We start from the raw sequence: 57671 nt of genomic DNA on the forward strand, positions 1-57671 counted from the left end.
GCTCGGCCGCGAGATGTACCGCAAGCTCAAGGTGTACGGCGGCGCCGAACATCCGCATACCGCTCAGCAGCCGCAGGCGCTGGAAATCTAAGGACTCATCATGGCGATCCAGCAGAATTACGGCACCGGCCGCCGCAAGACCTCCGCCGCCCGCGTGTTCCTGCGCAAGGGCACCGGCGCGATTACCGTCAACGGCAAGACCCTCGACCAGTTCTTCGGTCGCGAGACCTCGCGCATGATCGTGCGCCAGCCGCTCGAGTTGATCGAGGCGACCGACAAGTTCGACGTGAACGTCACCGTCTCCGGCGGCGGCATCACCGGCCAGGCTGGCGCGATCCGCCTGGGCATTGCCCGCGCCCTGATCGAGTATGATGAAAACCTGAAGTCGTCGCTCCGCAAGGCCGGCTTCGTGACCCGTGACGCCCGCGAGGTCGAGCGCAAGAAGGTCGGTCTGCACAAGGCCCGCCGCGCTACCCAGTTCTCGAAGCGCTAATCCTCCTCGGAGAGTTGCTTCGACGGTTCGGTGCATCAAGTCAGAGCGCACCGCTCCGCAGGGTTTTGGGAGATCGTCTAACGGTAGGACAACGGACTCTGACTCCGTTTATCTAGGTTCGAATCCTAGTCTCCCAGCCAAATCAACGTTTCACGACATTTCGAAACGTTTCAGCAGAAAGAAAAACCCGCCCAAGTGGCGGGTTTTTTTATGGTTTTTGGATTTCAGGGCGTTTCAGGAGATCGCTTAAGATCACGCGGATCTTGCGGGGTAGGGTTTGGGGTAAAGCCCGCGTCCATAGTAAATTACCCCGCAATTGGCGACTTCGAAGTGGTGCGCCAGCATGTAAGTAATGGAATGCGCGGAACTTTTAATAGCGGAATACCCCATGGCAGGCAGCCTAACCAACGAGCGCATCAAAGACGCGTTGCCACGTGAAAGGAAGTACTGGCTGGCCGACGAGTTGAACAACTTGTACGTGTTGGTCATGCCCAATGGCGCCAAGTACTGGAAATTTCGTTACCGTTATGACGGTAGGAGTGATGAGGTCACGGTAGGAAAACCGTACCCTCGGATGTTGTTGCCTGCTGCTCGTGCAGAGGCTCGCAGGCTGCAGGTTCTTTTGGATGGCGGCGTAGATCCTCAAGAAAAGAAGCGGCAGGAAAAACGTGCAGCGAAGCAAATTCGCGCCAACACGTTCGAGGCGGCTGCCAATGACTGGTACGAGTTCAGAACGAAGGCATGGAAGCCAAGGACTGCACAGCAGGTAAGAGCTTATCTAGACCTCGATCTTTTGCCTGCGCTTGGGCGGCATCCGCTCGACGCGATAACAACCAGCATGCTGGCTGACCTCGTTCATAAGATCGACGATCGGGGAGCTCCCGACGTTGCCAAAAAAGCTAGGCAATGGCTCAAGGCGATCTTTCAGTACGCTCGAGCAAAGGAATGGACAACGGCTGACCCTGTCCGTGACTTGCATGCGATTACCATAATCAATGCAGAGTCCGAGCCTCATGCTCACATCCCGTACGAAGAATTACCCGCGTTTCTCGCTGCCATGAAGGAAGTAAGTGCATCTCCCCTTGTGAAGGGAGCAGCTTACCTTGCACTGTGGACGGCGAGCCGCCCCGGCGTCACACGTACATTGCGGTGGTCGGAAGTGGACCTAGATGAGGGTCTATGGAACATCAAAAAGGGACGAGACGAAATGAAGCGCGGCTATCGTCACGTCACACCGCTTTCAAGGCAGGCGGTGGCAGCACTGAAGGATCTGCATCGGATTAGTGGAACTTTCGAGCATGTCTTCGTCGGCAGGAACGATCCGAGCAAGCCCCTCAGTGACGGGGCGGTTAAAGCCATGTTTGAGCGAATGGGCTACGCCGGCCGGCAGACAATGCATGGCTTGCGACATGTGGTGAGCTCAGCCTTGAATCGGAAGGGCTATGTATCCGATCACATCGAGCGGCAGCTAGCCCATAAGGATCCGGACAAAATACGGGGCGTCTACAACACGGAGCCCTACCTTGAAGATCGCCGGACTATGCTGCAGGACTGGGCCGATATTTTGGACTCGCTGGCAGGGGAGCCAGTAGCGATATTGAGCTAATATCACTGCGAAGAGCGAGGACCGCTCCTGCTCATGGCTTGGGGAAGTCATGGTTCATTTTGACCGCTGGATAACGGTACAAGCCAAGGGACGCGCCCTGCTGCAGTGGGGCGATGATATATTTCCCACGGAACGTGGCTGACGATGGCGACCATGGACGCACTGCGTATATCGCCAAACGTACTCTCTTGGGCCGCGGCCAAAGCCGGGGAATCGGTAGAGTCGCTGGCCCAGCTATTGGTAAAGCGACAGAAGGATCGTGAGCGCATTGTTTCCGGCGAGCTCACCTTCCCCCAGCTACAACGGTTGGCCCAGCACATAAGGGTCCCGGTGGGCTTCCTGTTCTTGGATCAGCCCCCTGCGATCGCCAATCCACCAATACCCGACCTGCGTCAGACCGTGCACGCAGATCCATTGAGTGCCGATTTCTTCGAATTATTACGTGATGTCGAAGGAAAGCAGGATTGGTTCAAGGATTACCTGTTTGACCAAGGAGCTGACGCGCGGGCCTTCGTGGGCAGTTTTTGGCTGGGGGGCCGCCCAAACCTGCAGCTCATTGCCGAAGATATCCGCACCCATCTTCGACTGACTGATATCGATCGGGCGAAGAGCCGCACGCCGGGCGCGTACTTCTCGCTGCTCGCTGGAAGGGCGGAGGATATCGGCATTCTAGTAATGAAGAGTGGGATTGTTAGGTCTAATACGAAGAAGCCCTTGTCCGTCGCTGAGTTCCGTGGGTTCGCATTGGCTGATCGCCATGCCCCAGTTGTTTTTGTAAATGGGCGTGATGCCGAGACGGCTTGGTGCTTCACTCTCGCTCATGAGCTCGCGCACATCTGGCTTGGCGTCAGCGGTGTGTCGGACGCCACCCACAATCCAGAAGGTGTCGAGGCTGCGTGCAATAAGATCGCGGGTGAGCTGCTGGCAAGGACGGATGATGTCGTTCGCATGTGGGATGAAACCCATAGCATTGATGCAATGGCGCGGTATTTCCGAATCAGTAGAGTGGCGACCGCGAGACGGCTATTCGATCTCAATAAGATAAATCGCGATCAGTACCTTGAGGTCGCGCGACTGGCTGTTGATGTCAGGAAGGATGAGGGCGGCGGTGGCGACCCGTGGGCAACGATCCCTGCTCGGAACAGTCGCCGTTTCACGAAGGTGATCGTTGGCGAAGCGATGAACGGCAATACGATGCTTCGTGATGCTGCCCGTCTTCTCAACATTAAGCCCGACACGGTAGTTGCGCTGAGCAGGGAGCTCTAATGGAAGCGTACTTGCTTGACGCCAACGTGCTAATTCAGGCCAAGAATTTCCATTACAGGTTCGAATTCTGCGCAGGGTTCTGGACGTGGCTGGAGGACTGCCATGGCAATGGCTTGGTCTTCAGCGTAAACAAGGTGAAGTCGGAGATCTGCGCTGGTAAGCCAGATGATGCGGCGCGGGTGTGGTGCCAATCCTTGCCCAGTACCTTCTTCATTCCTGACGATGCTGATGCGGCGGTGATGGCTAACTACGCCAAACTTATGAATTGGGCGGCTTCCACGCCTCAATATACAGATAAGGCGCGGGCAGAATTTGCTGATGGTAAGAATGCGGACCCGTTCTTAGTGGCTACTGCAATGACGCATGGTCATATCGTGGTATCCCATGAGTCCGTGTCGCCGGCAGCCCAAAAGCGCATTCCGTTACCCAATGCTGCTAGCGCCCATGGTGTGAAGACGATCTCGGTCTTTGATCTTCTAAGCAAGCACGCCCATCCGACGTTCTTGCTTCAAGGGGCCTGATTGAAGGCAAGTGTTGGGCGAAAGGCGATTGCATCGCCGCCCTAATTTGTTGCTTCCAATAAAATAATAGCCACGGGCGGCGAGCACCCGTGGCCTTCATGAGAGCGTGGTAAGGCTCTTACTTTCGAAGACTAGCGGCGCAGCGTTGGTCAAACGCCTTGCCAGCGACGCTCCGTCGAGGGTCGCCAAAAACAAGCTGCATCTTCTGTGCGCTGTAAGCCCCAGTTTTCTTATATGAATCGCGGAGCTCACGTGCCGCCTCGGAGACGGTTTCCCGGTGCTCGCCTTTTCGTTCCGGTTGAGTGTGTGTCTTCATGCTAGCCCCCATCTTCGATGGCAGTATCCCAAGTTTTATGGCGAACCCACCGAAATTGTCTGTCTGTTGTGATCAGTGCAATCTCTGGGGCACCACCACACACTTGCGGAAAGTTTGAAAACTTCATCGCCTTACCGGTGCTGCGGATGCAGGAATGAATGAAGTCCACCACTTCTCTTATGGGTAACACCGGGTGCTCCAGTGCCTGTTGCGCGGCTACGGAATCAAAGTCGGCATCGGTCCCGTTCCAGAATCCACTAGACAAGATTGCTTGCCGAAAATTCCAGTCATACCCATAAATTAAGCGGTTGATTATATTAGGAACGCCCCACCAGCGGTGGGTATTCTTGGCGATCTCACTTGGTACCGGCCGAGCGCCAAGGGGATCGAACACAATCTCATATGCCTTGGGACAGTGATCCGGCAAGCAATAACCGCCGATACAGAAGCCCACGACCAATCCGTGGCTGAGCATTCCCCACTCTTCGTCTTGGTCAGGTGTACGGTTCGCATTTCCGTTCAGTTGTTGCAGACGGGCAAATGCCTGCATCCCGGTAAAGACCGGCCAAGCCTCATTGATCCACTCGTCGGCAGCCGCCTGCACGCTGGCAGGAGGGTTTTGGACGAGTTTGTCGGCTAACTGTGCGATCACGGTACGGAAACTCGTGTCATCAAAGCTGGCCATGCCCCAAGTCACCATTCCCAAGGTGCTTTTGGTCCCAACTTCGAACAGCTTCTGGGCGTGATTAAAGAAGTGATGGCCTGAAGTGGCCGACCAAGTGGTTGTGCTATCGGCACCAAAAACCACGCCTTCAGGCGAAACGTAGCAAGCTGCAATTGTCACCCAGTTCCCCCTGAGTCCCCGTAACACCTTGTATACCTAAAGATCGGCCGCGCCAACTCTGACTGGAGGCCTATCATTTTGTATACGTTGCGATAGCATTTGGAACATCTATCAAAACTCCTATCAGAATGATATTATCAAATCATCTAGGAGATTTGATAATGAGCGAAATCGTAGGTTACGCCCGCGTCAGCAGCGTCGGCCAATCTCTGGATGTTCAGTTGGACAAGCTGAACGGAGTCGGCTGCACCCGTATCTATTCTGAAAAGCGATCCGGTAAGCAAGCCGACAACCGCCCTGAGCTTCAGGCATGCCTCCAGTTCCTTCGGGATGGCGATACGTTGGTCATATCCCGGCTGGACCGTATGGCCCGCTCTGTACTGGACTTGGCCAAAATTGCTGAATTGCTAAGGAGAAAGGGGGTCGTCTTGCGGGTGCTTGATCAGTCGATCGACACCAGCACTCCTGAGGGGAAACTCATGTTTTCTCTGCTAGCCAGTTTTGCTGAATTCGAGAACGACATTCGAGCCGAGAGGCAGGCGGATGGAATTGCCAAAGCCAAGCAAAAAGGCGTGGCCTTTGGGCGGAAACGTGCGCTTACCAAAGATCAGTGCCTGCGCATCCGTACCCTGCGACTGGAGGAAAAGTTCTCAGTAGCGCAGTTGGCCGAACGCTTCAATGTTGGCGTTGCCACGGTCTACCGTGTTCTGCAAGAACCAGCCTGAACCATATGATTGAATAATCGAGGAGGCGGACATCGTCCGGGCACGACATTACTGTTTGCAGGCAGGGGGCACTGATGGGTATTTCTCCGTGGCGAAAGCGCTTGGGCGATCTATTTCAACTGATTGGTCAAGCTGATCAAACGTACTTCGAGCCTGAATTGTTTCGTCTCAACATCAACAATGCCATTACGACGGCACGCACCGTTACGTTCCTCATACAGAAGAACAAGGCCAAGATTCCCGGCTATCACGATCTGTATAAGACGTTTGTTCTAGATGTCTGTGGAAGCAGTCCCCTAATGAAATGGCTGGTTGACGCACGCAACACAATTGAAAAGGAGGGTGATCTCGCGATCCACAGTCAACTGCGCGCCAGTATCATGTTTTCGTATCTCGAGAATGGGCCGAGCATCGAGCCCCCATGTGAGGGCCTCCTTTTCGCTAGCCAGAACAAGTTGTGGCGGGCGTGGCTTCGAATGGCGCCAGAGTCGATCGTGGATGAGTCTGCGATTGTCATCGATAGAAAGTGGGTCGCAAATACGCTTCCGGACTACGAGTTGACCGATGCGCTGTTGCATGGATTTTCCGTCTTAAGATCGGCGGTGGACGCATTCGATAGCGCCTGTGGGCAGGATGTATCCGCCTTCGCTTACGATTCTTTGCCCAACCTGTCATCTGCTTCTCGGCGGGAGTACATCAAGCTTAGTACTGGCAAGGTTTGTAGCTTTCGACGGGGGCGCGTGTCCCGAACTCCTGAGCAACTAGCGCAACTGAAGAAAGAAGTCGAAGCTCTGTTTGTTGATAGGTCAGCGGCGGCATACGCAGATGCTAGCTTGCCGTTGCGGACGAGGCTCCAATCGTTCGCCCTAATGGCGAGCAAAGTGTTTAATCGAGACGGTCACCACGAGACGATGTACTTTCAAACCGATGGCAACGGCCAAATCACTGCCGCAACCGGCGTGTACTTTGCCGACCGCATCGAGAAGTACATTTTTTGGCACGCTATGGCTGACCTTGCACGGATAGATCCCGACTTCCAAGGAATTTTCTTCATCGGCGAGATGTGGTATCGATCGGCGCCAATCGGTGGGGGCCTGACAGCAATCTCCGATATGCCTATCACGGGCGAAGCAATAGCACTAACCGGGGCAACGGCGAAGGGCGAGTACGAGGAGATCCACGTTCCGATAAAGCGGAGTGGGGACGTCGCAACTGCGGACTTTGATGGAGCCGTTGAACGTGCCGAGGTCATTCCCAACTTCCTCTACCCTCTGCGGGAAGCATGGGGACTGAAAGAATCCGGGAAATTAAGGGAAGACGGCTAGCACCGCGCCATCCGCTGGGCCGTCAGCAACAGAATAATAATGGCCGGTCCGCCTCCGATCTCAGGCGGACCTTACAATGATGTGCGCCCGGCAAAATGGGCTAGGTATCTTTCGCCAAAACGGTACCGAAAAGCCAACCCCGCCAAACACCAAACTTGTGGCGGGCGCGGGCTCTTTGCAATTCGATTTTCTCCCGCCGGTAAGTTCGACGTGACAGCCTAGTTTAGGCCTGCTGTGCCTTTGTCAGGGCGCAGTTTGGCTCGAAACTGCCCGCGCACAGGACTGACAACGGCTGCCCCACACACCAGACTATTGTCGGTATTGTTCCGTACGAGAGGGGTGCTTCAGCCCTTATCTCTGAGATATGTGCAGGTCACCTTTCCAGTTGGAGACAGGGTGACACCCATCATATGGCCATTGAAGGTCTTATACCCAGCGAAGCCCTGACCCGATGCCTCCGCGGAATGCCCATCATCTATAGCTGCGTTGACGATCGCGTGCGCCTCATCATGGTCCGCTCCGTACGCCGCCATGTATGCGATGACGCAGACACTCCCCACGGCCTGATGATGATCAGTCTCTAGGGTAATCATGCCGTTACTCATGTACGTCACGACACCGTCGGAGAACGAGGCCTTCTGCCCGGCAAAGTTGGATAGTGCATACACCGGCTTCGTCAATTGATTCCAGCGCTGTCGAAATTGATCCGCGGACAATGCCCAGCCGCTGGATTCCGCCATGGATGCTTGTTGAGCCCCATTAGCGGAAGACTCGGCGTTGCCACATGCACTTAGTGCGGATAACGCAATCACCCACATTGCGGTCACCGCTGCAAGTCGTTCTCGACGAAACATTTGTCCCCCTGACATGTCGCTCAACCCCTGTGCGTGCCCATTTCTCTGATTTAGAGGAGTCGGTGCATTGCCCCTCCATTCAAGGCTACCCGTGTCGGCCTCTAATATCAAAACATTTGATATCAAGAGTCGGCATATCAAAGGCTTAGCTTTAGGTTGCTCTCACAGTTGTGAGGCAACCCGATGCCACAGGCCAAGAAGATTCGCCCCAAATCTCCCGCCGCGCCCAAGAGTCTGCATCGGCCAGAATATTCGGCGGTCTTGCGAGCGTTGATCGAAATGCGTGAGGGGGCTGATCTTCTTCAAGCGGAGCTCGGGAAGCGGCTTGGGCGTTCTCAGTCGTATGTTTCGATGGCTGAGCGCGGCAACATCAGACTGGACGCGCTTCAATTACATGATTGGTGTACTGCCTGCGGCTCAAGTCTGGTCGCCTTCGCGAAGAAGCTGGAGCGCCAATGGGCGGCCGACATGGCACAACCATAAGGTGCAGTGCTCGCTGGCCGAGAGCGCCGCAGGGTAAGCCGGCCAACTAATGCATGGGCCGACTCCGCGATTATCGATCCTGATAGCGTCGTGGTAACGCGCAGGCTCTGACCCGTTCTATCGTGCCAACGCACATCGCGAAGGCATTGGTAAATATGGAGCTTGCAGAGGATGGCCATCAGGGCGGGCGTGGGCTTTGGGCAATATATATACCAACGTATCCGTATTGCGGCGACGCACGTTGATACCTGTATCCCTCAGTTCCACGGCCGGCGATCCGATCATATGCGGGCCTGCAGCGGGATCTGGCGAGCTCCCGCTACCTCACTTGAACAGCTAGATGGCGCCATCCTGACATAGGAATCTAACGCGGTCGTGCCATTTCCAGTTCCGTGATGCTGCTTCTTTCGCCACGTAGCCGCATATACCGGCCTGATCCCACACAGGATCAACCACTGCACCGTGCTTGCTAACAAGCTGCCAGCGACGGTTCCTATGGGTGAGTGTTCGTGCGGCGGCAACGAACGCCGTTTCCAGTTGAGCCGCTGCTCGATTGTTGTCTCGATCCAGTGCTGGGTGATCATGGATGAGGTAGTGGAAGTGGCAGCTTCCAAACTCTCGGGTCGTTCGCGCAAAGATCATGGCCTTCTCCATGATCACGAGTCCCGTCAACGGCTGGATACCTTTACTGATCCAGTTGCGTCCAAGTAGTTCGCGCTGGGTCTTCCGCCAGTGATCTGACGCGAACTGCTTCGCGTGCTTGTCCGATAATTCGTATTGGAATGTCAGTGTGCCCCAGTTTCGATAAGGGCCCGCGGATAAGAGCCCATCACGTGCTTTGATGATCTTTGGATCTGTTTGTTGGAATGGGTGAGTCAGTAGTACTGTATCTTTATCATAGTTTGTATCAATTAATTCGTCATTATTCATATGTTTTTCCTATATATTGGGTATAACTTTTCAATCTGATCCAGAGGTTGATCTCCGTCAGTCGGTGAGTTCGTTAGGGGGGGGCTAGAACAAGCCCGCGTTGAGAGTATTTAGTGGCTCGGGCATCATCGTGTATCGAGCACCCTTCAGCATGATCAGTGGCTACGCAGTTGTGATCTGTTCGCCATCATGCTTTTAACGAGATCCTCGATCTCGCTTTCAGGCCAGTACGCTGATCGGCCCAACTTAAGCGGGGGAGTAATCTCGCCCCGTTGGACACATCTCCATAGCGTTGTGCTGGAGATCTTCAGGCGGCCAAGTACTTCGCGGCGTCTAAGTAATGCATTGCTGTAGGTGTAACTTTCTTCCATCTGTGCCCTCCATATTATGTGGCGATGGCGAGTTTGACGGCTTTCAATTTGCTATGCAAGTGTTTGATTTGGCGTGGAAAAATAACAGTTTTTAATGCCTTCAAATCACTTTAAATAGACGTCCAAATCAAAGGCGATTCCACGTCCGCTTGGCATGCAATTGCCCTGTCTGGTTCCTATCGGGGATGGGGTAAAATGCGGGGCAACCAGAATTCCGTTCAGAACTTATCCACTATAAACAGATGGATAGCTGTTTAGTTCGAATCCTAGTCTCCCAGCCAAAAACAAAAGGCCCGCCATGAAGGCGGGCCTTTTGTTTTTGGTTCGGGAAACAGGAGGCGAACCACGTTCGACAAATTTGCAGGAGCAAATTTGGACAGCGCGCAGCGCTGGCCCCGAAGCGCGCAGCGCGGAGGGGTGAGCCCCATGGATGGGGCGAACAATCCTAGCCCCATGCGCATGATGCCCGCCTTCATGGCGGCCTTTTGTTTTTGGTTCGGGAAACAGGAGGCGAACCACGTTCGACAAATTTGCAGGAGCAAATTTGGACAGCGCGCAGCGCTGGCCCCGAAGCGCGCAGCGCGGAGGGGTGAGCCCCATGGATGGGGCGAACAATCCTAGCCCCATGCGCATGATGCCCGCCTTCATGGCGGGCCTTTTGTTTTTGGTTCGGGAAACAGGAGGCGAACCACGTTCGACAAATTTGCAGGGCGGTACGCGGGGGGAGGCCTATCCCCTGGTGCAGGGCTAGTCCATTCCTCTCATTGCGCGCACGCGCTGGCCGCTATATACACTCCTACATAACGCTTCGAACACCTGGAAGGTATCCACCATCTGAGGGGGGCGAGGATGAGAACGGAACGTGCTTCGGGGAACGCACGGTGGTTGCTGTGCTGGGGCCTGGCCGCGGCTTTCGCCTGCGGCGGGGCGTGGGCGGAGGACGTGACGCCGGCAGCGACGCTGGATGGCGGCGATGATGGCATGGCGATGCCCCATCACCACGGTCATGGCGACCATTCGCCGGTACCGGCGGGCGTGGAAGGGGCCAACATGGTCGGGGCCGGGCAGGCCGTCTTCAACTACCGGCCGATGTTCATGCATATGCAGGACAACTACATCGGTACCGACAAGGTGTCTCCCGAGACCATCGCCACCACGGTGCCGTCGGGCACCAGCATGATGATGCCCGGCATGGGCATGGGCATGGGACCGGGCGGCATGATGATGCCCGAGGACTACCGCATCGTGCCGACCTCGATGAGCGTGCAGATGCACATGTTCAGCGCGATGGTGGGCATCACCGATTGGCTGAACCTGATGGCCATGACGTCGTACCAGCACAAGTCGATGACCATGAAGACGTTCGCGGGTGCCACCGGCACCAACGTGGCGGGCTTCAGCACCGCCTCGACCAGCGGCATCGGCGACACCATGATCGGCTCGCTATGGCGGGTTTACCAGGACGCGGGCAACCACGTGCACCTGAGCCTGGGTGTCAGCCTGCCCACCGGCAGCGACAAGGAAGAGGTGAGCATGCTCAGTCCCATGGGCATGTTCATGACCATGCGCGGCAGCTACGGCATGCAGCTGGGCACGGGCACCTACGATGTGCTGCCAGGTATCACCTATACCGGGCATGAGGCGCGCTGGTCGTGGGGGGCGGCGTATCGCGGGCGCTTCGCGCTGGACAAGAACAACAAGGGCTATCGCTACGGCAACCTCAATGCGCTCACCGGGTGGGCGGGTTACCTGATCGCACCGGGCATCTCGCTGACCGCGCGCGTGGAGGGCGCCACGCAGGGTCGCATCAGCGGCGCCGATCCGCAGATTTCCGGTCTCATGCAAGGCACCAATCCGCTGTTCTACGGCGGCCAGAGGATCAACCTGCTCGGCGGCGTGTCCGTGGATGGCGGCCGCTGGGGCTGGCATGGCTTTCACGTGGCGTTGGAAGGCGGCGCGCCGGTGTACCAGAACCTGCATGGCCCGCAGCTGGGCGAGGGATGGGTCGCCACGCTTTCCGTGGGCCTCAGCGTGGGAGGTGGCATGTGATGCGCGCGGACGACGACAAACCTCTGGCGCTGCCTGCGCGTCGCCGGGTGCTGGGCGGGTTGCTGGCCGCGCTGGGGGCGGGCTGGCTTGCGCCGCGCGGCTATGCCATGCCGGTCGCGAACCAGGACATCCTGTGCGCGCCCACCGATGCGTCGATCCTGATGGCGCGCCTGCTCGATGCGGGCGCGTTGAACACGGCTCTGCCGGGCGCCAGCCTGCGGCTGTGGCACGACCCGGACGTGCTGCGCGCGGCCCTTGCCTCCGGTCGTACCCGCCTGTTCACCACGCCGACGCACGTGCCGGCGAACCTGGCCAATCGCGGCATGCCGGTGAAACTGGCGGCGGTGCTGGGCATGGGACACCTCACCATTGTTTCCAGCGATCCGGCGGTGAAGCGGTTGGCTGACCTGGCGGGCAAGCCTGTCCTGGGATTCTTCCGCAACGACATGCCCGACCTGGTGTTCCGCGCGGTAGCCGGCATGGAGGGCATGGATCCCGCCAGGGATTTCAAGCTCAGCTACGTGGGCATGCCGATGGAGGCGATGCAGATGCTTGCCGCGGGCCAGGTGGAAACCGCCATCCTGTCCGAGCCGGCCGCCACGGCCGCGATCATGATGGCGGGCATGCATGGCCGCAAGCTGTATCGCGCGATCAACCTGCAGGATGTGTGGATCGCCCACAAGGGCGGCGACGGCATCCCGATGATCGGCGTGGGCGTGCATGAAAGCCTGCTGCACGAAACGCCGGAGCTCGCGGCCATCTTGCGCAGAGGGTTGCCGCAGGCGAAGGATTGGGTGGATGCCAACCGCGACGGCGCGGCGGCGCTCGCGGAGAAATACATGCAGTACCGACCGCCGATGTTCCTCGCCTCGCTCGATCACGCGGCCATTCGCGTGATGCCGGCCAGCCAGGCGCGCGCGGCACTGGAGGGTTTCTATCGCACCCTGCTGTCGCTCTCGCCCGGTGTGCTGGATGGACGCCTGCCCGATCCTGGGTTCTATCTCGACCTGTGATGGCGCCCGTCCCACGCCGCATCGTTTTTGCCGTGCTGGGATTGCTCACCTTGCTGCTGGCATGGCAGGCGGCATTCGTGCGCGGCGGCCCGTTCGTGATGCCGCGCCCGGCCGATACGCTGTGGCGTTGCCTGGCCTTGGTGCGTGATGGTGCGTTGTGGCGCCCGGTGGCGCTGACGGCGGCGCATGCGCTGGGGGGCTTTGCCGTTGGCGCATGGGCGGGCCTGCTGCTCGGCCTGGCCGGTGGTGCGTGGCGCGACCTGGGCGCCACCTTGCAAGGCGTCTCGACCATTGCGCTGGGCATGCCGCCGATCATCTGGATCGTGCTGGCGCTGTTCTGGTTCGGGCCACAGGGCGCTACGCCCGTATTCGTGGTGGCGGTCGGCGTGGCGCCGGTGGTGTTCGCCGCCACGATGGCGGGCCTGCACGACACCTCGCCCGCGCTGGAGGAACTGGCCACGGCGTTCGGGGCATCGTGGCGGCAGCGCCTGTTCGAGGTCCGCGTGCCGCAGCTTGCCGTGGCGGTGGCGCCCGCCCTGGCGACGGCGCTGGGATTCTCCTGGAAGATCGCGCTGATGGCGGAAGTGATCGATGCCGGTGACGGCATCGGCGGCGCCATCGCGACGGCGCGAGCGCAACTGGACATGGTCGATACCATGGCGTGGGTGGTGGTGGCGCTGGCGCTGCTGCTCGGCGCCGATGCGCTGTTGGCCCTCGCGATCCGGCCCGCGGCAGGGCGCTCCCGTCCATGAGGTTTGCATTGGAGCAGGCGTGCGTGCGGCTCGGTGGACGCATCGTGCTCGATGGCCTCGACCTGGCGTTGGCCAGGCGCGGCATTACGGTGGTGATGGGCCTGTCGGGCATTGGCAAGACCACGCTGCTGAACGCCATGGCGGGCCTGGTGCCGCTCGATGGCGGACGCCGCCGCATCGATGGGCGCGTGGCCATGGTGTTCCAGGATGCGCGGCTGGTGCCATGGCAATCGGCGCTCGACAACGCCGGTTTCGGCGTTCGCGCGCTGGGAGCGGGCAAGGCGCACGCGCGCGAGCAGGCGGCGGCATGGCTGGCGCGCACGGGGCTGGCGTGCGAGCACTGGTACAAGCGCCCTGACGCGTTGTCGGGCGGCATGCAACGGCGCGTGGCGCTGGCGCGTGCCCTGGCGGTCGTGCCCGACCTGCTGCTGATGGATGAGCCGTTCACCGGCTTGGACATGGCATCCTGCACCCGGCTGCGCGACGTCCTGCGCCAATGGGCGGCGGAACGCGAGTTGGCCATCCTTTGCGTGAGCCATGATCCCGTAGAGGCGGCGCTGCTGGCCGATCGCATCGTGGTGCTGGGCGGCGCGCCGGCCACGGCGAGGGTGGACCTGCCAGTCTCGCCCCGCCCCGCCGATGCGGCGGAAGCCTATGCCTTTGCAGCCGGCTTCATGCGGCATCCGGAGGTCGCCGCATTACTGGCATCGGGCGAAGAGGATCATCCGGTCTGAAAGTCGCCGGGTTGTGCTGGCGCGATCGGCGTGAACAGCGAGCGATCCGGCTTGAGGTCGAGCAGCGGCGTGCCGTCGAGGCAATCCAGGCCACGCACCAGCAGCGCCGCGCCTTCGCGCGACACCAGGGTGGCGATGGACGTGCCGATGGGGTTGGGGCGAACCGGCGTGCGCAGTGCGAAGGTGCCGCGCGTGACGCCGTCGTCGGCCGGGCTTTGCCGCACCAGGTCGCGTCGCGACTGGTGCAGCCAGTACAGTACTTCCAGCCGCCCGTAGGCCTCGATGCCATCGAGCGCGGCCACCCATGGTTCATGAATCTCGATGCGGCACACCGGACCATCGCTGCGGCCCATGCGCGGGCAATCCAGCCGTGAAGTCCAGGGTGTCCTTATCATGCCGATAAAGACGAGTCCGGCATGGTCGGGGGTCGGCACCTCGACGGCCACTTCGTTGCGGCGGATTTCATTCAACCTGACCATCGGCGTATCCGGCAGCCCGAGAAGGGAGACGTGCGCTGCTTGTCGCGGTCGCGAACAAGGCGGTGTCCATCCTCGCGGATGGTAGGACGCCGGCGCGCGTCTTCCAATGGATGCCTGCCGCGTGGCGTGCCGGCGGCGCCAGCGGGCGCCCGATCAAGCCACGGGTTCGCTGGGCGCATCGAACTGCTCGAGCTGGCCGCCGGTGAAGCGCTGGCGGGTCGACGGGTCGTTGAGCACCGTATAGGGGGATACCGGCGGCGGGGCGCTTACCTCGTCGAGACGCGCCAGCTGCCCGGGGGACAGCGCCACCCTCGTCGCGGCGAGATTGCTCTTGAGCTGGTCCAGCGTGCGTGGCCCGATGATCGGCAACGAGCCCTTGGCCGCCACCCAGGCGATGGCCACTTCGCCGGGCGTGACGCCGAGGTCCTTGGCGATGGCGAGCAGCCGCACAGCGCTTCGAGCAGGCGAGGAAGGAAGGGGACCTGCCGAAGAAGGCCGATGCCGCCGCACTCGCGCGATACATCTACGCCGTCTTTTCCGGCATGGCCATCCTGGCGGCGTCAGGCGCCACTCGCAAGGAACGGGAAGCCATCGCCAGGCAATCGCTGTCGAACGCGACCGCCCGCGCACCTGTTGCTGGGCAGCGATGCGCTGATGCTGGTGCGCGAGAAGATGGCGGCCATGGCCCATGACATGGCCGCCTGGGACACGCTGACGCGCTCGACGGATGGATGACCGGCGTGGGCTAGACCAGCATGCCGCCCGACACTTCGATGCGCTGCGCGTTGACCCAGCGATTGTCCTCCGACAGCAGCGCGGCGATCATCGGGCCGATGTCGTCCGCCTCGCCTACCCGGCCCAGGGCCGTCAAGCCGGCGATCTGCTGGTTCAACTCGGGATTGTCGCGGACGATGCCGCCGCTGAAGTCCGTGGCGATGGCGCCCGGCGCCACGGTGTTCACGGCGATGCCGCGCGGCCCCAGTTCCTTGGCGAGGTAGCGGGTCAGTACTTCGACGGCGCCCTTCATCGAGGCGTAGGCCGAGGAACCCGGGAACGAGAAGCGCGCCAGGCCGGAAGAAATGTTCACGATGCGGCCGCCGTCGTTGAGCAGGGGCAGCAGCTTCTGCGTCAGGAAGAACACGCCCTTGAAATGGACGTTATAGATGCCGTCCAGTTCATCCTCCGTCGTCTGCTCGAACGGCTTGTGCAGCGAGGTGCCGGCGTTGTTGACGAGATAGTCGAACCGTTCCGCGCCCAGTTCGGCAAGAGCCTTTTGCACGGCGAGCGCGAAGTCGGCGAACAGCGCGGTGTTGCCCGTATCCAGCGGCAAGGCAATGGCGCGCCGTCCCGTCTCGGCGACGGCAGCCACCACCGCGTCGGCTTCCTTGCGGTTGCTGTGGTAGGTGAAGATCGAGTCGACGCCGCGCCTGGCGAGATGGATGACGGTGTTGCGGCCGAGGCCGCGGCTTCCGCCGGTCACGATGGCGATCCTGGAAGGATTGGAAGAGGTGGGCATGATGTGCTCCGTGGGGTGAACTGGTTGCACGATACCGGCTGCCTGCCATGTCCTGAATGTCAGGTCGCGGCGTTTTCTTGCCCGATCCTGATACGGTCTTATGTGATGATGGAGGCCGCGACATAAGCCGGGGAGAGGTTATATGCCAAGTGCGCTGGCGGAAATCCTGCTTCGCTATACGGCGGCGCAGGCGGGCGATGGGCCGCATGTCACCGCGGTGCCCGGGCTTGTCGTGCTCCGTGCGGACCATCCCAGGCGACCCTCGCACCTGATCCAGAAGCCCGCCTTGTGCGTGGTGGCGCAGGGCGCGAAGTGGACCCACGTCGGCGGCTCGCGGATGGATTACCGCGAAGGCCAGGCCCTGGTGGTCAGCATGGAGACGCCGGCGCTGGGCAGCGTGGTGGAGGCAAGTCCGGAGAAGCCCTATCTGAGCGCCGTCGTCGAATTCGACCTGGGGGTGATGCGCGAAGTGCTGGAAAGCCTGGAGGCTCCGATCGAAGCCGGCGGCGACCTGCGCTCGGGTATTTTCGTCACCGATTTCCAGGGGGCGCTGGCCGACGGCGTGCTGCGCCTGGTCCGGTTGCTGGAAACGCCCAAGGCGATTCCCGTGCTCTATCCATCGATCATGCGCGAGATCTGCTACTGGCTGCTGAGTGGCCCGCATGGCGGCGAGGTGGCGCGGGTGGCGCTGGGCCATGGCCACGCGCAGCGCATCATCAACGCCATCCATCACCTGCGCGAGCGTTTCATGGAGCCATTGCGGATCGGCGAGCTGGCGGCGATGGCGCGGCTGAGCACCTCGGCCTTCCATCGCCAGTTCAAGGCCATCACCGCGATGACGCCGCTGCAGTATCAGAAGCAGCTGCGTCTGCTGGAGGCGCGTCGGCTGATGGTGGCCGGCACCGCCAATGCGGAGACGGCGGCGTTCCAGGTGGGCTATGAAAGCCCCTCGCAATTCAGTCGCGAGTACGCCCGCATGTTCGGCGCGCCGCCACGCCGCGATATCGCCGGGCTGCGCGCGGCGACGGCTTGAGCTTCAGCGTTCCGTGGCTTCGGCCAAGGCCCAGCAGGCGGCCAGCAGCGACATGACCGTGGCGGCGAGCAGCAGGGCGAGGAGTGCGGGTGTCAGTTCGTTGCCCTGCCAGTTTTGCCACGCGACGTGCAGCCATGGCGCGAGCCACAGGCTCAGCCAGCAGGTGGCCATGCCGCACAGGATGCCCGCTGCCAGTGGCCAGCGCAGCCGGGCACGGCGCGGCGGCAGCTGCCGCATCACGCGATCGCAGAAGCCATCGTCGGCTACCGGGCCGTCGAAGGATCGGCGCAGCAGGCTATCGATGGCGTCGTCGGTGTTCGGATCGTTCATCGGGTGATCTCCTTGCCGCCGGCCGTGTTCCAGGCCGACAGACATGCCTTGAGTTTTGCCTTGCCGCGGTTCGCGTGGGTCTTTACCGTGCCCAGCGGCATGGCCAATACATACGCTGCTTCCTCATGGCTCAGGCCCAGTTGCACGCAATGCAGCAGTACCGCCTGCTCGCCGTCGGACAGGCGCCGCATCGCGCGCTCGATGTCCCATTGCAGCTCGGGCGCCTGCGGCGGTGCCGGCAACTGCTCCAGTGGGTCTTCCGGCGCGCCGGGCAACGGCTTGCGCCGGCAGGCCTGGAGGAAGCACGCATAGGCGATGCGGTACAGCCAGGTGGAGAAACGCGCGTCGCCACGGAACTGCTCCAGCTTGCGCCAGGCGAGCAGGAAGGTTTCCTGCGCCAGGTCGTCGGCCGTCGCGTGGTCGCCGTGCAACAGCCGGCGCAGCTGGGCGCGCACCGTGCCCTGGTGGCGTCGCAGCAGCTGCTCGAACGCCCGCCGGTCGCCCAGCAGGGACCGGGCGACCAGCGCCTGGTCGATGCGCGCCTCGGCGGCGCTGTCAATCATGCCCGCCGCCGCGCCGGTTCAACCACCAGCTGGCGAGATAGCCCAGACCCGTCATCAGCGGCAGCAGGCCCAGGCCCCACAGGCTGCCGATGCTGTGGCCATCGTCGAAATGGCCTGGCAAGGCGAGCAGCGTCGCCATCAACCCCAGGCCGCCGCTGATGAGCACCAGCGCCCGGCGCCGTTCGGAATAGACCACATGCGGCTCGGTGAACAGCTCGGGCGGCAGTTCCACGCCCTTGTCGGCCAGGGCCAGCAAGGTCTGGTAGCGCGACTGCGTCTGCCGGTACCGATAGCGCAGCACGATCAGGACGATGAGCACGGGGGCGCCCATCACTACAAAGGGAATGAACAGGGAGGATTCCATGGTCTGGCTCCGGAAGTGGACGGATGCGGATGGGCCGCGGGACTTTCAGGGCGAAGCACCCTCGGCGGCAAGCAGGTCGGCGATGCGCTCGGACAACAGCCAGTGTTGCGATGGCCCCTCGTTGCTGGTCAGGACCACCACCGCGCCGGTTTCCCAGACCATCGCGAGGTTCGCATCCGTGCCCTCGATGCCGCCGGCATGGCCGCGGATATGCCGTCCGTGCGAGAGGCGGTCGCCGAATCCGGCGGCGTAGCCGCCGGGACCGGCCGGTGCTTCGCCATCGAACATCTTCGCCAGGGTCGCCGGCTTGACCAGCTTGCCTTCGCGCAACGCCCTGGCGAAGCGCAGCAGGTCGGTGTTGGTGGAATAGCCGCCGCCGGCCGAGTTGCCCTGGGCGATCTTCATCCAGGCGGCTTTCCAATCGGTGGCGAATGGTCCGGGGTGGTAGTAGCCCACCGCGAGTCCGGGCACGACGTCCTCGGGGCTGTCGAACCCGCTGGCGTCCATCCCGGCCGGTGCGAACACATGGTGCTGGATGTAGTCGGCGTAATCCTCGCCCGAGGCTTTTTCAATGATGCGGCCCAGCAGGACATAGCCGGCATTGCTGTAGTTCCATGGCCCGCCGGGTTGGCCGAGCTTGGGCTGGCGGGCGATCAGGTCGAGGTAGTCGGCCAGGTGGACGAACCGCTCGCGATGCTCGAAGAACTCCGGCACCAGGAACTCGCCCAGGCCCGAGGTGTGGTGCAGCAGTTGCCATACCGTGATCTTCGCCGCCGCCTCGTGGTCGGGATATTCCGGCACCAGCTGGGCCAACGTGGCGTCCCAGGGAAACTTGCCGGCCTCGACCAGCTGGGCGATCGCCACCGCCGTGAACATCTTGTCCATCGAGCCGATATGGAAGCGGGTCTGGTGATCGACCGGCACGCCGAAGTTGCGCTCGGCCAGTCCCCGGCATTCGTCGAAAAAGGCCTGGTGGCCATCCGATACGGTCAGGCAACCGGAGAAATCGGTGGTGCGCACGAGCGTGTCCAGCGCGCCATGGAGCAGGCGGAGCATGGCGTCGCGCGGTATCGGCCCCTTGGGCCAATCGGCGTAGAGCGCGGGGTCGTCCGCCGGCAACAGCCCCGCCTGGACCAGCTTGCCCGGCTGTGCCGGATCGGTGACCAGCATGACCAGCACGACCTGGCCGGCGCGGCGCCCCTTCAGGGCCAGGATCACGCTGTTGGAGCGCGGATCGCTTTGCACGTTGGCCAGGGACACGCCGCCGCTGTCGCGCACGGCGGAAGCCAGCCCATCGAGGAAATCATCCCGGTCGCCGGCATCGATGGCCGGCGTCAGGAGGGGAGCCACCCAGGCGCGGATATGCGTGGCGTCATCGGTATTGATGTGCTGGATCAGTTCGCCTCCCAGCTTGCCCGCGGGCGTATCCGGCAGGCTTGCCGCGGCTGGCGCGGCGTTGGCGGCGGTGGAAAGCAGGGCGGCCAAGGCCCATGCGAGACGACGGACCGGCGAGGTTGAGGCGAAAGAGATCACGGGCTGCTCCTTGGATGTCGAAGGCTTGGATGCAGCGGACGCCCCGAATGGATTCATGGCGACGCGCCACGGCGATTTCGTTTCAGAAAAAATTCACGCCCCTGCCACATCGCCTGGGTGCAGGCTTCACGGGAAGCGGGAAGCCCTTTGTCGTTGGTCGTCGTGCGGGCCTGTACGACCACTGATGCGGAGACAAGTCGATGAGTCCTGTCAGCCGGGTAGGAAGCTGCGGTGGCGGTTCGCGTTCGTATGGCACGTTGGCCAGGCATGCGCTGTGGCGTGGCCTGTTCGCCCGCGATCCGGTGGCTGGAGCTTCCGTCGTGGCATGCATGGCCAGGCATGGATCGGGGAAACGCGTTGCCAGCCTGGCGATTGGCTTCGCCATGGCGGGCGCGTGGTATGCGCCGGCGGCGCTGGCGACCTGCACCGCGCTGCCCACCGTGGTGTGCACGGGCACCACCAATCTCGGCACGACCGCCATCGGCACCGGGCCGGGCACGGCCAGCGGCGCCAGCGTGACCGTCAACAGCGGGGCGACGGTCACGGCGGGCAATGCCAGCGCCATCAGCCTGGGCGACAGCGCCGTCATCGTGATCGGCGGCACCGTGCAGAACAGCGCCACGGACGGCGACAGCTACTGGGGCGGCCGCAAGAACACCATCGAGTTCGGCTCCAACGGCAAGCTCACCGTGCAGGCGGGAGGCGTGGTGTCGTCCAACGGCAGCCAGAACAGCGCCGAAGCCGTCAACGTTTTCGGCGAAGGCAACACCATCACCAACTACGGCACGCTCAGCGGCGGCAACAGCGCGGCCATCTGGTTCCAGGACACCCAGGTCGGCGCGCCCAACATCATCGACAACTACGGCACGGTCAGCGGCACCAACAGCGGCAGCGTGCTGGGCAACCAGGGGGCCGGCGCGGACGTGGTGTTCTACGACCGGAGCAGCGGCCAGGTCTATGGCAACATCGCGTTCGCGGGCGGCAATGATTCGCTGGTACTGGAGGCCGGTTCGCTGCTTACCGGTAACTTCACCGGTGGCACTGGCACCAACACGCTCACGCTGCAAGGCGCCAATGGCACCAGCGACAGCCTGACGGGCGACATCACCAACTTCCAGTCGCTGATCAAGCAGGGCGGCGGCACCTGGTCGCTGACCGGCACGGTCGGCAACAACGGCGGCAACGAGCCGCTGGACGTGCAGGTGCAGGACGGCACGCTGGAGCTTCTGGGCAACAACAGCGCCTTCAACGGCTCGGTCCTGGTATTCGCGCAGGGCACGCTGCTCGGCCGCGCGCAGAGCCTGCCGCCCACGATCACCGACAATGGCCGGGTGGTGTTCCAGCAGCCGGACGATGGCACCTATGGCGGCACCATCAGCGGCATGGGGTCGGTGGCCAAGACCGGCATGGGCGTGCTGACCCTGAGCGGCACGAACAGCTACCAGGGCGGCACCACCCTCACCGGCGGCACCGTCGCCGTTGCCGCCGATGGCGCGCTGGGCGCCGCCACCGGCGGCATCGTGCTGGACGGCGGCGCGCTGGAACTGACCAGCAGCTTCGACCTCGGCGCCGCCCGCGCGATATCCATCACCGCCAACAACGGCAGCATCGTCACCGATGCGGGCGTCTCCAGCACGCTGGGCCAGGGCATCACCGGCGCCGGGGCCTTCACCAAGGGCGGCGCCGGCACGCTTGTCCTCACCGACGGCAACAGTTATACGGGCGGCACCACCATCGCTGCCGGCACCCTGCAACTGGGCAATGGCGGCGCCAGCGGCAGCCTTCCCTCCGGCAACGTGGTGGACAACGGCACGCTGGCCTTCGATCGCTCCGACACGGTGAGCTTCGCCAACCTGGTGTCCGGCAGCGGCGGCGTGGCACAGAATGGCAGCGGCACCACCATCCTCACCGCCGACAACAGCTATGCGGGGCCGACCAACGTCAACGCCGGCGCGTTGTTCGTCAATGGCGTGCAAAGCGGCGGTGGCACCACCACCGTGGCCGGCGGCGCCGCGCTGGGCGGCAGCGGCACGCTGGGTGGCGACGTGGTGGTGAACGACGGCGGCACGTTCACGCCGGGCGGCACCGGAACGACGCCGGGCACGCTCACCATCCTGGGCAACCTGACCCTGGGCAACAGCTCGACGTCGGAATACCGCTTCGGCGAGGCCAACGTGGAAGGTGGCACCTTGAACGACCTGGCGCAGGTGCAGGGCAACCTGACCCTGGGCGGCACGCTCAACGTGACCACGTCGCCAGGCGGCTCGTTCGATCCGGGCGTCTACCGCGTCTTCAACTATGGCGGCGCGCTGGCCGACAACGGCATGGTGCTGGGCACGGTGCCGGCCGCCGGCTTCTTCCTGCAGACCTCGGTGCCCAACCAGGTGAACCTGGTCAATACCGAAGGCCTCACCTTCGAATTCTGGGACGGCGCCAACGGTCCCAAGAACAACGGCGTCATCGACGGCGGCAACGGCACCTGGCAGAACCACACTGGCAACGACAACTGGACCCAGGTGGCCGGCCATCCCAACGCACCGTTCACCGACAGGGGCTTCGCGGTGTTCATGGCCACGCCGGGCACGGTGAGCGTGGACGACAGCCTGGGCAACGTCAACGTGTCGGGCATGCAGTTCGCCAGCGATGGCTACCTGGTGCAAGGCGACCCGATCACGTTGGCCGGCTCGCCGGCCGAGCCCAACGCCACCATCGTGCGGGTCGGCGACGACGCGCCCGATGGCGCGAACTACACCGCCACCATCCATGCCGTGCTGGCCGGCGATTCCTCATTGGTAAAGACCGACCTGGGCACCCTGGTACTCGGCGGCACCAACACCTACACCGGTGGCACCTCGATCGAGAATGGCGTGCTGCAGATTGGCGCCGATGCCAATCTCGGCGCCGTCGGCACGCCGCTCGGCATGGATGGCGGCACCTTGCGCACCACGGCCACCTTTGCCAGCGCGCGCGGCACCACGCTGAATGCGGCAGGCGGTACGTTCGAAACCGCCGCGGGTACGCAATTCACGCTGTCCTCGCCCATCGGCGGCAGTGGTGCGCTGACCAAGAGCGGCGACGGCACGCTGATCCTCACCGGCGCCGGCAGTTATACCGGCGGCACCACCATCGGCGCGGGCACCTTGCAACTGGGCGATGGCGGCGCCTCGGGCAGCGTCAGCGGCAATATCACCGACAACGCGGCGCTGGTGTTCAACCGCTCGGACAGCAGCACGATGGCCGGCGTCATCAGCGGCAGCGGCACGGTGGAACAGGCCGGCAGCGGCACTACCATCCTTGCCGGCGCCAACACCTATGCCGGCGGCACCCTCATCAGCGCGGGCACGCTGCAACTGGGCGATGGCGGCGCCAGCGGCAGCATCGTGGGCGACGTCGTCGACAACGGCACATTGGCCTTCAACCGTGCCGACGCGGTCACTTTCGCGGGGCTGGTATCCGGCGGCGGCGGCATCGCGCAGAACGGCGGCGGCACCACCATCCTCACCGCCGGCAACAGCTATGCCGGTTCCACCAGCGTCAACGCCGGCGCGCTCTACATCAACGGCGTCCAGACCGGTGCCGGCGCGACCACCGTGGCCAGCGGCGCCACGCTGGGCGGTCGCGGCACCCTCGGTGGCGATGTGACGGTGAACGACGGCGGCACGCTGTCGCCCGGCGACGTCGGCGCCGCGCCCGGTACGCTCGCCATCCAGGGCAGCCTCTCGCTCGGCGGCGGCGCCAGCCTGCAATACAGCTTCGGCCAGGCCAACGTCGAGGGCGGTGCCTTCAACGACCTGACCCGCGTGCAGGGCGATCTCACCCTGGGCGGCACCCTCAACGTGGTGACCTCGCCGGGTGGCTCGTTCGACCCGGGTGTGTACCGGATCTTCGCCTACGGCGGTTCACTGGTGGACAACGGCCTGGCGATAGGCAGCATTCCCTCGTCCGGGTTCTATGTGCAGACCTCGGTGGCGAACCAGGTCAATCTGGTCAACACCGAAGGGCTCACCTTCAACTTCTGGGACGGCGACAACGGCCCCAAGAACAACGGCGCCGTCAACGGCGGCAACGGTATTTGGCAGAACACCGCCGGCAACGACAACTGGACCCAGGTGGCCGGCCATCCCAACGCACCGTTCGCCGACAAGAGCTTCGCCGTATTCATGGCCACGCCGGGCACGGTGAACGTGGACGACAGCCTGGGCAGCGTCAACGTCTCGGGCATGCAGTTCGCCAGTGACGGCTACCTGGTGCAGGGCGATCCGATCACGCTCGCCGATCCGCCGCCCGCACCCGGCACCACCATCGTGCGGGTGGGCGATGGCACCATCGATGGCGCCGGCTATACCGCCACCATCGATGCCGTGCTGACCGGCAACTCTTCGCTGGTGAAGACCGACCTCGGCACTCTGGTGTTGAATGCCGCCAACAGCTATGCCGGCGGCACCCAGGTACAGGGCGGCGTATTGCAGATTTCCGCCGATGACAACCTCGGCGCCGCCGGCGCGCCGCTGGGCCTGGATGGCGGCACGCTGCGCACCACGGCCACGTTCGCCAGCGCGCGCGACACCACATTGGGCGCGGCGGGGGGTACGTTCGAAACCGCGGCGGGGACGCAATTCACGCTGTCCTCGCCCATCGGCGGCAGCGGTGCGTTGACCAAGACCGGCGATGGCACGCTGATCCTCACCGGCGACGGCAGCTATGGCGGCGGCACCACCATCGCCGCCGGAATCTTGCAGCTCGGCGACGGCGGCGCCTCGGGCAGCATCGCCGGGGATATCGTCGACAACGCGGCGCTGGTGTTCAACCGCTCGGACACCAGCACCCTACCGGGCAGCATCATCGGTGGCGGTACCGTCACGCAGGCCGGCAGCGGCACCACCATCCTTACCGGCGACAGCACCTACACCGGCGGCACCGCCATCAGCGCCGGCACCTTGCAGCTGGGCAACGGCGGCGTCAGCGGCAGCATCGTGGGCGACGTCGCCGACAACGGCACGCTGGCGTTCGACCGCTCGGACGTCGTCACCTTCGATGGCCTGATCTCGGGCAGCGGCAATGTCGTGCAAGCCGGCAGTGGCGCCACCATCCTTACTATCGACGATCCCTACACCGGCACCACCTACGTGAATGCCGGCACGCTGGCCATCGGTGATGCCTCCCATCGCGGCGCCACGCTGAGCGGCGGCGGCGCGGTGCAGATCGCCCCGGGTGGTACCTTCGGTGGCTACGGCAGCGTGGCCGGCTCCGTCTACGACAGCGGCACGCTGGCGGTGGCCGATGCGGTTCCCGCGTTCGCCGGCAGCGGCGGCGGCATCTTCACCGTCAACGGCACGCTCTACAACGCGGGCCTCGCCCGCGTGGCGGGCGCCACGGTCGGCAACCAGTTGGCGGCGGCCAGCTATGTCGGGCAGGGCGGTAATGTTGCGTTGAATGCGGTGTTGAATGGCGATGGCTCGCCCTCGGACTGGCTGGTCATCGACGGCGGCACGGCCAGCGGCCATTCGACCCTGCAGGTCCTCAATGCCAGCGGGCGCGGCGCGCTCACCCCCGGCAACGGCATCATGGTGGTCAATGCCATCAATGGCGCCACCACGGCGCGCGGCGCGTTCTCGCTCGCCGGTCCCGTGTTCGCCGGTCCCTACGAATACGTGCTGTACCACGGCGCGTTCGATGGATCGGATCTCGACTCGTGGTACTTGCGTTCGGAAGAGCCTTCCAATGGCGGGCTGGGAGGGGGAAAGGGCGATCCCGACGAGCCGTTCGAACCCATCCAGCCTGGCGAGCCGGAAGGCCCCAACGAATACATCCCCGGCGGACGCGAGCCCGAGGTGCCGGTATACCGGCCGGAAACCTCGCTGTATGCGGCGTTGCCGGCGATGGCCCTGCGCTACAACCAGTCGCTGCTGGACAGCCTGCACGAGCGCGTGGGCGAAGAGAACCAGTTGGCGGGCCAGCCAGGCATGCAGCAGGGCGGCTTCCTGCGCGGCGCCTGGTTCCGCGCCATCGGCGGCTCCGGCAACGTGAATGGCGATGCCAACGGCATCTACGGCGACGGCCCCAAGTACGACTACGATTTCTACGCGCTGCAGGTCGGCACGGACGTCTACGCGAAGGAACACGACGATGCCCAGCGCGATCATGCGGGCGTGTACCTCGCACAAGGGCGTATCTTCGGCGACGTGGCCAACTACAGCGGCGAGACCGCCGGTTCCGACAGCATCACCAGTACGTCCCTGGGCCTCTACTGGACGCATTTCTGGCCGCAGGATGCGTACGTGGACCTGGTCTGGCAGGGCACCTGGAACAAGTACAAGGCGCAGTCGGTCGATGCGCTGGCCCTGCAGAAGCATGGATTCGGCTGGGCGGCATCGGCGGAGGGCGGCTATCCCTTCCACTATGGCAACCAGGCCATCGAGCCGCAGGCCCAGGTGCTGTACCAGAAGTTCGACAGCATCGATACCGCCGACCCGGCATCGCAGGTGACCCTGCGCAACATCAGCTCATTGGCCGCGCGCGTCGGCGTCCGCTGGGCCGATACCCTTGCGCTGGAGCAGGCGAAGAACCGCGACGAGCAGCGGCAGCTGACCAGCTGGCTGCGATTCAACGTGTGGCGGGAATTTCGCGGGCAACCGGTCGCAGCATTCTCGTCGGAGGACGGCGATGTGCCGTTCCACTCCGACATGAAAGGCAACTGGTGGCAGTTCAACGGCGGCGTCACCCTGCAACTCGACCGCATGCTGTCGTTCTACACCAGCGCCGGCTACGAGCATGGCTTCGGGCCGAAGGCGACCGGCTTCAACGGCTGGGACGGCCAACTGGGACTGCGCTGGAACTGGTAGGCGCCGGTCGAGGGGCCGCCCTACTGGTAGGAGAAGGTGATGGATGCGGCGGCTTCGAAATAGCCGCCCTTGATGTTGTTCAAGCCATAGCCGGGCAGGATCGCGTACTTGGCGACGAACGGAATGCCGTAGGACGTGCCGGGCGCGCTGGCGCTGCCGGCAACGAACCACTGGTTGGTATTGCCGGGCGCGGAGGAATCCGGCCCATAGGCGGTGGGCACGCTTTCGCCCTTCTTGTACAACTGGATGCCCAGGCCCTGGGCCGTGGCATTGGCGTTGGGGTGAAGAATGGTGCTGGTATTGCCGGGGTTGCTCATGTCGGTCAGCGTGGCATACACGGTCACGCCCGCATCGCACATCAGATAGACGACGAAAGTACCGCTGGAGACCTGGGCCAGGTCCGTGGTGCCGATGGCCACGTCCGGCATGTCGATCACCAGGTCCTGGGGAGCGTTGACGGTGCAGCCGGAGGCGTTGGCGCTGAGGGTGATCTGGTTCAGGACGAGATAGTTCGCCGACGGCACGGTATTGCCGGCGCTGTTCTTGACCCAGAGCTTGGCTATTTGCATGGGGGAGATGGTGTGGGAGCCGTTCCTCAGCCGCTTGGTGACGATCAGCAGCACGCGGGCCTGGTAGCCGATGGTGGACTGGGCGCCGGTCGAACTGCCCGAATACGGGTAGGTCTGGGTTCCCGCGGCATTGAGGGGCATCTCGGCCGAGGCCGGCGCTTTGTAATCCCGAATACCGACGATATAGCCGATGTCGTCCTCGTTGGTCCGGTAGACGGTGTAGCTCTTGCCGGTCGACGGGTCCGTATAAGTCATGCCTGTGGGTACGCCCAGGGGATCGGCGTAGGCGAGGTCGGCGCCCGGGCTTCCGCTGCAGCCGGAACCCACGCCAAGGGCCACATCCATCTGGAACACGTTCTGGTTGGTCACGCTGCCGGTCCAGTTGGGTATCTGCTGGCCGATCTGCCGGTCGGCCGGACTCGTCAGCGTCGTGCTGCCCGAGCCGATGTTGAGCTGGTTGGATTGACAGAAGGCCCGTGCCATCGCGGGGAGCAGCAGGCTGGCCAGCAGGCCGAGTAACCAGAGCATGGCTGAATGATGTTTCATCGGCACTCCGCCTCCATCGCGGTGAAGCTGTTGGTGGAAGCGTGGGCATCGCGTGGCGGCAGGCGATAGTCGAGCCGGCATTGCTGGCCGGCGTCCTCGCCCCAGCGCACGGTGAGCGCGCCGCCTTCGTCGCTGCCGCGCACGAACACCTGGCCGCCCTGGCCGACGGCGCCCATGTCCAGGCCCTGCGCATCGAGCACCTGCGCGCCGAAGGGCAGCGGCTCGCCGTTGGAGCGGCGGCCCCGGATCAGCACGGGGCGGCCCGTGCGGGTGTCGAACTTCAGCGGCACCACCGCGCCGGCGCGCGGCGCCACCTGCACGCGCGAGGATTGCAGCTCCACGTCCATCGAACTGCCCTTGGCGTCGAGCATCACATCGTTCAGGCGATAGGGCATCAGGTCGGACACCACGGCGTAGCCGCGATAGTCCACCTTGCCCTGCAGGCCGTTGGCCAGCCGCGCGCCGCTGGCGTCCCTGGCCTCCACCACGCCCAGCGTGTCGCTCATGCGCTGCGCCAGGGTGAGTCCGCCCGCATGCGCCACGATGCCGCCGGAGGCATTCAGCGAAACCTGCCGCGTCTGGCTCGAATAGCTGTACGCGCCGCCCAGGATGGCGTAGGGCGTCAGCCAGTTGAGGCTGGCGTCGACGCTGTCGGCATTGTGCCGGCTTTCGGTGGCGTTGACGTTGTAGTTGAACTGGTTGAGCCCGCCTGCCGTGCCGCTCACACCCGCGCGCAGCGAACCGCCCTGCTGCCCTCCGCCCACCGCGCTGGCGTTGAGCATGGGTGGGTGGGCGCTGCCGACGAAGCCCAGCGGCATGCTGAGGCTGAGGAAATACTGCGTGTCCCTGCGACCGTAGCCGTCGAGCGTGCGGCTGGCGGTGAGGCTGTAGTTGAGGCTGCGGAAGCGGTTGTTGTAGCCGAGCTGGTAGGTGCTTATGTTGGGCTGGCCGTTCCAGTAGCTGTAGTACGAGCCGCTGGCATAGAGCGCACCGGCGCGCTGGCCCAGGCGCTGGTTGAGGGTGAGCTGGAAGCGGTTGCGCGCGCGGAAGCTGGCCGGGACCATGCCGTAGGACGGGGTGGTGTAACGCCTGCCGCGCAACGACACGGCGTCGGTGAGATCCAGGTAGTCGCGGCTGGAATAGCGGTAGGCGGCCAGCGCGAAATCGGTGTTGAGCGAGGGGATGCTCTTGCTGTAGGTGGTGCGCACGCTGTAGCCGCTCCAGGTACCGCTGCCTCGCAACGGGTTGGCCCACGAGCCGGTGACGTCCAGCGAAACCGCGCCGGCCTTGGTGTTGACCGCGGCGCCCAGCAAGGCGCTGCGATAGAGATGCTGGTTGGTGGCCTGCGCGCCCGCGTAGCCGGTGAGCCAGTTGTTGAGGCCACGCTGATAGGTGGCCTCGGCGAAGTTGGGAAGGCTGCCGGCCACGACTACGTTGCGCACCCGGCCAAGGGTGGCCGAGTAGCGCGACAGGCCGGGCCGCAGCAGGCGCGGCACGGCGGCATAAGGCACGTTGAAGCTGCGCACGCGGCCATCGGCCTCGATCACGTTGACCTGCAGGTCGCCGCCGTAGCCGGTGGCGTAGAGGTCGTTGATCTCGAACGCGCCCGGCGCCACCGTGGTTTCGTAGATCAGGTAGTCGTTCTGGCGGATCTCGACGCGGGCGCGGGTCTCGGCCATGCCGCGCACGGTGGGCGCGTAGCCGTTCATGGAATCGGGCAGCATGCGGTCGTCGCTGGCCAGGCTCACGCCGCGAAAGCCGGTGGACTGGAACAGCTCGCCGGTGGTGAAGCTGTCGCCGACGGTCAGCTGCGAGCGCAGCCGCGTGAGGTCGTGCTGCGCATAGGCGCCGATGCTTTGCCAGTGGCGGCCGGCGTGGCTGGCCCAGGTGACCGTGGCCTGGTTGCGCAGGCGCCAGCCACCGAGGTTCAAGCCGGCGTTGAGGCTGAGGAAGGCGCCGCGCTGGCTGCCGCCGTGGTCGTAGTCCGTCTGGTAGGTGCTGAGGTTGTAGCCCAGCGTCGCGGCGGTGATGCCGCGGTCCCACAGCTCGGGGCCGACGTAACCGCGCGGCCGGCGGTTCAGGCTGGCCTGCGGCATGGAGACGTCGAGCCGCTGCGTGGCGGGATCGAAGCCGACCTGCGCGCCCGGCACGGCCTCGGCGAGATCGATGCAGTCGCCGCCGGCTTCCGGTGCCGGCATGGCCAGCCGTTCCATGTCCACGCCCATCTTCTCGACCAGCGCGCGCGGAAAGCAGGGCGTGGCGCTTTCGTGCGAGGGGCGGTCGCGGAACGCCACGTCCTCGCGCGTCAGGCGAACGTCGTTGACGAACAGGTCCACGCGGTAGGTGCCCGGCAGCACCGAGCCGGCACGTTCGAAGCGCGAGATGTCCACCTTGCCGTTCTGCAGGTTGCCGAAGCTGGTGTTGAAATCGACGTGGTCGGGATCGAGCGTGGCCCCCGGTGACGTCGCGGCGAACGCGCAGGCCGGCCACGGGCCTAGCATCGCCCATACCAGCACGGCGATCCGCCTGCGGGGCAGGCGGTCGAGGCGGGGATGGCATGGGCGAAGGGAGCCGGGCATGGGAGTAGGAACTGTTCGGGCGAATGGCTTTCGGTGGGGACGTAGTCGGTTGGGTAGGGGTGTGCGTTGCCCTGGCCGGTGGCCATGGCGAGTGATGTGCGGGGTGGGATCGCTGGTGGCGCTCTAGCCCGAGCGCGTCGGCCGCGCCCGCGTGGGCGTGGCGTCAGCGTGTGTACATCGCTTCCTGTTCATCGATGCCGCCGTAGTCGTTGATGACGCTGAGCACCACCCGGTCGCCGGACACCTGTCCCTCCACGGGAAAACGCTGCGATCCCTTGGCCGGACACATGCCGCCGCCGGTGATGGATTGGCGGACCTGGGCCGCCTCCTTGAGTCGCACCGCGCCGAGGGACACATTGAAGGCGGACGGATTGGTGCATTCGAGCGCGTAGCCGTTGCCTTGCGCCACCAGCCGCCAGTGCAGCGTTTCATAGGCCTTGGCCGCGCTGCCGGGCAGCCCCTTCGGGCGGTAGAACACCTTGATGCGCGTGCGGATGGCGAACTGCATGAAGTTCCGGCTTTCGCCCTCCTGCGCCTTGGGACGCGGGGGAATTTCCAGCACGTTGAGCCAGAACACCGATTCGCGGTCCTGCGGCAGGTTGGCGCCGGTATGGATCACCCGCAGCGACTGCCCCTTGCCGGGATCGATGCGCGCCATCGGCGGCGTGACCAGGAAGGGCGCCTTGGTGGTGTCGGCGGTCTCGGTGCTGTCGCCGCTGTCCACCCAGGCCTGCAGCAGGCGCGGCGATGTGTTGTTGTTGAGCAGGCTGACCGTCACCTCGCGCTGGTCCGCCGGATAGATCACGCGGGTGCCGACGACCTGGATGGCCGCCTGCGCCGCGCCCGTCCATCCGAGGCAGGCCAGGGCGAGGGCGCACGCCGTTCGAGCAAGGGTAGTCAAGGTTCGTTCCGCAGCGACATCGGGGAGCAAAGGCCGGCGAGGCTGGGGCCCCGCCGGGTCCAGGCGCGACCGTGGGTCAGTTGTAGGTCACCGAGTACTCCACGTTGGTGTCCACCGTGCCTTCCGTCGCGGCACCGCCTGTCGCCACGTACTGCGCGATGAAGTCGAGGGTGGCCGTGTTGCCGGTGATGGTGGCCGTCGGCGCATTGGCGCTGGTGTACAGGTTGATCGGCTGGTTGCCGCCGTTGAGCAGCCCGACTTCCACGTTGGTGGCATAGCTGGCGCCGGTGGTGTTCTTCAGGTTGCCGGTGGAGGCGTCGATCAGCGCGCTGCTGGAGGTGAAGGCCAGCGAGGCGACCTTGCCGTTGGTGCAGTTGGTGGCCCCCGTGCCGCCGATGGTCAGCGAGAACGGCGTGGCTCCCGCGGTCTGGCTGGGGGCGGCGAGGGCGTTGGTGCTCACCGTGGGCAGGGTGACGACGACGTCGCCGCTGCCGCCGTTGGTGCCGGTGCCGCCGGTGACGTCGCAGGTGGTGGCGCTGATGTTGCCCCTGAAGGTGAGGGTGCCATCCGCGGCAAGGGTCGCGCGGGGCGCCAGCGCAGCGAAGCCGCACACGGTCGCCAGCGCCGCGTATAGGAAGGTCTTGTTCATGAGTTAAACGTCCTGGGTATGGAAGATCTGGTCTGCTTTGTGGAAGGCTTTCCGCGTTACGAAAGCCGGGCTCCCCGAGCACCGATGGCCGGCACCTGCGAGAAGGGCGCCGTCATCACAAACGCACTGACGGCAACCATAGGAATTGTCAGGTCGCCCTGGTCTCCTCCCAAGTGGGCCAGCGCCTACAAACGAGCAAGCCGATATCGAAAAACAGGTCAGGCATGACTGATCTACCTTGTAGGTGTGCGCCGCATGCTTGGGTCGGCGCACATAGGGCAGGCGTGCTGGGCGCCGGCTTGCGACGTATCCGGCCATGCGGTTTTCGCGCAGCGACCGTCCACCCGGTGGGCGGCGCGGACCTTCCTGCGGGGTGATGGGAAGCGGCCGGACAAGGGGCTGTTCAAATCCCCGCGTGACGCCAGGCAGCCTCCCAGCCTCCACCACGGGGTTGGCAGAGGCTTTCCGTCTCGCCGTGGTGGCGACAACCGCCGGTTTCGTGGCCAATCCGTTTGAAAACATAACAATCGGCTGGCCACAAGCGAGTAAGGTGGATTGTCCCTGGTGCCAGGTCACGGCCGGGGCGGCATGGTGTACCCATGGCTGGAGATGCGTCCCTTGGCCGCAGGCAAGTGCAACATGAGCTGTTTATTGGATCTGACGTCCGAGCAATGGGCCTTGCTGAGGGAGGTGGCGCGCGATTGCCCGCTGTCGCTCGATGCCATCGGGCATTTCCAGGATCTTCGCCGCCTGATCAAAGAGAAGCTCGTGACGGTCAGCAGGGCGAAGGTATCGGCAACACCCTCGGGTATCGAGGCGCTTTGGTATCACTGCAAGCATTAGAGTCCTGGCAGCCGCATGGACGTCCATGCAGTCCTTTCGGGAAGGGCGGGTCCCTTCCATGATTCCGTGCATCCCTTCGCGAGTACTTTCATGAATCCACCATCCAAACCCCTTTCCCTGGCGCGTATCCATGACGTCTACAACGGAACGGGCGAAAAGCGCAGCCGCCCCGCCGATCCGCTGGTAAAGAGCTACAAGACGACGAACCGCTTCGCGAGGGATCCGGAACATACGGGCGTCGCGCCCCCGCGTCCGCCGGTGAATGGCGGTCGCTCCAGGAAGTAAGGCCCGCCGTGGCGACAGGCTTCGCAGAGAGCCTGTCCAGGATTGCCATGTAGCCGATCATTCCCGCCCGCCCCTGCGGCTGCAGAGCGGGCCGTCATGGTCGATGACTCGCTCCGCCCGCTCCCCCGTTCGCCTACCGGCACCTCCTCCCGCAGGGAGGAGGGTTGGGCGAGGTTGCGGGCTTGCGCAGCGTTCGTTGCCCCTTTGCCGTGGCGAGTGTTGCCTGCCTATTCGGTTCCTCTCATTGGGGACACGTGAGGTCTGGCCTTTCCGGCATCGCCAGTGGCAGGCAGAAACTTTTTTCTCCCCTCGATGCGGCCTCGCTTTCCCGCGAGGCTCATGCCGCCCTGCACAAACCGCCCGCCGGGGATGGTGCGCATGGCGCGCAAACAGGCGTGAAGCGCGTTTGCTGCACCCGCTCTTGCGTTGATTTCGCGAACCGTGCTTGGCGTGTCGCTCGATTAGCTTTGCTCATACTTCCATGCCAAATCGTCCGTGTGCAAGGCGTGATGCTTTGACTAAGGTCCAGCGCCACAACAGGAATAGATGACGATTTGCCGCAGGCATCGGACGCTGTTCCCGCTTCAACACATAGAACGCCATAGGTCCGAACTTGCTTTTACTTGAGCACGACGCGAAAGAGCTGGTCCGCAGCATGGGCATACCGATTCCGGCGGGCGTATTCGCCGACAGCGGTTCGATCGAGAGCCTTCCGCTCGAAGGCGAAGGTCCCTGGGTAGTGAAGGCGCAGGTGGGTGTCGGTGGACGCGGCAAGGCCGGCGGCATCGGCTTCGCCTCCTCGTCGGCCGACGTGGCCGACTTCATCCGCAAGCATGCCGACACCTCCATCAAGGGCCACAAGGTGGCCGGCTTCCGCATCGAGTCGAAGGTGGACTTCGTGCAGGAGGTCTACCTGAGCTTCATGGTGGACGCCGCCGAGCGCGGCATCCGCGTGATGCTCTCGGCGCAGGGCGGCGTGGACATCGAGGCGCATGCACAGCATGGCAACGCGATGCTGAGCGCGGTGGCCGCACCGGAGGAAGCCGCCCTGGTGGCGGCGGGCCGGCAACTGGTGGAGCAATTGCCGCCGTCGCTGCAGCGTCCGCTGGGCGACGCCGTCGAGAAACTGGCCCGCGCCTTCCTGCAATTCGACGCCAGCCTGCTGGAAGTGAACCCGCTGTTCGTGCTGCCTGATGGTGGCTGGGTGGCGGGCGACATGAAGCTGGGCGTGGACGAGAACGCACTGCCGCGCCAGCCGGCGCTGGAGGCGGTGGTGCGCTCGCGGCCCGCCGCCTATCGCGAGTCGAACTTCAAGCTCGACCACGATTTCGACTACGTGCAGATCGACGCGCACGGCCAGGTCGGCCTGCTGACCACCGGCGCGGGCCTGAGCATGATGCTGATCGACGAGATGCTGCAGGCCGGACGCCGTCCGTATAACTTCTGCGACGTGCGCACGGGCCAGCTGCGCGGCAGCCCGACCCGGCTGATCGAGGTGCTGAAGCAGTTCACGCAGGGGCCGGACATCGCCGTGGTGCTGGTCAACGTGTTCGCGGGCATCACCGACCTGGGCGAGTTCGCGCAGCTGCTGCTGGATGCGCTCGACGCAGTACCGGAGATCAAGGTGCCGGTGGTGGCGCGCCTGATCGGCAACAACTTCGCGGCGGCCAAGCAGCTGATCGAGCAATCGGGCCGCCCCATCGACGTGGAACTGGACCTGGATGAAGCCTTGCGCAAGGCGGTCGAGCAGGCGGGGGTGAAGGCATGAGCGCTTTCCAGCTCGATCCGAATACCAAGGTGCTGGTGCAGGGCGCCACCGGGCGCATGGGCAGCCGCCACACCGAATTGATGAAGCGCTACGGCACCCACATCGTCGGCGGTATCGCCGGCGCCAGCGGTCGCCGCGAGGGCTCGGACACGCCGCTGTTCGGCAACTGCCGTGAGGCGGTGGAAGCCACGGGCGCCACCGCCAGCGTGACGCTGGTGCCGCCGATGGGCGTGCTGAGCGCGGTGAGCGAGGCGCTCGACGCCGGCATCAAGCTGATCGTGTCGCCGTCCGAAGGCGTGCCGGTGCGCGATGCGCTGAAGGCCTATGCGATGGTGAAGGAACGCGGTGCGTTCTGGATCGGTCCGTCCACGCCCGGCCTGGCGATTCCGCGGCGCATGAAGCTGGGCTTCATTCCCGATGTCTCGCTGACGCCGGGGCCGCTGGGCGTGATGTCCAAGAGCGGCACGCTCTCCTATGAAACCTGCTTCCGGCTGGCCAGCCGCGGCATCGGCCAGTCCGCCTGGATCGGCGTGGGCGGCGACCCGGTCAAGGGCCTGCGTTTCGCCGAGCTGCTGCCGTTCTTCCAGCAGGACGTGCAGACCCGCGCGGTGCTGGTGCTCGGCGAGATCGGCGGCACCGAGGAAGAGGAGCTGGCCGCGGAGATGGAGCGGCTGGCATTCGACAAGCCCGTGTTCGTGCTGCTGGCCGGCGCCTCCGCGCCGGAGGGCGTGACCATGGGCCATGCCGGCGCGCTGATCCAGGGCGGGCGCGGCACCATCCAATCGAAGACGTCGGCGCTGCGCAAGGCGGGTGCCGAGGTGTTCACCAGCATCGGAAGTCTCGTCGAGGGAGTGGCAAGCCGCGATGTCTAACGTCATCACACATCGTCCCACCACCACGCCGATCGGCATCACGCTGAGCAAGTCGCAGCGCGATCGCATCGGCCAGGTACGCGAACTGGTGCAGGGCGAATTCAAGGCGCGTGGCAAGGCGCTGCTGGATGGCTCATTCCCCTGGGAGAACATGCGCAAGCTGGCCGATATCGGCGTGCTCGGCATGGCGGTGGGCAAGCAGTACGGCGGCTCGGAGCTGGGCGTGTTCGATACCGCGCTGGTGCTGGAGGAGATCGCCAAGGGCTGCTACATCACCGCGATGGCGGTGCTGGGTGAAGTGGGCACGCAGACGCGGGTGATCTCCGCCTTCGCGCCGGAGCGCATCAAGCAGAAGTACCTGCCGGCGGTGTGTACCTGCGATTGCGTGCTGTCGATCTGCCTGACCGAGCCGCACGCCGGCACCGACGTGGCCAGCTACACCACCAATGCCGAGATCCGCGGCGACAAGGTGGTGCTCAACGGCGTGAAGTCGCTCATCAGCCGCGCCGAGGAGGCCGGGCTGTTCGTGGTGTTCACGCGGGTGGATGGCCAGCCGGGCCTCGACGGCATCGGCTGCGCGCTGATCGAGCAGGGCACGCCGGGCCTGACGCTGACCTCCAAGGTGCATACGCTGGGCGGCGAGAACCTGCATGAGATCACCTTCACCGACTGCGAGATCCCGCTCGACCACCTGGTGGTGCGCCAGTCGGGGCTGAAGTCGCTGCTGTCGGCGTTCAACACGCAGCGCTGCCTTAATCCCAGCATCTCGCTGGGCCTGGCCGAAGGCGCGTTCGACGAGGCGGTGTCCTACGCCGAGTCGCGCAAGGCCTTCGGCCGGCCGATCGGCGCGTTCCAGGGCATGCGCTGGAAGCTGGCGGACATGTTCATCGCCATCGAGGCGGCGCGTGGCCTACTCTACCGGGCTTGCCTCTCGGCCAACCCGTTCCCCGACGCGCTGCTGGCGGCCACGGCGAAGATCCGCTGCAACGAGATGTCGCTGGAAGTGACCAGCGAGGCGCTGCAGATCCATGGCGGCTTCGGCTTCACCGACGACAGCGTGGTCTCGCGCCTGTATCGCGGCGCGCGCTACGGCACGCTCGGCGGCGGCACCTCGGAGACCCTGCGCGACCTGATCGGCAAGCGGGTCACCAGCGCCTTCGACGCGAAGGCGGGCATTTCCGGGCTGTCCTTCGCGCAGCCCATCGACAGCGATTTCGTCTAGGAGCAACGGCATGGGCCAGTACATCGATATCACCGCGAGCGACGGACACCAGCTGTCCGCCTATGTGGCCAAGCCCACGGGGCCGACGGTCGGCGCGATGGTCATGCTGCAGGAATTCTTCGGGGTGAACCCGCATATCCGCGCGATGGCCGAGCAGTACGCCGGTGACGGCTACTACACCATCGCGCCGGCGATTTTCGACCGCGTCGAGCGCGGGGTGGAGCTGGGCTATGACGAAGCCGGGATGCAGAAGGGCCGCGAACTGCGCGCCAAGCTCAACCTCGACCAGACCATGCTGGACGTGCAGGCGGCGATCGACGCAGTGGCGCCGTTCGGCAAGGTGGCGACGCTGGGCTATTGCTGGGGCGGTTCGCTGGCCTACCTGGCGGCGGCGCGCCTGAAGCACGTGACCTGCGCGGTGGGCTACTACGGCGCGCAGATCGCCGGCCATGCCGACGAGACGCTGCATGCGCCGGTGCTGCTGCACTTCGCCGAGCACGACATCTACATCCCGCTGGACGACGTGGAGAAGATCCGCCACGCGCACCCGGAGATCGAGATGTACCTCTATCCCGGTACCGAGCACGGCTTCAGCTGCAACGACCGGCGCTTCTACGAGCCCAAGTCCGCCGCCCTGGCGCGCGAACGCTCGCTGGCCTTCCTTACCCGCCACATGGCGCCCTGATTTCCGTAGAGGCTTTCCCGATCATGCGCGTCGATTTCCATACCCACATCATCCCGCCATCGGACAAGCTGCCGGACTGGAAGGCGCAGTTCGGTCCCGGGCGCTGGCCCAGCCTGGTGCCGCAGGCGGACGGCTCGGCGATGCTGATGATGGGCGAGTCCACCATCATGAAGCTGGACGACCGCTTCTGGTCGCTGGACCGCCGGCTGGTCGACATGGACCGCCAGGGCGTGGACCTGCAGGTGATTTCGCCGATCCCGATGCTGAGCTGCTACTGGGCGGCGCCGGAGGCGGGGCAGGCGGTGGCGCGCTATCTCAACGAGCACATCGCCACGTTGGTGGCGAGCCGCCCGGACCGCTTCGCCGGCATGGGCACGGTGCCGCTGCAGGACGTGGACCGCGCGATCGAGGAGCTGCGCCACCTGCGCGGGAACCTTGGCATGCGCGCGGTGCAGATCGGCAGCTGCCCGGCCGGGCGCGACCTGGACGATCCGCTGCTGCTGCCGTTCTTCGAAGCCTGCCGCGACCTGGGCGTGGCGGTATTCGTGCATCCCATGCAGCCGCTGATCGGCGGCGAGCGGCTGGCGCGCTACTACCTGCCCAACATCGTGGGCAACCCGCTGGAGACCGCGCTGGCAATGACGCGGCTGATCTGCGGCGGCGTGCTGGAGAAGCTGCCGGACCTGCACATCTGCTTCGCCCATGCCGGCGGCGCGTTCCCGCTGGTGCTGGGGCGCGTGGACAAGGGCTATGCGGTGCGCGCGGAAATGCGCGAGAACATCTCCCGCAAGCCCAGCGACTACGCGCGGATGATCTACGTCGACGCGCTGACCTTCGACACGGCCAGCCTGCGCCTGGTGGTGGACAAGCACGGCGCCGACCGCGTGCTGATGGGCACGGACTATCCGTTCGGGCTCGGCGAGGTCGACCCGATCGTGGCGATCGCGGAAGCGGAGCTGCCCGAGGAGGTCACCCGCGCGATCATCGAAGGCAATGTCTGGGATTTCCTGGGCGAACGGCGCTGACGGCATGAATACCTACCGAGCCAACCCGGTCGAGGCCCTGCAGGGTGCGTCCCTGGCGCAGCGCGCGGCCAGCCAGGACGAGAAACCGATGAAGCCTGCCCCATCCATCGAAATAGACACGCTGGTCGACGGCCAGAAGATCGGCGCGCTGGTGATCCGCATCGTGGTGCTGTCGCTGCTGGTGCAGTGCGCAGACGGCTTCGACCTGGCGGCGATGTCGTATGCGGCGCCGGAGTTGATCCGCTCCTGGCACTTCCCGCCGTCGGAGCTGGGGCCGGTGTTCAGCGCGGGCCTGATCGGCATGGCGGCGGGCGGCCCGCTGTTCGGCTATGTCGGCGACCATTTCGGCCGGCGCGTGGCGATCCTGCTTTCCACGCTGGTGTACGGCCTGTTCAGCCTACTGATCGTGGCCTCGCCGGACCTGCACGTGATGCTGGCGCTGCGCTTCATCTCCGGCGTGGGCCTGGGCGGCCTGCTACCGAACACGGTGGCGCTGAATGCCGAGTTCGCGCCCAAGCGGCTGCGCGCCACGCTGATCATCGTGATGTTCATGGGCCTGGCGGTGGGTGGCATCCTGCCCTCGGTGGTCGCCACCACCCTGCAGCATGCGTTCGGCTGGCGCGCCTTCTTCTTCGTGGGCGGCATCGCGCCGCTGCTGCTGGCGGTGGTGCTGTACTTCCTGCTGCCCGAGTCGATCAAGTTCCTGGTGACCAAGAAAGGTGCGAGCGCGCGGGCCACGGCGCTGGCCGCCCAGCTGCGCCCGGACCTCGGCATCACGCCGCAGACACAACTGGTGGTTTCCACGCCGAACCAGGGCGCCAACAGTTTCTCACCCAAGCTGCTGTTCGCCGACGGGCTGGGCTGGATCACGCTGCTGGTGTGGGTGCTGTTCTCCGCCGCGCTGGTGGTGAACTTCTTCGTCAACAGCTGGATGCCCACGCTGTTCCGCGCCGCCGGCCTGACCAGCGACCAGACCGCGGTGACCCAGGCGGCGTACTACGTCGGCGCCATCGTGGGCGGCCTGGTGATCAGCCGGCTGATCGACCGCTGGGGCGTGGTGGCGATCGCCGCCTACTTCCTGATCGGTTGCCCGGTGGTGGCCGCCATCGGCACCGCGGGCCTGTCGCATGCCGCGCTGACCGGCGTGGTGTTCCTCACTGGTGCCTGCGTGCTCGGCAGCCAGCTGGGCATGAACGCCGTCACCGGCATGATTTATCCCACCAGCATCCGCTCCAAGGGCGCGGGCTGGGCCAGCGCCATCGGCCGCATCGTCTCGACCGCCGGCCCCGTCGTGGGCGGCTGGCTGATCGCGCGCCACACGCCGCTGGCGCAGCTGTTCCTGGTGCCGCTGGTGCCATTGGCGATCGGCGGCATCGGCGCCCTGGCGCTGCTGTACCTGTGCCACCGCCGCTTCCAGGGCCTGCGCCTGCACGAGACGGCGGCCGGCTCCCGTCCGCGACCCTGATCCACATATCCGTTGTTGCCGAGGAAACATTCATGACTGATACGCACGCCGACGCCGCCCCGATCGAAACCGAAGCCGAGCTGCGCCGGAAGACCGCCGTGATGTGCCGCATGCTCAACCTGCAGGGTTCGATCGGCATGTTCGGCCACGTCTCGATCCGCGTGCCCGGCACCGATCGCATCCTGCTCAGCCCTGGCGCCGGTTCGGAGAAGGCCCTGGTCAAGCCCGAGGATGTGTTCGTGTTCGACATCAACGGCGAGATCCTGGAACACCCTGGCGGCGAGATCCCGCTGGAATGGCGCATCCATACCCAGATCCATCGCGACCGCCCGGAAATCATGAGCGTGACGCACCTGCATGCGCAGCATTCGACCCTGCTGGGCATTGCCGGGCGCGATGTCATCCCGGTGTTTCTGCACGGCGCGTTCCTCTATACCGGCGTGCCGGTGTGGAACGACCCGCGCCTGGTGGTTTCCGATCCGCAGGCCGCCTCGTTGTCGAAGGCGCTGGGCAAGAACGTGGCGGTGCAGATGCGCGGCCACGGTAGCGTGGTGGTGGGCGAGAGCGCGGAGATCGCGTTCTTCCGCAGCACCTTCTTCGAGGAAAACGCACGCAAGCAGGTCGAGGCGGAGATCCTCGGCGGCGCGATCCCGCTGAGCCAGGAGGAAGCGGCCGATTGCGCACGCGGCACGTTCAATCCGCGCCTGCTGCGCCTGTTGTGGTCTTACTACGAACGCCAGTCCGAGCAGGCACTCGCTGCCATGAGCCAGAGCTAGCCACGTCCCCGGCGCCAGCCAGCAGGGCGGCACCGGGTATTCCAGTTCCAACCTTAGGCGGGCTCGACCCTGCCAGGGTCCGCACGTCAAAAATTTGGCCAACCCCGGAGGAGCGCGCGTGTGTTTGGGCACGGCGAAGGTGGGGATCGCCAACCAAGCAGTCACGACACACACAGAGGGGGGGAGGACATTATGTTCAAGCAGGATCATCCGCCAGGGCGGCGCGCCATCGGCACGACCATCGGGGCATTGGCGCTCGCGGCGGCATTCGCTTCGGCGGCACAGGCGGCGGATTCGCCGCTGGACGACGGGCAACAGACGACCAAGGCCGCCGACTCGGCGCAGAACGACCAGCCGCAGGCACGCATCGACTCGCCGCCGCCCAACACCAACATGCAGGACTGGTGGCACCAGCAGGGCATGACCGGCGACTGGGGCGGCGTGCGCAGCCGCTGGCGCGATGCCGGCGTGGATATCTTTTCCGGTTACCAGGTGCAGTCCGCCGACATTGCGCACGGTGGCGCCAAGAAGGGCACCTCGACCAACAACCAGATCATCCTCGGCGCCAACTTCGACATGCAGAAGTTGATGGGCATCGACAACGGCATATTCACCTTCGCCGTGTCGGACCGCTACGGCTCCAACGCGTCGCTGTACGCCGGCACGCGCGTCACCATCGAGAGCAACTTCGGCGAAGGCGAGAACTTCCGCCTGGCCAACATGAGCTTCAAGCAGACCATTCTCGATGGGCGCATGAGCTACCAGGTCGGCTATTTCCCCGCCGCGGCGGAGTTCGACTACAACCCGCTGCTGTGCAGCTTCCTCAACCAGGGCTTCTGCGGCCATCCCAACTCGCTGGCGGCTGATTCCAGCGGCTTCCAGAACCCGCCGGGCGCGCAGCTGGGCGGACGCGTCACCTGGTTCTTCCATCCGGACCTGTACCTGAAGGTGGCGGTGTTCGACGTCAACCCGACGCGCTTCACCGATTCGCGCCAGGGCTTCCGGCTCGACACGCACGGTTCGACCGGCGCGATCTCCCTGTCGGAACTGGGCTGGACCCCGGGCCTGGGCTCGGACAACCTGCCGGGCCACTACAAGATCGGCGCCTACTACGACACCAGCAGCGCGCCCGACGTGGTGAATCCGAAGATCCAGCACACGGGCCGCTCCAGCGGCTGGATCTCGCTGGACCAGATGATCTTCAACGTCGGTGGGGACAACAGCCGCGGCCTGGTGCTGTTCGGCAACCTCACCTCGGACAACCACAGCACCTCGCAGATCACCAGCTACGACTCGCTGGGCATGGTGTTCCTCGGTCCGTTCGCGAGCCGGCCGGACGACGTGCTGAGCCTGGGCTGGGCCAAGTCGTTCCTCAACAAGCGCAAGTTCAATGCGGAAGTGCGGGCCAAGCCAGACTTCGGTTATCTGGGCGCCGAGCAGTACGTGGACCTGTCCTATCGCATCCAGCTGACCCCGTGGATGTTCCTGACGCCTGACGCGCAGTACCTGATCCATCCTGGCGTGTTCAGCGCCAAGCGCTATCCCAACGCCACGGTGCTGGGTGGCGAGATCTCGTTCAAGTTCTAAGAGCCTGTTCACGATCTCCGCGTGGCCCGCGCCGGGAGCTGTTTGCGCGCAGGCCAAGGAAGAGCGAGGGAGTGTATGTCCGTACACGACCGAGCGATGACGCCGGCCTGGGGGCAAACAGACCCGGCCCGGAGGGTTGAGCCGGTGTGCCCACCAGGAAGCCGCACGCGGCTCGACCTGACGGCCAGTCAGGCGCTTCGCCACGCTCGATTCCCTGGCGAGCACACCGGCTCAACGCGGGCTACGGGGAGATCGTGAACAGGCTCTAAGGGCGGTGACGCCCGTGGTTTTCCCTGTGCGCCCGATCGACGGGCGCACGACAACGCAGGAGTTCGCAATGGCTGAGTGGATCACGCTCAAGGCTGCCGACGGGCACGAGATGGACGCCTATAAGGACGGGCCGGAAGATTCCCCGTATTGCCTGGTGGTGTTGCAGGAGATATTCGGCGTCAACCGCCATATGCGCTACGCCTGCTCGCAGCTGGTGGCGGCGGGTTTCTCCGTGCTGGCGCCGGCCCTGCTCGATCGCGCCGAGCGCCACCTGGACCTGGGCTATACCCAGGAGGACCTGCAGCATGGCTTCGCCCTGCGCGCGAAGGTGCCGGAATCGGCGTCGGTGCTGGACATCGAGGCGGCCCGCGGCTGGTTCGGCGCGCGCAAGGTCGGCGTGATCGGCTACTGCTGGGGCGGCCGCGTGGCCTGGTGGGGCGCGACGCGCAGCGACGCCTTCGCCGCCTCGGTGGCGTGGTACGGCGGCGGCATCGTGCTGAACAAGGACGAGGTGCCGCGCTGCCCGGTGCAGATGCACTTCGGCGAGAAGGACCACTCGATCCCGATGTCGGACGTGGAGGCGATCCGCGCGGCGCAGCCGGGCATCGAGATCTTCGTGTATGACGGCGCGGCGCACGGCTTTGGCTGCGAGGAGCGGCCGACCTTCGACCAGGCTTCCTACGACCTGGCGCAGTCGCGCACGCTGGATTTCTTCCGCCAGCACCTGGGCTGAAACGCGATGGCCGGCCGCTATTTCGATCAGTTCCAGCAAGGCGACCGCCTGGTCCACGCGATCCGCCGCACGGTGACGGAGACCGACAACCTGCTGTTCTCCACCATGACGCACAACCCGCAGCCGCTGCACCTGGATGCGGAGTACGCGCGGCAGAGCGAGTTCGGGCGCATCGTGGTCAACAGCACCTTCACCTTCAGCCTGATGATCGGGCTGAGCGTGGGCGACACCACCCTGGGCACCATGGTGGCGAACCTGGGCTACGACCAGGTCAGGACGCCGCACCCGGTGTTCATCGGCGACACCCTGCGCGCGGAAACCGAGGTGACGGAACTGCGCGAGAGCCGGTCGCGTCCCCACGCGGGCATCGTGGTGTTCAGGCATCGCCTGCTCAACCAGCGCGACGAGGTCGTATGCGAATGCCTGCGCACGGCCATGCTGCACCGGAGCGGGACATGAAGCTGCGCTCGCTGCTGTTCGTGCCCGCCGATCGCGCGGACCGCATGGCCAAGGCCGTGCAGTCGCCCGCGGACAGCGTGGTGCTCGATCTGGAGGACTCGGTGGCGCTAGACCGCAAGGCCGCCGCACGCGCCACGCTGGCCGCCTTCCTGGCCGGCGAGACGCGGCGCCAGCCGCTGCTGGTGCGCATCAATCCCCTGCAGGGCGGCATGTCGGCGCAGGACATCGCGTGCCTGGCCGACCATCCGCCGGACGCCCTCATGCTGCCCAAGGCCGGTGGGCGCACTTCGATCGACCAGTTGGATGCGGTGCTCGCCTGCTATGGCCTGGAGCATCTGCCGGTGCTGCCCATCGGCACCGAAACCCCGTCGGCGGTGTTCGAGCTGGGCACCTACCGCGAGCGTTCGCATCGCCTGCTCGGCTTGACCTGGGGCGCGGAGGACCTGTCCTCGGCCATCGGCGCCATCGCCACGCGCGAAGGCGGTGACCGCTTCACCGCGCCTTATGAGCTGGTGCGTTCGCTGGCGCTGTTCGCCGCGCATGCGGCGGGCGTGGCGGCGATCGAGACGGTGCACCCGGATTTCAGGGATCTCGAACGCCTGTCGCGGGTGGCCACGCGGGCGGCGCAGGACGGTTTCGCCGGCATGATGGCGATCCATCCGGCGCAGCTCGATGCGATCCATCGCGCCTTCGAGCCCTCCGAGCAGGCGCTGGCGCGTGCTCGGGCCATCGTGGAGGCGTTCGCCGCGCATCCCGGCGCCGGTGCGCTCTCGCTCGGCGGCGAGATGGTGGACCTGCCGCACCTGACGCTGGCGCGGCGCCTGCTGGCCGATCGCTAGGCGAGGTTGGCCAGCAGCCAGTGGGCGAACTCCATCACCTTGGAGTCCTTCGGGGTGTTGGCGGGCATCACCAGGTGATAGCCCAGCTCGCGCCGCAACACCGGGCCGCAGGGAATCACCAGGCGGCCCTCGCGCAGGTCCTCCTCCACGTAGGCCTTCTGCAGGATCGCGATGCCGCTGCCCTCGATGGCGAAGCGGTGCACGATGCCCAGGTCCTCGAAGGAGGCGAGATGGTCGAGCATCGTCGGCTCGTCGATGCCGGCGCACTGGAACCAGTCCGGCCAGTCGCTGGCGCGGGCGTGGGTCTGCAGCAGGGGCTGGCCGGCCAGGTCGCGTGCCGTCTTCAGCCGCAGCGAGCGGGCCAGCGCCTTGGTGCAGACCGGCACCAGCTCGTCGGAAAACAGCAGGTGGCTGCTGAGGCCCTTCCAGTGGCCGCGTCCGTAGCGGATGCCGATGTCGATGTCCTGGTTGTCGAAATCGACCAGGCTGGCCCCGGAGATGGATACCAGCCGCACGTCGATCTGCGGGAACTGGCGGCTGAAGGCGGTGAGCTTCGGGGTGAGCCAGCGGCTGAGCAGCAGCGGGTAGCCCTTGATGGTCAGCGTGGTGTGTTCCGATACCGAGGCGCTGAAGCTGGCGGTGGCGCGGCGGATGTCGTCGAACGCCGCATGCAGCGTGTCGGCGTAGGCGGCCGCGCTCGGCGTCAGTTCCAACTGGTTGCTCTTGCGCTCGAACAGGCGCGCGCCGAAATATTCCTCCAGCACGGCGATCTGGTGGCTGATCGCGCCCTGCGTGACGTTCAGCTCCCGCGCCGCCTTGGTGAAGTTGAGGTAGCGCGAGGCGGCCTCGAAGGCGAGCAGGGGATTGAGCGGCGGCAGCGAACGCATCGGCAATCTCGGTAAAGACGTGACTCGCCGGCCAGTATAGGCGAGGCCGGCGGCGGCTTTGTTTGGCACGGGCCAAGCGGAGATCGTGAGCAGGCTCTTGGAGCCTGTTCAACATCTCGGTGCCATGGCCACCCCCTCCCAACCTCCCCCTGCACGCAGGGGGAGGAGTCAAGACATGCACACTCTGGCTCCCTCCCCTGCACCGCAGGGGAGGGTTGGGGAGGGGTGCTCTGTGGCCACACCGAGATGTTGAACAAGCTCCTAGAGCGTCACGGTCACCACGATCGTGTCGGTGTAGGCGCCCACATAGGCGTTCTGCCCGGCGAGGATGCGGCCATACACGGGCAATGGCGTGTCGCTGGTGCCGGATTGGACGGACGTCGTGCCGCTGCCGTCGCCCCAGACGGTGACACGGGTAGTGTCGACGTACAGGTTATAGGCGAGCGTATGCGAGCCGTCCTTCATCAGGCGGTTGCCGAAGCTGCCATTGCCCGGGCTCAGCGTGGCGCTGTAGCTGGTGGTCGTATCGCAATGCACGGTGATGCTGCCGACGCTGTCGAGTGGCTGGGAGGCGAAGGGGTCGTAGCTGCCGAAGGCCACGCCGGCGGTGCTGACCGTGCAGGTCGCCGCCGTGGCGGTGGCGCAGGGAACGGCCAGCAGCCAGGGGATCAGGGCAAGCGTTCTGGGCATCATGGGCACTCCAGCCGTGGCGTGGCGTCTTTGTCGTCGGGATTCGCCTGGGCGGCCGGCCGGGCGATGCACGAACCGTCGGGCCAGCGGATGTCCAGCGCATCGCCGCTGCCGAGCGTGGGAAGGTAGACGAGTCCGCCAAAACCTACCGGGTAGGTTTCCGCGTGCCCCGCGATGCGCGCCTCGCTGCCTGGCGGTATCGGCCCGCCGTGGGCGCGGGTGACGAGGTAGGCCGTGTTGGAAACGCGCGCCACCGGCACGCGCAGCAGCAGGCCGCTGCCGGCGTAGGGCGTGGCGGTGAAACTGGTGCCGTGCACGTCGGCGTCCAACGGCAGGTCGGCCTGCTCGATGCTCAGATGGTTGACCTGGTAGGGACGCAGCGTGGGCACGAAGGCATTGCCCTGGTTGTCCGTGCGGCCGATCAGCTGGTTTTCGTCGTAGACGCGCACGCCGGGAAAGCCGGGCATCTGCACCACGCCGAAACTGTCGGTGATCTGGCGCGCCAGGTGCAGCGCGCCGCCCAGCAAGGCGATGCTGCCCGACACCGAGGCGCGATAGGCATCGCCGGTTCCGGCATGGGCGATGTCGAACTCATAGCTGGCCCGGTCGCTGTTGGCGTACAGGTCGGCCTCGCCACGGTTCGCCTCCTCGGTGCTGGCCATCAGGCGGTAGCCGATGCCGGGGCCGACCGGCGCGCTCTGCTGCAGCTGGGCCAGGGCCAGGATGCCCGAGCCCTGGTGCTGCAGCTCCATCGAGGCGACCGACCGGCCGCCCAGCGGCAGCGTGTACATCACCTGGGCGATCGGATCGCCCTGGCCCGGCGTATAGATCAGCGAGCTCTGGAGCGAGCCGTAGCGGCCGAACGACTGGTTGTAGCTCATGCCGACCAGGTCGAGGTCCGGCGCGCCGCGCTGGTTCTGCCGCGTCAGGTTGAACGCCAGCGAGCTGCCGGCAGCCAGGGTCAGCGCCGCGTAGCCGCTGATCATGGCGCTGGCGGCCAGTGCGCCGGCCTGCATGCCGAGCTGGGTGAAGCGCGGGGACATCACCTGGGCACGCACGCCGATGTTGAAGCGGCCGCCCTGGTGGTCCAGTCCCAGGGCGAGCAATTGCCCCTCGCCGAGGCCGGAATGGCTGAGCGCAACCGAGCCGGACAGGGTGCCCAGCGCCGGCAGCAGCCATATGCCACTGGCGCCCAGCGTCTGCCGGTCCGGCAGCCATTCGCCATGCATGGCGCCGGTGAAGTCATCGCTGAAACCATAGCGATGGGTGCCGACCAGCAACGGCTTGCCGTAGTCGTCGCCGATCAGTCCGTAGTTGAGCCGCTCGAAGCCCGCCTCGTAGGAATACGACTGCAGGCCGGTGCGCAACAGGCGCGCATCGCCATAGAACGGCTGCACCACGGTGTGTTCCTGGCCGAGCGCATCGCGCACCACCATGCGCAATTCGCCGGTACCGGTGATGACCGGCAGGTCCTGCAGGTCGAACGGACCGGCCGGAACGTTCTGGTGCAGCAGCAGCGCCTGGTTGAGGTACAGGTCCACGGTGGAAGGCAGGGCGGCCTGGCCTTGCATGTTCAGCAGCGGCATGGTGAGCAGATCCGGCCGGGTGGCGAAATCCGTGGCCCACTGGATGCCGCCGAAGCGCGTGGCCATCGCCCAGTCGCTGGCGCCGGTGATGCCGTCGCCGAGGCGGAAGGTGCTCATGCCCGCCGGATCGTCCTTCTCGAACACCGTGTCCAGGCGAATCCCATGCGAGGCCATGCCGGGTGCCGATTGCCACAGCATCGACGAGGACACGCTGCCTTGCGGACCGAAGCCGTGCAGGTCCAGCAGCCCCCCGCGCGCCACGCCGCCGGTGCCGGACGATGCGGTGAAGTCGTAGTTGAGATAAGCCCCATAGGACGATGGCGTGGGCATGGCCGAATTCGCCTGGCGGATGCGCACGTCGGTAGCGGTGAATGCGCCGGGCGCCACGCCCAGGGCCAGGCTGGCAGTCCGTGGGTCGAGCTGCGCGGTGACGCCCGCGAACGAGGCCAGTGCGTCGTAGCTGTCGCCGTCGTGCTCCATCGTGGCGACGCCCGCGGGCTCGCGCAGCCGCCAGGCCGCCACGTCGGACCGGCGCAGCCAGAGCTGTCCGTCCGCATCCTTCAGCACCACGGCGGCGCCGGCGTCCTTGCCGTTCACCGTGACGCCGTACATGTCCTCGGAGAGCGTGGGAGAAGGCTTGGCGGCACGCGCCGCCGTCCGGCACTCGAAGGGCTGTACGTGGGGCTCGGCGGCACCGAGGTCGACGACCAGGCAATAGGCGCCATCGCCCGCGGCGGCCACGCCATACACGCGGGGCGCAAGCGGATGGGCCAGCGCGATCCACAACTCGATATCGCGCGGACCGGTGCGGCGTACCTCGACCGACTTCACCACACGGGTATCGATGGCGCGGTCGGCGAAGAAGCTGCCTAGCCCCCGGATGTCCGAGGTACCGTGCAGCGACAGGCGCAAGCGTTCCGGATCGTGCCATGCGGCCAGCTCGAAGCCGATCGGCTGCGCGGCGCGAAGCAGGAACACCCGGCCATCGGCGCGTGCGGCCACATCGACCGGGACATCGGCCTGCGCCGGTGAGGCCGGCACCCATGCATACGGATACAGCAGCGCCAGCAGGATGGCCGCATGGATCGTCCTGCGGCGGTACCGGATGGGCCGCCGCCGGTGCGGCGCGACACCCGCGGGCCGCCGCCACGACGAATGCCTGGGCTCCCTTGCACACTCGATCGGCGGTCCGGCCGGGGGACGTTCGGCAGCCATGGGCGCGGCTAGCGATCGCCCCGGGCCGCCAGCTCGATGTGCTTCTCTCCCATTTCCGTACGCACGTCGAGCACGAGCGCGTCGCCGGCATGCACGGCCTGCGATGCGGCCATCGCCCATGTGGCGGCCTGTCCCGCGAGCACATAGTGGAGCGACTTGTCCTCGGCCAGCGGCGCGGCGCCATCGTGCCCGCGCAACGCCAGGCCGATTACCTTGGCGTGCGCATTGCCCCTGTTGGCCGCCGTCACCGAGACGCCGCCCCCGGCGTCCACCGTGACGCCCCAGTCCAGCGCGGGCGCCATCATGTCGGTAGGGGGCTGGATGAACAGCGGGACGCTCAGGCGCAGGGCCACCGCGAGCCCGCGGAAGCCGGGGGGCGGTGGCGGCGGCACCTCGCTCAGGATCACGCGGTAGGCCAGCTCGGTCGACCCGGCCGCCGCATGGCGCAGCCCCACGCGAACGACCTGCGCCTCGCCGCCGCCGATCCTGAAGAGGGGCGGCGTCGCCAGCAGTTCGCCGGCCGGTTCGAGCACGTCCTTGCCGTGGTCTTGGCTCCAGCGGACCAGTTCCACCTGGACGATGGTCGCCTCGGCCCCCGTGTTCCGTACGGTGAAGGCCTCCACCGCGTGCGCGTCGCTGAGGATGGCGTTCACCGGCGTCACCTGGAACGAGCCCGCGTCCACCGACGCGGGCCCGGCGAGCAAAAGCGCCAGGCCAAGCATGGCCCGGCCCAGCGGTGTCATCGGCATCGGTCAGAACGTAACCGTGGCCGTGACGGTGTCCGTGTAGGCGCCCACGGTCATGGCCTGTCCCTTCGGGATAAGGCCGTAGACGGTGGTCGTCTGGGCCGTGCCATCGGCGGCGACCGCCGTGCCGGTGGTGCCCTTGAACGGCGTCTCGTGGTTCGTGTCGCTATACAGGCCGTAGTTCATGAACGTGCCATCGGTGCCATTCACCATGCGGCGCACCGGTTCGTCCGGGGACGAGGGACGAGGTGCTGTCCTTGTTGACGCCTTCGTTCAGCGTCAGCGTGGGCGTCGCACCGCTGGTGCAGGTGGTGGTGACCGTCGTGGTGGCCGTCACGTCGGCGCCGGTGGCGCTATTGGTGTTGAGCGGATCGTAGGCGCCGAACGCAATCGGCAGCGCCGAGATACTGCAACTGGCCGCGACGTTGGCGCTGACGCCGATGTCGCTGGTCTTGGTGTCGGCCATGGCGGCGGAGGCCACGAGGGCCAGGCAAGCTGCCAGGATGGTGGACGTGGGTTGCTTCAGCTTGAGTTTCTGCATGGGATTCCCCTGTTGCGTAGGTGCTTGTTTGCCATGTCATCCGATTGCCCGGTTTCGGTCGGCGACAGGGACGTCGCCGCCGCGACTGGAGCGCGCGGCCATGGCATGGTGGATGTCTTGCAGGTGATGGCAGCCATCGAGCGCGGATGACCAGATCGATACCGGTGCCGATGTGGACCGCACGACCATGCCGGTGCGCGAGCTGCCTCCCGGCGTGGCGATACGCTGGGTCCCGCGGCCGGGATGCGGAACACCGGTCTGTACTTGGCGGCGCTTCCTTGGGTTGAACGGCTTGCCTCCTTCGGTCCTGACAGCTCGTGCGATACCGTCTCCACGTGCTAGCACCAAGCGTGCCAGCGCCGGGAACCGTTTCCCCGGGAGGATTTCGCCAGGATGCGCGACGCATGCGTCAGTCCGTTGCAGGATTGATCGTCGCTACCGCCACTTCGTCTCGCGCACGCGTCGCATGGGGCCTTTGCGCGGAGAAAAAAAGCCCCGCGTGTGCGGGGCCGTTCCACCGTAGTGCTCTAGGGGGCGGTGGGAACAAAAGGCCTTGCGGCCTGGGGCTTCGGTTGAATCTCAAGTCCTGCGAAAGGATGCGCCGGTCCGCCGCGGAACCGACGCAGGCGGGCCTCATGCCTGCGTGGCGCGCGGCTTGATCCATTGCGAGCGAAGCGCGCTGCCGTGTCGCCGGCCGATGGACTTGATCGACGCCTTCACCGTTTCGTCCAGGAAATAGCGGATGGCGTGGCGCAGGCGGCCGCGCCGCTCCTGGCGCAATTGCGGCAGGCCGGAGATGCCGCGATGCAGTTCTTCCGTGTAGCACTCCATGATGGAGCGCGCCTCGGCCGCGCCCAGGCCGATCATCCGGTCCTCGATGACGTTGCGGGCCAGGGCGACGAATTCGCCGAGGCGTTCGCCCGGCGTGGCGGCCTTCGACTCGGTCCGCGCGATGTCCTCCAGTCTTTCCAGCAGCAGGGCGTAGTCCGGACGCAGCCATGCGCGGTCGATGGCCGACGCGGAGACGCCCTCCACATGGTAGCCCTGCAGCCATTTCGCCCCTGCCTCGATGGCCACGCGCGCGTCGTCGTCGCTTTCGATGCCTTCGACGATGACGTCGGGCGCGATGTTGCCCAGGAGGTCGAGCAGGTTGCGCAGCATCGGTATGCCGCCGGAATGGCGGGTTTCCCGGATGATCGTCATGTCGACCTTGACGATGTCCGGCTTGACGCGCAGGGCGAATCCCATCGAGCTGAAGCCCGCTCCGAAATCGTCCACCGCTACCTTGCAGCCGAACGACCGCAATGCTTCGCAGAAGGCGATGGCCTCGTCCATGTCGGGACATTCGGCGGTTTCGGTCAGTTCGATGACCAGCCGCGATGCCAGCGAGGGCGAGGCCTTGAGCAACTGGAACGTGGACGACCACCAGGCATCGTTGGTGGCGCTCAGCGCGGAGACGTTGCAGCCCAGGCGCACCGACCGGACCCGGCGCAGGAGCTCGATGGTCTTTCTGACGATGACGCGATCGAACCCGCGCGTCATGCCGAGCTTTTCCAGCGCAGGAATGAAGTGGCAGGGCAACGCCTCGACGCTGCCGCTCGCGGAATCCACCTTGCGTGCAAGGCATTCGCGATAGAGCACGCCCGAGCCGTGGGTTGCTTTCACCGGCTGCGCAAACAGTGCAATGCGGCCGTCCGCCCAGGCGTGGTGGCATCGCACGGCATCTTCCATGCAGGCGGCATAACCCTTGCGGGATCCGTTGCCCAAACCGGGCCGGGCCGGCCTGGATGTTCCGCCTGCGGCGGCCCGGGTCGGCGCCACCATGTCGGCGACGCTCACCCTGGGCAGCGCGCCGATGTCGTCGATCACGATGGGACGCATGGTGGCGGCGACCAGGATCATTTCGTCAATCGCCGCTATGTCCATGTCATCGTCGGCGTGCGAGGCCAGTTTCACCGACAGCGTGCCATGTACCGCATCCGCCTCGGCATGTTGGATGCCATCGATGTCGATCGCCTCGATGCGCCTTGCCATCTCGTCGACGAGGCCGTAGGCGAAGCGTTCGCCGTAGGCGCCGACGAGATCGGCATGGTTCTCCACGGTGATGCTGCGCCACGCCACGCGGCGGCGGTGGGAACGCTTGTCTGGCGTCGCGTGCCCCGGGCGACCGATCTTCATTGCCTGCATCTCGGCATCTGCTTGTCTGTTCCGCATGGCGGCATGGCGATCGTTTCCTTGGGTTTCGTTCCGGCCGACCGGAGCCGGAAGTACCGTGCCCAGGCGTATGTATCGCGGCGCCGGTTATCCAAGAATCATCAATCAATTTTCATGCCGAGAAGTGGTTCACAGAAATGAGAAGGTATTTTGCGGCAATAAATCTCAGTAGGTGGCCGCTAAACGTGTTAACGCGTCACCTTGTCTCATCCGAGGTAGAGGGGGAAGCCAGCAAGCCTTGCCGGATGCATCGATAGGTGCGTCCATGGATGCATGCGGCCATCTGGCGACTGGCATACGGTCCGCACGTGACATAGACGAAGTGTCGCTTTCGCATCATCCAAAGCGTCAATTCGTCTCCCTTCCGGCCATGGCGGCCATGCGTACCGTCATCCGTGCGGGCGAACGGGTATCCGGCGGCCGATCCAGCCACGTGCCTTGCGCGAGGGCTCATAAAGCCTGGCATGTTTTCTGCCTATGAACAGGCCTGGCGGAGATGATGCTTCTTCGTGGAGTCACCATGTGTCGTGTTTTGGATATCGAGCAAACCGCCTTCACGACGTCGTTGATAGAACCGCCCCTCCGCCTTCAGATCTACAGGAAGTGGATCCGTGCCGTCAGCGAGGTCCATGCGTGCGAGGACGCGATGCTGTCGGCCTCGATGCTGGTGTTCCGCGTGGGCGACGTGTTCGCCGCACGATCGACCTCGAGCAGGGTTCGCTACCGCAGGCGCGGCGATTCGCCGGTGGAGCGCCACCTGGACGAATGCATCCTGGTGCAGTTCGTCGTCCGCGGCGACGTGCACGGCCGTTTCGACGGCAGCGTGCTCGACCTGGGCAGGGGCGACGTCTACCTCTGCGACCTGGCCGGCGATACCGACTTGTGGATGGACGATGCCGAGCAGATCCATCTGCTGATGCCGCGGCGCCACCTGAGCGGGGTGAAGGGCAAGATCCACGGGCGCGTGGTGCCTCGCCAATCATTGTCGTGCCGCCTTCTATGCGAACTGTTGAACCGGCTGTTCGACGTGGAGCTTGCCGCGCCGGGGGAACGGATGAAGCCGATCGTCGAGGAAACCATCGAGCTGTTGATCCGCTGCCTCAACCATGAATCCCACCATGGCTCGCCGTCGGATTCGTTCGAGCGCACGCGGCAGGCGATCATGGGCTACATCAGGGAAAACCTGTCCAGGCCGGAGCTGGGCACGGAGCATCTGCAAAAGACCTTCGCCATCTCGCGCGCCAAGCTGTACCGGCTTTTCGCGGACCTCGGCGGCATCCATCGCTACATACGCGACCAGCGTCTCGACGCGGCGCTCAGGGATATCTGCCGCCATCCCAAGCAGAGCATTGCGGCGACGGCGCATCGCTACGGATTCTCGAACAGCCGGCAGTTCCAGCGCGCGGTCAGGGCACGGTTCGGCATCACCGCGCGCGATGCGCGCACGGGTTGGGGCATCGATTCGATCTTCAAGAAGGGATAACGGCATGCGGCGCCCAGCGGGCTGGCCCGCGTTCACGCGCAAAGAACGGGGAAAACCGGAACCTTGCGGGCGCCTAGCGCGTTGAACCCCATCGCGCCCGCACGGGTGTTGCCCCAGGATGCTGCAATCGACCTCGCCTCAAGTGGATGCCGTGCCTCGCCCGGAGGCGGGCGCCAACCACGAATCCCCCTTGCTGGCGCCGCTCGGCGTGACGGCATTCCGCAATATCTGGATCGCCAACCTGGTCGGCAACCTCGGCACCTGGGCGCAGTCGGTGGCGGTGGCCTGGGTAATCACGGCGGCGCACGCGGGACCGATCATGGTGGCCATGGTGCAGGTGGCCTCGGCGGCACCGCTGGTGCTGCTGTCGATCGCCGCCGGCGTGCTGGCCGACAACTACGACCGGCGGAAGATCATGCTGGCGGGGCAGGTAGTGGAAATGGGCGGCGCGGTGTGCCTGACCGTGCTGGCCTTCGTCGGCTACCTCGATCCCGTCGCGCTCAACCTGGCGGTGCTGTGGATCTCCTTGGGCAGCACCATCACCGCGCCGGCCTGGCAGGCAGCCGTGGGCGAACAGGTACCGGCCAGCATGGTAGGCACGGCGGTGCTGCTCAATGGCGTGAACTTCAACGCCGCGCGGGCGCTGGGGCCGGCGCTGGGCGGCCTGATGCTGAGCGTGCTGGCGCCGAGCTGGGTGTTCCTGCTCAACACTCTGAGCTATCTCGGCCTGCTGGCGGCGTTGTGGCAATGGCGACGCCAGGCGCCCGTGCATGCGTTGCCGCCGGAGGGCATCCGCGAGGGCGTGGTGGCGGCGATGCGCTTCACCTGGAATTCCACTGTGACGCGGCTGGCCATGCTGCGCTCCTTCATGTTCGGCCTGGCCGCGAGCGTGATCTGGGCGTTGCTGCCGCTGGTGGCACGCGCCTATCCCGGCGGCGACGCGGCGCTGTACGGCTACATGCTGGGCATGATCGGCGCGGGCGCCATCCTGGGCAGCGTGCTGGTGCCGGCGCTGCGGCGCGTGCTGGGATCGAGCCGGCTGATCAGCGCCGCCGCCGGCACGCTCGCCACGATGCTGGTGCTGCTGGCCTTTGCGCGCAGCCTGACCATATTGATGCCGGCGCTGGCGGTCGCTGGCGCCTGCTGGATCACGGCGCTCACCGAGTACAACACCAATGTGCAGATCCTGGTACCGGACTGGGTGAAGGGGCGCGCACTGGCGCTGTACCAAACGGCGCTGTACGGGGGGCTGGCGATCGGTTCCTTCCTGTGGGGCCACCTGGCCGAGACCATGAGCGTCTCCGGCGCCATTTTCGCCGCCGCGGCCGTGATGGCGGTTTCCACCTTGCTGCTCTACCACTCGCAGTTTCCCCAGGTGGACGCCGCCAGCATGCGGCTGACGATGCGCAGCAAGACGGCGCCGCCGATCCTGGCGTTCGACCACCAGCAGGGCGACGTGGTGATGGCCATCGAGTACCTGATCCCTGCCGAAAGGACGGCCCCCTTCATGGCGCTGGCCAACCCGCTGCGCCACCTGCGGCTGCGCAACGGCGGCAAGTACTGGGGATTGTTCCGCGATGTGCGCAACGAGGAGCTCTGGCGCGAGGTGCTGCTGATCGAAAGCTGGCTGCAGCACCTGCGCATGCTCGACCGCATGACCCTGGCCGACAAGGCGCTGATCGACCAGGTGCGCACGCTGCATGCGGGCAAGGAACCGCCGCGCATCACGGTGAGCGTGTCCTACGAGTCGATCATCGAGGACAAGGACGACCAGACCGGGGCCGGCTGACGCTGGGCGGGCGAGGGCCTGCAATATCTTGCTTGACTTGCGCGATTTCATGCGGGCAAGCCGATGCCGGGCGATGTGATGCATGCCACGGATCGGTGATTTCCCGTCGATGTTCCATTCTTGCCGAAAGGCGTGCGTAAGGGTTGGTGGACTATCGCTGGAAGAGCCGTCCGGCCGTGTTCCGGCCGTGTCTCATGGGGAGACGGCGAGCAGTTTCTTGCGTGGGTCCATGGGCCGCCTCCGGCATGTGGGGGTGTCGGCATCGTGTGTCCGGACGACCTTTCCGAAACCTTTTCGTGGGAGGAAGCGACGTGAGATTCAGAACGCTATGCGGTCGGACGACCGCGAAGACGCTGTTGACGCTGCTGGCGGCCGGCCTGGGAGGCACCCTCGCAGTGCATGCGCAGGCGGCCACCATCGGCCTGCTCTCCGCGCCCCAGGTGACGCGGGCGCCCAACGACAACGACCGCGTGCCGCTGCCCGGCAACGTATCGCCCTATGCCACCGCGCAGAACGATCGCGGCCTGGCGGACGATGGCCTGCCGCTGGAACACCTGCAGCTCCTGCTCAAGCGGCCCGCCGACCGCGAGGCGGCGCTGGAACAGCTGATGCAGCAACAGCAGGCCAAGGGCTCGCCGAACTACCGCAAGTGGCTCACCGCCGAGCAGTTCGGCCAGCAATACGGTCCTTCCCAGCTGGACATCGACGCCGTCACCGGCTGGCTGAAGTCGCACGGCTTCAGCGTCAACCAGGTGTATCCCAGCGGCCTGCTGATCGACTTCTCCGGCACCGCCGGCCAGGTGCGCAGCGCGTTCCACACGGAGATCCACCGGCTCAGCGTGGACAGCGCCGAGCACATCGCCAACATGAGCGACCCGCAGATACCGGCGGCCCTCGCCTCGGTGGTGCAGGGCGTGGTGTCGCTGCACGATTTCCGGCCGCACACCAACGTCAAGCCGCGCGGCGACTACACCTTCACCAGCAGCGGCAGTACCTACCAGGCGGTGGTGCCGGCCGACCTGGCCAAGATCTACAACTTCACGCCACTGTTCAGCGCGGGCATCAACGGCGCCGGCCAGACCATCGTGCTGATCGAGGACACCAATGTGTACTCGACCTCTGACATCAGCACCTTCCGCTCCACCTTCGGGCTGCCCGCGGGCACCTTCACCCAGGTGCATCCGGGCAACTGCACCAATCCGGGCGTGGTGACCGGCAACGACGGCGAGGCCGAGCTGGACGTGGAGTGGGCCGGCGCCGCCGCGCCCGGCGCCACGCTGGAGCTGGCCTCGTGCAAGGACACCTCCACCACGTTCGGCGGCCTGATCGCGATCCAGAACCTCATCAACGCGTCCGGCACGCCGCCGTCGATCATGAGCGTGAGCTACGGCGAGTGCGAGGCCTACAACGGCGCCACGGCCAATGCCGCCTACATTGCCACCTACCAGCAGGCGGCGGCGGAAGGCGTGTCCGTGTTCGTGTCCTCCGGCGACGAGGGCGCGGCC

Annotated in this window: 50 protein-coding genes and 1 tRNA gene (2 of these 51 cut by a window edge); 30 read left to right on the forward strand and 21 right to left on the reverse strand. The window is 65.3% G+C overall.

Annotation, left to right across the window (positions count from 1 at the left end; all coding sequences use genetic code 11):
• The 6 genes from rplM to MJ605_RS00315 all read left to right on the forward strand — a co-directional run.
• On the forward strand, window positions 1-91 hold the 3' end of the coding sequence (gene rplM, locus MJ605_RS00290; protein ID WP_243038710.1) for a 50S ribosomal protein L13. The gene continues 338 nt to the left of window position 1, outside the view; 91 of the gene's 429 nt are visible here — the last part of the coding sequence; the start codon falls outside the window, past its left edge; it ends in the stop codon at window positions 89-91.
• 9 nt (window positions 92-100) lie between these two features.
• The gene (gene rpsI / locus MJ605_RS00295; RefSeq protein ID WP_243038712.1) at window positions 101-493 is read left to right on the forward strand and encodes a 30S ribosomal protein S9; all 393 of its coding nucleotides are present in this window, start codon (window positions 101-103) and stop codon (window positions 491-493) included.
• Between the two features lie 66 nt (window positions 494-559).
• Window positions 560-633, forward strand: a tRNA-Gln gene (locus tag MJ605_RS00300).
• Between the two features lie 248 nt (window positions 634-881).
• On the forward strand, window positions 882-2099 hold the full coding sequence (locus tag MJ605_RS00305) for a tyrosine-type recombinase/integrase (protein WP_243038716.1): 1218 nt from the start codon (window positions 882-884) through the stop codon (window positions 2097-2099).
• 153 nt (window positions 2100-2252) lie between these two features.
• On the forward strand, window positions 2253-3365 hold the full coding sequence (locus MJ605_RS00310) for an ImmA/IrrE family metallo-endopeptidase (RefSeq protein WP_243038718.1): 1113 nt from the start codon (window positions 2253-2255) through the stop codon (window positions 3363-3365).
• 11 nt (window positions 3366-3376) lie between these two features.
• Window positions 3377-3886: a DUF4411 family protein gene (locus MJ605_RS00315; protein WP_243038719.1), complete on the forward strand. Its 510-nt coding sequence runs from the start codon at window positions 3377-3379 to the stop codon at window positions 3884-3886.
• Between the two features lie 317 nt (window positions 3887-4203).
• Here the strand turns inward: MJ605_RS00315 and MJ605_RS00320 are convergent, their stop codons facing one another.
• Window positions 4204-5046 carry a hypothetical protein gene (locus tag MJ605_RS00320; RefSeq protein ID WP_243038721.1) on the reverse strand — a complete coding sequence of 281 codons (843 nt, stop codon included), beginning with the start codon at window positions 5044-5046 and terminating at the stop codon, window positions 4204-4206.
• A gap of 161 nt (window positions 5047-5207) precedes the next feature.
• Here MJ605_RS00320 and MJ605_RS00325 point away from each other — a divergent pair, with 161 nt between their 5' ends.
• Window positions 5208-5771 carry a recombinase family protein gene (locus MJ605_RS00325; protein WP_243038723.1) on the forward strand — a complete coding sequence of 188 codons (564 nt, stop codon included), beginning with the start codon at window positions 5208-5210 and terminating at the stop codon, window positions 5769-5771.
• A 74-nt stretch (window positions 5772-5845) separates the two neighbouring features.
• Complete coding sequence (locus MJ605_RS00330; RefSeq protein ID WP_243038724.1) at window positions 5846-7096, forward strand: hypothetical protein; 1251 nt, start codon at window positions 5846-5848, stop codon at window positions 7094-7096.
• 344 nt (window positions 7097-7440) lie between these two features.
• Here the strand turns inward: MJ605_RS00330 and MJ605_RS00335 are convergent, their stop codons facing one another.
• Complete coding sequence (locus MJ605_RS00335) at window positions 7441-7836, reverse strand: hypothetical protein (protein WP_243038726.1); 396 nt, start codon at window positions 7834-7836, stop codon at window positions 7441-7443.
• Window positions 7837-8133: 297 nt separating this feature from the next.
• Here MJ605_RS00335 and MJ605_RS00340 point away from each other — a divergent pair, with 297 nt between their 5' ends.
• Window positions 8134-8433, forward strand: a complete 300-nt coding sequence (locus tag MJ605_RS00340; RefSeq protein ID WP_243038727.1) for a helix-turn-helix domain-containing protein — start codon at window positions 8134-8136, stop codon at window positions 8431-8433.
• 336 nt (window positions 8434-8769) lie between these two features.
• Here the strand turns inward: MJ605_RS00340 and MJ605_RS00345 are convergent, their stop codons facing one another.
• A complete protein-coding gene (locus MJ605_RS00345; protein WP_243038729.1) occupies window positions 8770-9363 on the reverse strand; it encodes a hypothetical protein in 594 nt (197 codons plus the stop codon).
• Between the two features lie 1220 nt (window positions 9364-10583).
• Here MJ605_RS00345 and MJ605_RS00350 point away from each other — a divergent pair.
• The 4 genes from MJ605_RS00350 to MJ605_RS00365 are packed head-to-tail and all read left to right on the forward strand — an operon-like array spanning window position 10584 to window position 14282.
• On the forward strand, window positions 10584-11783 hold the full coding sequence (locus MJ605_RS00350; protein ID WP_243038730.1) for a transporter: 1200 nt from the start codon (window positions 10584-10586) through the stop codon (window positions 11781-11783).
• A complete protein-coding gene (locus MJ605_RS00355; RefSeq protein WP_243038731.1) occupies window positions 11783-12796 on the forward strand; it encodes an ABC transporter substrate-binding protein in 1014 nt (337 codons plus the stop codon). The genes MJ605_RS00350 and MJ605_RS00355 overlap by 1 nt, the downstream gene beginning before the upstream one ends.
• Entirely contained in the window at window positions 12796-13548 is a 753-nt protein-coding gene (locus tag MJ605_RS00360; RefSeq protein ID WP_243038733.1) for an ABC transporter permease, read from the forward strand. The genes MJ605_RS00355 and MJ605_RS00360 overlap by 1 nt, the downstream gene beginning before the upstream one ends.
• Window positions 13545-14282: an ABC transporter ATP-binding protein gene (locus MJ605_RS00365; protein ID WP_243038735.1), complete on the forward strand. Its 738-nt coding sequence runs from the start codon at window positions 13545-13547 to the stop codon at window positions 14280-14282. Before MJ605_RS00360 ends, MJ605_RS00365 begins: the two co-directional genes overlap by 4 nt.
• On the opposite strand, the gene tsaA is transcribed toward MJ605_RS00365, so the two are convergent.
• The 3 genes from tsaA to MJ605_RS00380 form a co-directional block, all read right to left on the reverse strand.
• Complete coding sequence (tsaA, locus tag MJ605_RS00370) at window positions 14270-14761, reverse strand: tRNA (N6-threonylcarbamoyladenosine(37)-N6)-methyltransferase TrmO (protein ID WP_243038737.1); 492 nt, start codon at window positions 14759-14761, stop codon at window positions 14270-14272. The two genes, MJ605_RS00365 and tsaA, sit on opposite strands and share 13 nt — an antisense overlap.
• A gap of 153 nt (window positions 14762-14914) precedes the next feature.
• Window positions 14915-15211 carry an aldo/keto reductase gene (locus MJ605_RS00375; RefSeq protein WP_243038741.1) on the reverse strand — a complete coding sequence of 99 codons (297 nt, stop codon included), beginning with the start codon at window positions 15209-15211 and terminating at the stop codon, window positions 14915-14917.
• 295 nt (window positions 15212-15506) lie between these two features.
• The gene (locus MJ605_RS00380) at window positions 15507-16277 is read right to left on the reverse strand and encodes an SDR family NAD(P)-dependent oxidoreductase (RefSeq protein ID WP_243038742.1); all 771 of its coding nucleotides are present in this window, start codon (window positions 16275-16277) and stop codon (window positions 15507-15509) included.
• A 142-nt stretch (window positions 16278-16419) separates the two neighbouring features.
• On the opposite strand from MJ605_RS00380, the gene MJ605_RS00385 reads away from it, so the two are divergent.
• Complete coding sequence (locus MJ605_RS00385; protein WP_243038744.1) at window positions 16420-17310, forward strand: AraC family transcriptional regulator; 891 nt, start codon at window positions 16420-16422, stop codon at window positions 17308-17310.
• Between the two features lie 3 nt (window positions 17311-17313).
• Here MJ605_RS00385 and MJ605_RS00390 read toward each other — a convergent pair whose 3' ends face one another.
• The 4 genes from MJ605_RS00390 to MJ605_RS00405 are packed head-to-tail and all read right to left on the reverse strand — an operon-like array spanning window position 17314 to window position 20100.
• Window positions 17314-17640, reverse strand: coding sequence for a DUF5056 domain-containing protein (locus MJ605_RS00390; protein WP_243038746.1), 327 nt, complete (start codon window positions 17638-17640; stop codon window positions 17314-17316).
• On the reverse strand, window positions 17637-18203 hold the full coding sequence (locus MJ605_RS00395; RefSeq protein WP_243038748.1) for an RNA polymerase sigma factor: 567 nt from the start codon (window positions 18201-18203) through the stop codon (window positions 17637-17639). Before MJ605_RS00395 ends, MJ605_RS00390 begins: the two co-directional genes overlap by 4 nt.
• Window positions 18196-18567, reverse strand: coding sequence for a DUF6249 domain-containing protein (locus tag MJ605_RS00400; protein ID WP_243038750.1), 372 nt, complete (start codon window positions 18565-18567; stop codon window positions 18196-18198). The genes MJ605_RS00395 and MJ605_RS00400 overlap by 8 nt, the downstream gene beginning before the upstream one ends.
• A gap of 45 nt (window positions 18568-18612) precedes the next feature.
• Complete coding sequence (locus MJ605_RS00405) at window positions 18613-20100, reverse strand: serine hydrolase domain-containing protein (RefSeq protein WP_243038751.1); 1488 nt, start codon at window positions 20098-20100, stop codon at window positions 18613-18615.
• 200 nt (window positions 20101-20300) lie between these two features.
• Here MJ605_RS00405 and MJ605_RS00410 point away from each other — a divergent pair, with 200 nt between their 5' ends.
• The gene (locus MJ605_RS00410) at window positions 20301-26942 is read left to right on the forward strand and encodes an autotransporter-associated beta strand repeat-containing protein (protein WP_243038757.1); all 6642 of its coding nucleotides are present in this window, start codon (window positions 20301-20303) and stop codon (window positions 26940-26942) included.
• A gap of 20 nt (window positions 26943-26962) precedes the next feature.
• On the opposite strand, the gene MJ605_RS00415 is transcribed toward MJ605_RS00410, so the two are convergent.
• The 4 genes from MJ605_RS00415 to MJ605_RS00430 form a co-directional block, all read right to left on the reverse strand.
• A complete protein-coding gene (locus MJ605_RS00415; RefSeq protein ID WP_243038758.1) occupies window positions 26963-28039 on the reverse strand; it encodes a fimbrial protein in 1077 nt (358 codons plus the stop codon).
• A gap of 14 nt (window positions 28040-28053) precedes the next feature.
• Entirely contained in the window at window positions 28054-30573 is a 2520-nt protein-coding gene (locus MJ605_RS00420) for a fimbria/pilus outer membrane usher protein (protein ID WP_243038760.1), read from the reverse strand.
• A 226-nt stretch (window positions 30574-30799) separates the two neighbouring features.
• Window positions 30800-31537, reverse strand: a complete 738-nt coding sequence (locus tag MJ605_RS00425) for a fimbrial biogenesis chaperone (protein ID WP_243038762.1) — start codon at window positions 31535-31537, stop codon at window positions 30800-30802.
• A 76-nt stretch (window positions 31538-31613) separates the two neighbouring features.
• Window positions 31614-32186, reverse strand: coding sequence for a fimbrial protein (locus MJ605_RS00430; RefSeq protein WP_243038764.1), 573 nt, complete (start codon window positions 32184-32186; stop codon window positions 31614-31616).
• Window positions 32187-32825: 639 nt separating this feature from the next.
• On the opposite strand from MJ605_RS00430, the gene MJ605_RS00435 reads away from it, so the two are divergent.
• From MJ605_RS00435 to MJ605_RS00490, 12 genes are all read left to right on the forward strand, one after another.
• Window positions 32826-33029: a hypothetical protein gene (locus MJ605_RS00435; protein WP_243038765.1), complete on the forward strand. Its 204-nt coding sequence runs from the start codon at window positions 32826-32828 to the stop codon at window positions 33027-33029.
• 898 nt (window positions 33030-33927) lie between these two features.
• Window positions 33928-35082: an ATP-grasp domain-containing protein gene (locus MJ605_RS00440; RefSeq protein ID WP_279237344.1), complete on the forward strand. Its 1155-nt coding sequence runs from the start codon at window positions 33928-33930 to the stop codon at window positions 35080-35082.
• On the forward strand, window positions 35079-35954 hold the full coding sequence (locus tag MJ605_RS00445; protein WP_243038768.1) for a succinate--CoA ligase subunit alpha: 876 nt from the start codon (window positions 35079-35081) through the stop codon (window positions 35952-35954). Before MJ605_RS00440 ends, MJ605_RS00445 begins: the two co-directional genes overlap by 4 nt.
• Complete coding sequence (locus MJ605_RS00450; RefSeq protein ID WP_243038769.1) at window positions 35947-37176, forward strand: acyl-CoA dehydrogenase family protein; 1230 nt, start codon at window positions 35947-35949, stop codon at window positions 37174-37176. Before MJ605_RS00445 ends, MJ605_RS00450 begins: the two co-directional genes overlap by 8 nt.
• 10 nt (window positions 37177-37186) lie before the next feature.
• Window positions 37187-37861, forward strand: a complete 675-nt coding sequence (locus tag MJ605_RS00455; RefSeq protein ID WP_243038776.1) for a dienelactone hydrolase family protein — start codon at window positions 37187-37189, stop codon at window positions 37859-37861.
• 23 nt (window positions 37862-37884) lie between these two features.
• Window positions 37885-38886: an amidohydrolase family protein gene (locus tag MJ605_RS00460; protein WP_243038777.1), complete on the forward strand. Its 1002-nt coding sequence runs from the start codon at window positions 37885-37887 to the stop codon at window positions 38884-38886.
• A gap of 4 nt (window positions 38887-38890) precedes the next feature.
• Window positions 38891-40351 carry an MFS transporter gene (locus MJ605_RS00465; protein WP_243038779.1) on the forward strand — a complete coding sequence of 487 codons (1461 nt, stop codon included), beginning with the start codon at window positions 38891-38893 and terminating at the stop codon, window positions 40349-40351.
• A 32-nt stretch (window positions 40352-40383) separates the two neighbouring features.
• Window positions 40384-41127 carry a class II aldolase/adducin family protein gene (locus MJ605_RS00470; protein ID WP_243038780.1) on the forward strand — a complete coding sequence of 248 codons (744 nt, stop codon included), beginning with the start codon at window positions 40384-40386 and terminating at the stop codon, window positions 41125-41127.
• A 192-nt stretch (window positions 41128-41319) separates the two neighbouring features.
• A complete protein-coding gene (locus tag MJ605_RS00475; RefSeq protein ID WP_243038782.1) occupies window positions 41320-42714 on the forward strand; it encodes a carbohydrate porin in 1395 nt (464 codons plus the stop codon).
• 337 nt (window positions 42715-43051) lie between these two features.
• Window positions 43052-43717, forward strand: coding sequence for a dienelactone hydrolase family protein (locus MJ605_RS00480; RefSeq protein WP_243038783.1), 666 nt, complete (start codon window positions 43052-43054; stop codon window positions 43715-43717).
• A gap of 6 nt (window positions 43718-43723) precedes the next feature.
• Window positions 43724-44176 carry a MaoC family dehydratase gene (locus MJ605_RS00485; protein WP_243038785.1) on the forward strand — a complete coding sequence of 151 codons (453 nt, stop codon included), beginning with the start codon at window positions 43724-43726 and terminating at the stop codon, window positions 44174-44176.
• Complete coding sequence (locus MJ605_RS00490) at window positions 44173-45015, forward strand: HpcH/HpaI aldolase/citrate lyase family protein (protein ID WP_243038786.1); 843 nt, start codon at window positions 44173-44175, stop codon at window positions 45013-45015. The genes MJ605_RS00485 and MJ605_RS00490 overlap by 4 nt, the downstream gene beginning before the upstream one ends.
• Here the strand turns inward: MJ605_RS00490 and MJ605_RS00495 are convergent.
• From MJ605_RS00495 to MJ605_RS00520, 7 genes are all read right to left on the reverse strand, one after another.
• Window positions 45012-45902: a LysR substrate-binding domain-containing protein gene (locus MJ605_RS00495; RefSeq protein ID WP_243038798.1), complete on the reverse strand. Its 891-nt coding sequence runs from the start codon at window positions 45900-45902 to the stop codon at window positions 45012-45014. The two genes, MJ605_RS00490 and MJ605_RS00495, sit on opposite strands and share 4 nt — an antisense overlap.
• Before the next feature lie 261 nt (window positions 45903-46163).
• Entirely contained in the window at window positions 46164-46595 is a 432-nt protein-coding gene (locus MJ605_RS00500) for a Csu type fimbrial protein (protein ID WP_243038800.1), read from the reverse strand.
• Window positions 46592-49393 (reverse strand): fimbria/pilus outer membrane usher protein, encoded by a 2802-nt coding sequence (locus tag MJ605_RS00505; protein WP_243038809.1) that lies wholly within the window; start codon window positions 49391-49393, stop codon window positions 46592-46594. Before MJ605_RS00505 ends, MJ605_RS00500 begins: the two co-directional genes overlap by 4 nt.
• An 8-nt stretch (window positions 49394-49401) precedes the next feature.
• Entirely contained in the window at window positions 49402-50142 is a 741-nt protein-coding gene (locus MJ605_RS00510) for a fimbrial biogenesis chaperone (protein ID WP_243038810.1), read from the reverse strand.
• Window positions 50143-50145: 3 nt separating this feature from the next.
• Window positions 50146-50325 carry a spore coat protein U domain-containing protein gene (locus tag MJ605_RS19240; protein WP_279237345.1) on the reverse strand — a complete coding sequence of 60 codons (180 nt, stop codon included), beginning with the start codon at window positions 50323-50325 and terminating at the stop codon, window positions 50146-50148.
• Window positions 50306-50680 (reverse strand): spore coat protein U domain-containing protein, encoded by a 375-nt coding sequence (locus tag MJ605_RS19245; protein ID WP_279237346.1) that lies wholly within the window; start codon window positions 50678-50680, stop codon window positions 50306-50308. The genes MJ605_RS19240 and MJ605_RS19245 overlap by 20 nt, the downstream gene beginning before the upstream one ends.
• A 633-nt stretch (window positions 50681-51313) precedes the next feature.
• Window positions 51314-52858, reverse strand: a complete 1545-nt coding sequence (locus tag MJ605_RS00520; RefSeq protein ID WP_243038812.1) for an EAL domain-containing protein — start codon at window positions 52856-52858, stop codon at window positions 51314-51316.
• Between the two features lie 682 nt (window positions 52859-53540).
• Here MJ605_RS00520 and MJ605_RS00525 point away from each other — a divergent pair.
• The 3 genes from MJ605_RS00525 to MJ605_RS00535 all read left to right on the forward strand — a co-directional run.
• Entirely contained in the window at window positions 53541-54377 is an 837-nt protein-coding gene (locus MJ605_RS00525) for a helix-turn-helix domain-containing protein (protein ID WP_243038814.1), read from the forward strand.
• A gap of 118 nt (window positions 54378-54495) precedes the next feature.
• A complete protein-coding gene (locus tag MJ605_RS00530) occupies window positions 54496-56166 on the forward strand; it encodes an MFS transporter (RefSeq protein ID WP_243038817.1) in 1671 nt (556 codons plus the stop codon).
• A 311-nt stretch (window positions 56167-56477) separates the two neighbouring features.
• A protein-coding gene (locus MJ605_RS00535; protein ID WP_243038818.1) for a S53 family peptidase crosses the window boundary here: on the forward strand, window positions 56478-57671 show its 5' portion. 948 nt of this gene lie beyond the right edge of the window; 1194 of the gene's 2142 nt are visible here — the first part of the coding sequence; its start codon is at window positions 56478-56480; the stop codon falls past the right edge of the window.

It is taken from the genome of Dyella sedimenti (genome assembly GCF_022760995.1).
Taxonomy (GTDB): domain Bacteria; phylum Pseudomonadota; class Gammaproteobacteria; order Xanthomonadales; family Rhodanobacteraceae; genus Dyella; species Dyella sedimenti.

Excerpts from the sequence above, each read along its gene's own strand:
- rpsI (WP_243038712.1), top strand. The coding sequence starts at position 101 with ATGGCGATCCAGCAGAATTACGGCACCGGCCGCCGCAAGACCTCCGCC.
- MJ605_RS00305 (WP_243038716.1), top strand. The coding sequence starts at position 882 with ATGGCAGGCAGCCTAACCAACGAGCGCATCAAAGACGCGTTGCCACGT.
- MJ605_RS00310 (WP_243038718.1), top strand. The coding sequence starts at position 2,253 with ATGGACGCACTGCGTATATCGCCAAACGTACTCTCTTGGGCCGCGGCC.
- MJ605_RS00325 (WP_243038723.1), top strand. The coding sequence starts at position 5,208 with ATGAGCGAAATCGTAGGTTACGCCCGCGTCAGCAGCGTCGGCCAATCT.
- MJ605_RS00330 (WP_243038724.1), top strand. The coding sequence starts at position 5,846 with ATGGGTATTTCTCCGTGGCGAAAGCGCTTGGGCGATCTATTTCAACTG.
- MJ605_RS00335 (WP_243038726.1), bottom strand. The coding sequence starts at position 7,836 with ATGGCGGAATCCAGCGGCTGGGCATTGTCCGCGGATCAATTTCGACAG.
- MJ605_RS00340 (WP_243038727.1), top strand. The coding sequence starts at position 8,134 with ATGCCACAGGCCAAGAAGATTCGCCCCAAATCTCCCGCCGCGCCCAAG.
- MJ605_RS00345 (WP_243038729.1), bottom strand. The coding sequence starts at position 9,363 with ATGAATAATGACGAATTAATTGATACAAACTATGATAAAGATACAGTA.
- MJ605_RS00350 (WP_243038730.1), top strand. The coding sequence starts at position 10,584 with ATGAGAACGGAACGTGCTTCGGGGAACGCACGGTGGTTGCTGTGCTGG.
- MJ605_RS00355 (WP_243038731.1), top strand. The coding sequence starts at position 11,783 with ATGCGCGCGGACGACGACAAACCTCTGGCGCTGCCTGCGCGTCGCCGG.
- MJ605_RS00360 (WP_243038733.1), top strand. The coding sequence starts at position 12,796 with ATGGCGCCCGTCCCACGCCGCATCGTTTTTGCCGTGCTGGGATTGCTC.
- MJ605_RS00365 (WP_243038735.1), top strand. The coding sequence starts at position 13,545 with ATGAGGTTTGCATTGGAGCAGGCGTGCGTGCGGCTCGGTGGACGCATC.
- tsaA (WP_243038737.1), bottom strand. The coding sequence starts at position 14,761 with ATGGTCAGGTTGAATGAAATCCGCCGCAACGAAGTGGCCGTCGAGGTG.
- MJ605_RS00380 (WP_243038742.1), bottom strand. The coding sequence starts at position 16,277 with ATGCCCACCTCTTCCAATCCTTCCAGGATCGCCATCGTGACCGGCGGA.
- MJ605_RS00385 (WP_243038744.1), top strand. The coding sequence starts at position 16,420 with ATGCCAAGTGCGCTGGCGGAAATCCTGCTTCGCTATACGGCGGCGCAG.
- MJ605_RS00390 (WP_243038746.1), bottom strand. The coding sequence starts at position 17,640 with ATGAACGATCCGAACACCGACGACGCCATCGATAGCCTGCTGCGCCGA.
- MJ605_RS00395 (WP_243038748.1), bottom strand. The coding sequence starts at position 18,203 with ATGATTGACAGCGCCGCCGAGGCGCGCATCGACCAGGCGCTGGTCGCC.
- MJ605_RS00400 (WP_243038750.1), bottom strand. The coding sequence starts at position 18,567 with ATGGAATCCTCCCTGTTCATTCCCTTTGTAGTGATGGGCGCCCCCGTG.
- MJ605_RS00410 (WP_243038757.1), top strand. The coding sequence starts at position 20,301 with ATGAGTCCTGTCAGCCGGGTAGGAAGCTGCGGTGGCGGTTCGCGTTCG.
- MJ605_RS00415 (WP_243038758.1), bottom strand. The coding sequence starts at position 28,039 with ATGCTCTGGTTACTCGGCCTGCTGGCCAGCCTGCTGCTCCCCGCGATG.
- MJ605_RS00430 (WP_243038764.1), bottom strand. The coding sequence starts at position 32,186 with ATGAACAAGACCTTCCTATACGCGGCGCTGGCGACCGTGTGCGGCTTC.
- MJ605_RS00435 (WP_243038765.1), top strand. The coding sequence starts at position 32,826 with ATGAGCTGTTTATTGGATCTGACGTCCGAGCAATGGGCCTTGCTGAGG.
- MJ605_RS00445 (WP_243038768.1), top strand. The coding sequence starts at position 35,079 with ATGAGCGCTTTCCAGCTCGATCCGAATACCAAGGTGCTGGTGCAGGGC.
- MJ605_RS00450 (WP_243038769.1), top strand. The coding sequence starts at position 35,947 with ATGTCTAACGTCATCACACATCGTCCCACCACCACGCCGATCGGCATC.
- MJ605_RS00455 (WP_243038776.1), top strand. The coding sequence starts at position 37,187 with ATGGGCCAGTACATCGATATCACCGCGAGCGACGGACACCAGCTGTCC.
- MJ605_RS00460 (WP_243038777.1), top strand. The coding sequence starts at position 37,885 with ATGCGCGTCGATTTCCATACCCACATCATCCCGCCATCGGACAAGCTG.
- MJ605_RS00465 (WP_243038779.1), top strand. The coding sequence starts at position 38,891 with ATGAATACCTACCGAGCCAACCCGGTCGAGGCCCTGCAGGGTGCGTCC.
- MJ605_RS00470 (WP_243038780.1), top strand. The coding sequence starts at position 40,384 with ATGACTGATACGCACGCCGACGCCGCCCCGATCGAAACCGAAGCCGAG.
- MJ605_RS00475 (WP_243038782.1), top strand. The coding sequence starts at position 41,320 with ATGTTCAAGCAGGATCATCCGCCAGGGCGGCGCGCCATCGGCACGACC.
- MJ605_RS00480 (WP_243038783.1), top strand. The coding sequence starts at position 43,052 with ATGGCTGAGTGGATCACGCTCAAGGCTGCCGACGGGCACGAGATGGAC.
- MJ605_RS00485 (WP_243038785.1), top strand. The coding sequence starts at position 43,724 with ATGGCCGGCCGCTATTTCGATCAGTTCCAGCAAGGCGACCGCCTGGTC.
- MJ605_RS00490 (WP_243038786.1), top strand. The coding sequence starts at position 44,173 with ATGAAGCTGCGCTCGCTGCTGTTCGTGCCCGCCGATCGCGCGGACCGC.
- MJ605_RS00495 (WP_243038798.1), bottom strand. The coding sequence starts at position 45,902 with ATGCGTTCGCTGCCGCCGCTCAATCCCCTGCTCGCCTTCGAGGCCGCC.
- MJ605_RS00500 (WP_243038800.1), bottom strand. The coding sequence starts at position 46,595 with ATGATGCCCAGAACGCTTGCCCTGATCCCCTGGCTGCTGGCCGTTCCC.
- MJ605_RS00505 (WP_243038809.1), bottom strand. The coding sequence starts at position 49,393 with ATGGCTGCCGAACGTCCCCCGGCCGGACCGCCGATCGAGTGTGCAAGG.
- MJ605_RS00510 (WP_243038810.1), bottom strand. The coding sequence starts at position 50,142 with ATGCCGATGACACCGCTGGGCCGGGCCATGCTTGGCCTGGCGCTTTTG.
- MJ605_RS19240 (WP_279237345.1), bottom strand. The coding sequence starts at position 50,325 with ATGAACTACGGCCTGTATAGCGACACGAACCACGAGACGCCGTTCAAG.
- MJ605_RS19245 (WP_279237346.1), bottom strand. The coding sequence starts at position 50,680 with ATGCAGAAACTCAAGCTGAAGCAACCCACGTCCACCATCCTGGCAGCT.
- MJ605_RS00520 (WP_243038812.1), bottom strand. The coding sequence starts at position 52,858 with ATGAAGATCGGTCGCCCGGGGCACGCGACGCCAGACAAGCGTTCCCAC.
- MJ605_RS00525 (WP_243038814.1), top strand. The coding sequence starts at position 53,541 with ATGCTGTCGGCCTCGATGCTGGTGTTCCGCGTGGGCGACGTGTTCGCC.
- MJ605_RS00530 (WP_243038817.1), top strand. The coding sequence starts at position 54,496 with ATGCTGCAATCGACCTCGCCTCAAGTGGATGCCGTGCCTCGCCCGGAG.